General features: G+C 70.6%; 56 protein-coding genes and 2 pseudogenes (2 of these 58 cut by a window edge). 30 read left to right on the forward strand and 28 right to left on the reverse strand.

Annotation, left to right across the window (positions count from 1 at the left end):
- Together AC5Y7V_RS05130 and AC5Y7V_RS05135 are read left to right on the forward strand one after the other, a co-directional pair.
- Positions 1-1,006, forward strand: partial view of an MFS transporter gene (locus AC5Y7V_RS05130; RefSeq protein ID WP_499878985.1) — the 3' portion only. It extends 335 nt beyond the left edge of the window; only the last 1,006 of its 1,341 coding nucleotides appear in the window; its start codon lies off the left edge, out of view; its stop codon occupies positions 1,004-1,006.
- A 58-nt stretch (positions 1,007-1,064) separates the two neighbouring features.
- The gene (locus tag AC5Y7V_RS05135; protein WP_499878986.1) at positions 1,065-2,423 is read left to right on the forward strand and encodes an amino acid permease; all 1,359 of its coding nucleotides are present in this window, start codon (positions 1,065-1,067) and stop codon (positions 2,421-2,423) included.
- On the opposite strand, the gene AC5Y7V_RS05140 is transcribed toward AC5Y7V_RS05135, so the two are convergent.
- Positions 2,407-2,802, reverse strand: a complete 396-nt coding sequence (locus AC5Y7V_RS05140) for a nitroreductase family deazaflavin-dependent oxidoreductase (protein ID WP_499878987.1) — start codon at positions 2,800-2,802, stop codon at positions 2,407-2,409. The genes AC5Y7V_RS05135 and AC5Y7V_RS05140 overlap by 17 nt on opposite strands.
- 70 nt (positions 2,803-2,872) lie before the next feature.
- On the opposite strand from AC5Y7V_RS05140, the gene AC5Y7V_RS05145 reads away from it, so the two are divergent.
- The 8 genes from AC5Y7V_RS05145 to AC5Y7V_RS05180 all read left to right on the forward strand — a co-directional run bounded on the left by AC5Y7V_RS05145 (position 2,873) and on the right by AC5Y7V_RS05180 (position 10,643).
- Positions 2,873-3,214, forward strand: a complete 342-nt coding sequence (locus tag AC5Y7V_RS05145) for a hypothetical protein (protein ID WP_499878988.1) — start codon at positions 2,873-2,875, stop codon at positions 3,212-3,214.
- Positions 3,215-3,276: 62 nt separating this feature from the next.
- A complete protein-coding gene (hemL, locus tag AC5Y7V_RS05150) occupies positions 3,277-4,608 on the forward strand; it encodes a glutamate-1-semialdehyde 2,1-aminomutase (protein ID WP_499878989.1) in 1,332 nt (443 codons plus the stop codon).
- Complete coding sequence (locus AC5Y7V_RS05155) at positions 4,608-5,216, forward strand: histidine phosphatase family protein (protein ID WP_499878990.1); 609 nt, start codon at positions 4,608-4,610, stop codon at positions 5,214-5,216. Before hemL ends, AC5Y7V_RS05155 begins: the two co-directional genes overlap by 1 nt.
- Positions 5,217-5,247: 31 nt before the next feature.
- Positions 5,248-5,883 carry a TlpA disulfide reductase family protein gene (locus tag AC5Y7V_RS05160; RefSeq protein ID WP_499878991.1) on the forward strand — a complete coding sequence of 212 codons (636 nt, stop codon included), beginning with the start codon at positions 5,248-5,250 and terminating at the stop codon, positions 5,881-5,883.
- Entirely contained in the window at positions 5,880-6,659 is a 780-nt protein-coding gene (locus tag AC5Y7V_RS05165; RefSeq protein WP_499878992.1) for a cytochrome c biogenesis CcdA family protein, read from the forward strand. The genes AC5Y7V_RS05160 and AC5Y7V_RS05165 overlap by 4 nt, the downstream gene beginning before the upstream one ends.
- A 122-nt stretch (positions 6,660-6,781) precedes the next feature.
- Complete coding sequence (locus AC5Y7V_RS05170; RefSeq protein WP_499879614.1) at positions 6,782-8,335, forward strand: cytochrome c biogenesis protein ResB; 1,554 nt, start codon at positions 6,782-6,784, stop codon at positions 8,333-8,335.
- Positions 8,332-9,318 (forward strand): c-type cytochrome biogenesis protein CcsB, encoded by a 987-nt coding sequence (ccsB, locus tag AC5Y7V_RS05175; RefSeq protein ID WP_499878993.1) that lies wholly within the window; start codon positions 8,332-8,334, stop codon positions 9,316-9,318. Before AC5Y7V_RS05170 ends, ccsB begins: the two co-directional genes overlap by 4 nt.
- Positions 9,319-9,362: 44 nt before the next feature.
- Positions 9,363-10,643 carry a MinD/ParA family ATP-binding protein gene (locus AC5Y7V_RS05180; RefSeq protein WP_499878994.1) on the forward strand — a complete coding sequence of 427 codons (1,281 nt, stop codon included), beginning with the start codon at positions 9,363-9,365 and terminating at the stop codon, positions 10,641-10,643.
- Between the two features lie 6 nt (positions 10,644-10,649).
- Here AC5Y7V_RS05180 and AC5Y7V_RS05185 read toward each other — a convergent pair whose 3' ends face one another.
- Positions 10,650-10,808, reverse strand: a complete 159-nt coding sequence (locus AC5Y7V_RS05185) for a hypothetical protein (protein WP_156764615.1) — start codon at positions 10,806-10,808, stop codon at positions 10,650-10,652.
- Between the two features lie 46 nt (positions 10,809-10,854).
- Between AC5Y7V_RS05185 and AC5Y7V_RS05190 the strand changes: the two genes are divergently transcribed.
- Positions 10,855-11,184 carry a DUF4229 domain-containing protein gene (locus tag AC5Y7V_RS05190; protein WP_499878995.1) on the forward strand — a complete coding sequence of 110 codons (330 nt, stop codon included), beginning with the start codon at positions 10,855-10,857 and terminating at the stop codon, positions 11,182-11,184.
- A gap of 6 nt (positions 11,185-11,190) precedes the next feature.
- On the opposite strand, the gene AC5Y7V_RS05195 is transcribed toward AC5Y7V_RS05190, so the two are convergent.
- Complete coding sequence (locus AC5Y7V_RS05195) at positions 11,191-12,063, reverse strand: 1,4-dihydroxy-2-naphthoate polyprenyltransferase (protein ID WP_499878996.1); 873 nt, start codon at positions 12,061-12,063, stop codon at positions 11,191-11,193.
- Positions 12,064-12,097: 34 nt separating this feature from the next.
- On the opposite strand from AC5Y7V_RS05195, the gene AC5Y7V_RS05200 reads away from it, so the two are divergent.
- On the forward strand, positions 12,098-12,874 hold the full coding sequence (locus tag AC5Y7V_RS05200) for an S-methyl-5'-thioadenosine phosphorylase (protein WP_499878997.1): 777 nt from the start codon (positions 12,098-12,100) through the stop codon (positions 12,872-12,874).
- Positions 12,871-13,902 carry an NAD-dependent epimerase/dehydratase family protein gene (locus AC5Y7V_RS05205; protein ID WP_499878998.1) on the forward strand — a complete coding sequence of 344 codons (1,032 nt, stop codon included), beginning with the start codon at positions 12,871-12,873 and terminating at the stop codon, positions 13,900-13,902. The genes AC5Y7V_RS05200 and AC5Y7V_RS05205 overlap by 4 nt, the downstream gene beginning before the upstream one ends.
- Positions 13,903-13,910: 8 nt before the next feature.
- Here AC5Y7V_RS05205 and AC5Y7V_RS05210 read toward each other — a convergent pair whose 3' ends face one another.
- Positions 13,911-15,557, reverse strand: coding sequence for a DUF7937 domain-containing protein (locus AC5Y7V_RS05210; RefSeq protein ID WP_499878999.1), 1,647 nt, complete (start codon positions 15,555-15,557; stop codon positions 13,911-13,913).
- A 293-nt stretch (positions 15,558-15,850) separates the two neighbouring features.
- Between AC5Y7V_RS05210 and AC5Y7V_RS05215 the strand changes: the two are divergent.
- The 4 genes and pseudogenes from AC5Y7V_RS05215 to AC5Y7V_RS05230 form a co-directional block, all read left to right on the forward strand.
- Positions 15,851-16,462, forward strand: a pseudogene (locus AC5Y7V_RS05215) (DUF7159 family protein); the annotation flags it as partial.
- A gap of 45 nt (positions 16,463-16,507) precedes the next feature.
- A pseudogene (locus AC5Y7V_RS05220) lies at positions 16,508-18,223 on the forward strand (DUF7159 family protein); the annotation flags it as partial.
- A 14-nt stretch (positions 18,224-18,237) separates the two neighbouring features.
- Positions 18,238-18,891 (forward strand): glycosyltransferase family 2 protein, encoded by a 654-nt coding sequence (locus AC5Y7V_RS05225; RefSeq protein WP_499879000.1) that lies wholly within the window; start codon positions 18,238-18,240, stop codon positions 18,889-18,891.
- Positions 18,888-19,550, forward strand: coding sequence for a TIGR04282 family arsenosugar biosynthesis glycosyltransferase (locus AC5Y7V_RS05230; RefSeq protein ID WP_499879001.1), 663 nt, complete (start codon positions 18,888-18,890; stop codon positions 19,548-19,550). The genes AC5Y7V_RS05225 and AC5Y7V_RS05230 overlap by 4 nt, the downstream gene beginning before the upstream one ends.
- 89 nt (positions 19,551-19,639) lie before the next feature.
- Here AC5Y7V_RS05230 and AC5Y7V_RS05235 read toward each other — a convergent pair whose 3' ends face one another.
- From AC5Y7V_RS05235 to AC5Y7V_RS05295, 13 genes are all read right to left on the reverse strand, one after another.
- Positions 19,640-20,725, reverse strand: coding sequence for a methyltransferase (locus AC5Y7V_RS05235; protein WP_499879002.1), 1,086 nt, complete (start codon positions 20,723-20,725; stop codon positions 19,640-19,642).
- Positions 20,726-20,842: 117 nt separating this feature from the next.
- Positions 20,843-22,195, reverse strand: coding sequence for a hypothetical protein (locus AC5Y7V_RS05240; RefSeq protein WP_499879003.1), 1,353 nt, complete (start codon positions 22,193-22,195; stop codon positions 20,843-20,845).
- A gap of 11 nt (positions 22,196-22,206) precedes the next feature.
- Positions 22,207-23,286, reverse strand: coding sequence for an o-succinylbenzoate--CoA ligase (menE, locus tag AC5Y7V_RS05245; protein ID WP_499879615.1), 1,080 nt, complete (start codon positions 23,284-23,286; stop codon positions 22,207-22,209).
- A gap of 68 nt (positions 23,287-23,354) precedes the next feature.
- The gene (locus tag AC5Y7V_RS05250; RefSeq protein WP_499879004.1) at positions 23,355-23,660 is read right to left on the reverse strand and encodes a DUF3349 domain-containing protein; all 306 of its coding nucleotides are present in this window, start codon (positions 23,658-23,660) and stop codon (positions 23,355-23,357) included.
- Between the two features lie 46 nt (positions 23,661-23,706).
- On the reverse strand, positions 23,707-24,006 hold the full coding sequence (locus AC5Y7V_RS05255; RefSeq protein WP_499879005.1) for a hypothetical protein: 300 nt from the start codon (positions 24,004-24,006) through the stop codon (positions 23,707-23,709).
- The gene (locus tag AC5Y7V_RS05260) at positions 24,003-25,220 is read right to left on the reverse strand and encodes an inorganic phosphate transporter (protein ID WP_499879006.1); all 1,218 of its coding nucleotides are present in this window, start codon (positions 25,218-25,220) and stop codon (positions 24,003-24,005) included. Before AC5Y7V_RS05260 ends, AC5Y7V_RS05255 begins: the two co-directional genes overlap by 4 nt.
- 113 nt (positions 25,221-25,333) lie before the next feature.
- Positions 25,334-25,723, reverse strand: a complete 390-nt coding sequence (locus AC5Y7V_RS05265) for a VOC family protein (protein WP_499879007.1) — start codon at positions 25,721-25,723, stop codon at positions 25,334-25,336.
- Between the two features lie 13 nt (positions 25,724-25,736).
- Positions 25,737-26,360, reverse strand: a complete 624-nt coding sequence (locus AC5Y7V_RS05270; RefSeq protein ID WP_499879008.1) for a maleylpyruvate isomerase family mycothiol-dependent enzyme — start codon at positions 26,358-26,360, stop codon at positions 25,737-25,739.
- Positions 26,361-26,387: 27 nt separating this feature from the next.
- Positions 26,388-27,284 carry an SDR family oxidoreductase gene (locus tag AC5Y7V_RS05275; RefSeq protein WP_499879009.1) on the reverse strand — a complete coding sequence of 299 codons (897 nt, stop codon included), beginning with the start codon at positions 27,282-27,284 and terminating at the stop codon, positions 26,388-26,390.
- Positions 27,285-27,315: 31 nt separating this feature from the next.
- Entirely contained in the window at positions 27,316-28,218 is a 903-nt protein-coding gene (locus AC5Y7V_RS05280; protein WP_499879010.1) for a 1,4-dihydroxy-2-naphthoyl-CoA synthase, read from the reverse strand.
- A complete protein-coding gene (locus tag AC5Y7V_RS05285) occupies positions 28,215-28,910 on the reverse strand; it encodes a hypothetical protein (RefSeq protein WP_499879011.1) in 696 nt (231 codons plus the stop codon). Before AC5Y7V_RS05285 ends, AC5Y7V_RS05280 begins: the two co-directional genes overlap by 4 nt.
- A 5-nt stretch (positions 28,911-28,915) precedes the next feature.
- Positions 28,916-29,371, reverse strand: a complete 456-nt coding sequence (locus tag AC5Y7V_RS05290) for a nitroreductase family deazaflavin-dependent oxidoreductase (RefSeq protein ID WP_499879012.1) — start codon at positions 29,369-29,371, stop codon at positions 28,916-28,918.
- A gap of 10 nt (positions 29,372-29,381) precedes the next feature.
- Positions 29,382-30,269, reverse strand: coding sequence for an aldo/keto reductase (locus AC5Y7V_RS05295; protein ID WP_499879013.1), 888 nt, complete (start codon positions 30,267-30,269; stop codon positions 29,382-29,384).
- Between the two features lie 83 nt (positions 30,270-30,352).
- On the opposite strand from AC5Y7V_RS05295, the gene AC5Y7V_RS05300 reads away from it, so the two are divergent.
- Positions 30,353-30,901, forward strand: a complete 549-nt coding sequence (locus AC5Y7V_RS05300; protein WP_499879014.1) for a TetR/AcrR family transcriptional regulator — start codon at positions 30,353-30,355, stop codon at positions 30,899-30,901.
- A 73-nt stretch (positions 30,902-30,974) separates the two neighbouring features.
- Here the strand turns inward: AC5Y7V_RS05300 and fadD8 are convergent, their stop codons facing one another.
- Positions 30,975-32,576 (reverse strand): fatty-acid--CoA ligase FadD8, encoded by a 1,602-nt coding sequence (gene fadD8, locus AC5Y7V_RS05305; protein WP_499879015.1) that lies wholly within the window; start codon positions 32,574-32,576, stop codon positions 30,975-30,977.
- A gap of 66 nt (positions 32,577-32,642) precedes the next feature.
- Here fadD8 and AC5Y7V_RS05310 point away from each other — a divergent pair, with 66 nt between their 5' ends.
- The 6 genes from AC5Y7V_RS05310 to AC5Y7V_RS05335 are packed head-to-tail and all read left to right on the forward strand — an operon-like array spanning position 32,643 to position 39,395.
- The gene (locus AC5Y7V_RS05310) at positions 32,643-34,247 is read left to right on the forward strand and encodes an amidohydrolase (RefSeq protein WP_499879016.1); all 1,605 of its coding nucleotides are present in this window, start codon (positions 32,643-32,645) and stop codon (positions 34,245-34,247) included.
- A 50-nt stretch (positions 34,248-34,297) separates the two neighbouring features.
- Entirely contained in the window at positions 34,298-35,215 is a 918-nt protein-coding gene (locus AC5Y7V_RS05315) for an o-succinylbenzoate synthase (RefSeq protein WP_499879616.1), read from the forward strand.
- Positions 35,212-36,000 (forward strand): alpha/beta fold hydrolase, encoded by a 789-nt coding sequence (locus AC5Y7V_RS05320; RefSeq protein ID WP_499879017.1) that lies wholly within the window; start codon positions 35,212-35,214, stop codon positions 35,998-36,000. Before AC5Y7V_RS05315 ends, AC5Y7V_RS05320 begins: the two co-directional genes overlap by 4 nt.
- Before the next feature lie 33 nt (positions 36,001-36,033).
- Positions 36,034-37,671 carry a 2-succinyl-5-enolpyruvyl-6-hydroxy-3-cyclohexene-1-carboxylic-acid synthase gene (gene menD / locus AC5Y7V_RS05325; protein ID WP_499879018.1) on the forward strand — a complete coding sequence of 546 codons (1,638 nt, stop codon included), beginning with the start codon at positions 36,034-36,036 and terminating at the stop codon, positions 37,669-37,671.
- Positions 37,668-38,201 carry a DUF3592 domain-containing protein gene (locus AC5Y7V_RS05330; protein WP_499879019.1) on the forward strand — a complete coding sequence of 178 codons (534 nt, stop codon included), beginning with the start codon at positions 37,668-37,670 and terminating at the stop codon, positions 38,199-38,201. Before menD ends, AC5Y7V_RS05330 begins: the two co-directional genes overlap by 4 nt.
- 39 nt (positions 38,202-38,240) lie before the next feature.
- Positions 38,241-39,395 (forward strand): glycosyltransferase family 4 protein, encoded by a 1,155-nt coding sequence (locus AC5Y7V_RS05335; RefSeq protein ID WP_499879020.1) that lies wholly within the window; start codon positions 38,241-38,243, stop codon positions 39,393-39,395.
- Here the strand turns inward: AC5Y7V_RS05335 and AC5Y7V_RS05340 are convergent.
- The 3 genes from AC5Y7V_RS05340 to AC5Y7V_RS05350 all read right to left on the reverse strand — a co-directional run bounded on the left by AC5Y7V_RS05340 (position 39,377) and on the right by AC5Y7V_RS05350 (position 42,537).
- The gene (locus AC5Y7V_RS05340) at positions 39,377-41,080 is read right to left on the reverse strand and encodes a nuclease/transposase family protein (RefSeq protein WP_499879021.1); all 1,704 of its coding nucleotides are present in this window, start codon (positions 41,078-41,080) and stop codon (positions 39,377-39,379) included. The two genes, AC5Y7V_RS05335 and AC5Y7V_RS05340, sit on opposite strands and share 19 nt — an antisense overlap.
- A 117-nt stretch (positions 41,081-41,197) precedes the next feature.
- On the reverse strand, positions 41,198-42,022 hold the full coding sequence (locus AC5Y7V_RS05345; RefSeq protein ID WP_499879022.1) for an SDR family oxidoreductase: 825 nt from the start codon (positions 42,020-42,022) through the stop codon (positions 41,198-41,200).
- A 47-nt stretch (positions 42,023-42,069) separates the two neighbouring features.
- Positions 42,070-42,537 (reverse strand): MarR family winged helix-turn-helix transcriptional regulator, encoded by a 468-nt coding sequence (locus AC5Y7V_RS05350; protein WP_499879023.1) that lies wholly within the window; start codon positions 42,535-42,537, stop codon positions 42,070-42,072.
- Between the two features lie 145 nt (positions 42,538-42,682).
- Here AC5Y7V_RS05350 and AC5Y7V_RS05355 point away from each other — a divergent pair, with 145 nt between their 5' ends.
- Genes AC5Y7V_RS05355 through AC5Y7V_RS05365 form a run of 3 tightly spaced genes read left to right on the forward strand, consistent with a single transcriptional unit; the run spans position 42,683 to position 45,791 of the window.
- Entirely contained in the window at positions 42,683-43,789 is a 1,107-nt protein-coding gene (locus tag AC5Y7V_RS05355) for a sulfotransferase family protein (protein ID WP_499879617.1), read from the forward strand.
- Positions 43,779-45,083, forward strand: coding sequence for a DUF1214 domain-containing protein (locus AC5Y7V_RS05360; RefSeq protein ID WP_499879024.1), 1,305 nt, complete (start codon positions 43,779-43,781; stop codon positions 45,081-45,083). Before AC5Y7V_RS05355 ends, AC5Y7V_RS05360 begins: the two co-directional genes overlap by 11 nt.
- 18 nt (positions 45,084-45,101) lie before the next feature.
- On the forward strand, positions 45,102-45,791 hold the full coding sequence (locus tag AC5Y7V_RS05365; RefSeq protein WP_499879025.1) for a demethylmenaquinone methyltransferase: 690 nt from the start codon (positions 45,102-45,104) through the stop codon (positions 45,789-45,791).
- A gap of 9 nt (positions 45,792-45,800) precedes the next feature.
- Here AC5Y7V_RS05365 and AC5Y7V_RS05370 read toward each other — a convergent pair whose 3' ends face one another.
- Genes AC5Y7V_RS05370 through menJ form a run of 3 tightly spaced genes read right to left on the reverse strand, consistent with a single transcriptional unit; the run spans position 45,801 to position 48,118 of the window.
- Positions 45,801-46,136 (reverse strand): DUF732 domain-containing protein, encoded by a 336-nt coding sequence (locus AC5Y7V_RS05370; protein ID WP_499879026.1) that lies wholly within the window; start codon positions 46,134-46,136, stop codon positions 45,801-45,803.
- A gap of 26 nt (positions 46,137-46,162) precedes the next feature.
- Entirely contained in the window at positions 46,163-46,840 is a 678-nt protein-coding gene (locus AC5Y7V_RS05375) for a class I SAM-dependent methyltransferase (RefSeq protein WP_499879027.1), read from the reverse strand.
- Between the two features lie 57 nt (positions 46,841-46,897).
- The gene (menJ, locus tag AC5Y7V_RS05380; protein WP_499879028.1) at positions 46,898-48,118 is read right to left on the reverse strand and encodes a menaquinone reductase MenJ; all 1,221 of its coding nucleotides are present in this window, start codon (positions 48,116-48,118) and stop codon (positions 46,898-46,900) included.
- 21 nt (positions 48,119-48,139) lie between these two features.
- Between menJ and grcC1 the strand changes: the two genes are divergently transcribed.
- Together grcC1 and htpX are read left to right on the forward strand one after the other, a co-directional pair.
- Entirely contained in the window at positions 48,140-49,147 is a 1,008-nt protein-coding gene (grcC1, locus tag AC5Y7V_RS05385; RefSeq protein ID WP_499879029.1) for a nonaprenyl/(2E,6E)-farnesyl/geranylgeranyl diphosphat synthase, read from the forward strand.
- 81 nt (positions 49,148-49,228) lie between these two features.
- Positions 49,229-50,089 (forward strand): zinc metalloprotease HtpX, encoded by an 861-nt coding sequence (htpX, locus tag AC5Y7V_RS05390; RefSeq protein ID WP_499879030.1) that lies wholly within the window; start codon positions 49,229-49,231, stop codon positions 50,087-50,089.
- 92 nt (positions 50,090-50,181) lie between these two features.
- Here htpX and AC5Y7V_RS05395 read toward each other — a convergent pair whose 3' ends face one another.
- Together AC5Y7V_RS05395 and AC5Y7V_RS05400 are read right to left on the reverse strand one after the other, a co-directional pair.
- On the reverse strand, positions 50,182-51,693 hold the full coding sequence (locus AC5Y7V_RS05395; protein ID WP_499879031.1) for a SulP family inorganic anion transporter: 1,512 nt from the start codon (positions 51,691-51,693) through the stop codon (positions 50,182-50,184).
- A 229-nt stretch (positions 51,694-51,922) separates the two neighbouring features.
- Positions 51,923-52,948 (reverse strand): NAD(P)H-dependent glycerol-3-phosphate dehydrogenase, encoded by a 1,026-nt coding sequence (locus tag AC5Y7V_RS05400; RefSeq protein WP_499879618.1) that lies wholly within the window; start codon positions 52,946-52,948, stop codon positions 51,923-51,925.
- A gap of 147 nt (positions 52,949-53,095) precedes the next feature.
- On the opposite strand from AC5Y7V_RS05400, the gene AC5Y7V_RS05405 reads away from it, so the two are divergent.
- Complete coding sequence (locus tag AC5Y7V_RS05405) at positions 53,096-54,469, forward strand: trypsin-like peptidase domain-containing protein (RefSeq protein ID WP_499879032.1); 1,374 nt, start codon at positions 53,096-53,098, stop codon at positions 54,467-54,469.
- A 5-nt stretch (positions 54,470-54,474) separates the two neighbouring features.
- On the opposite strand, the gene AC5Y7V_RS05410 is transcribed toward AC5Y7V_RS05405, so the two are convergent.
- On the reverse strand, positions 54,475-55,962 hold the full coding sequence (locus tag AC5Y7V_RS05410) for a flavin-containing monooxygenase (RefSeq protein ID WP_499879033.1): 1,488 nt from the start codon (positions 55,960-55,962) through the stop codon (positions 54,475-54,477).
- Between the two features lie 109 nt (positions 55,963-56,071).
- Positions 56,072-56,178: the 3' portion of a YajQ family cyclic di-GMP-binding protein gene (locus tag AC5Y7V_RS05415; RefSeq protein WP_499879034.1), read on the reverse strand. The gene runs 385 nt beyond the window's last position; only the last 107 of its 492 coding nucleotides appear in the window; the start codon falls outside the window, past its right edge; it ends in the stop codon at positions 56,072-56,074.

A 56,178-nucleotide genomic window follows, 5' to 3' on the forward strand; every position in this document is an offset into this window, starting at 1 on the left:
CGTCGCCACCGCGCTGATCGGGGTGCTGCCGACCGCCGCCCAGATCGGGGTCTGGGCGCCGGTGCTGCTGCTGACGCTGCGCATCCTGCAGGGATTCGCGCTCGGCGGGGAGTGGGCCGGAGCGGTGCTGCTCGCCGTCGAGCACAGCCCCGCGAACCGCCGCGGGCGCTTCGGTGCCATTCCGCAGGTCGGCCTGGCGCTCGGATTGGCCTTGGGCACCGGCATTTTCGCGGCCCTGCAGATCGCGCTGGGCCCGGCGCGATTCCTGGCGTACGGCTGGCGGATCGGGTTCCTGCTGAGCCTGGTGCTGGTGGCGATCGGCATCGTGGTCAGGCTGCGGGTCGAGGAGACGCCGGCGTTTCGCGAGCTGGCCGACCTCGAGGCCACGTCCACCGTGCCCATCCGCGAGGTCGTCCGCGAACCCCGGTCCCGGCGCAACACCGCGTTGGGACTGCTGTCGCGGTGGGCCGAGGGGTCGGCCTTCAACACCTGGGGCGTCTTCGCGATCAGCTATGCCTCCGGCGCGTTGGGGTTCAACAAGGTGTCGGTTCTGGTGGTGGTGACCGTCGCCGCGCTGCTGATGGCCGCGCTGCTGCCGGTGTCCGGGATCCTGACCGACCGGTTCGGGCCGCGACGGGTGTATCTGGTCGGCGTGGCGTGCTACGGCCTGCTGGCGTTCCCCGCCTTCGCGTTGTTCGGCACCAAGAACCTGCTGCTGTTCGGCCTCGCGATGGTCGTCGTGTTCGGTGTGGTGCACGCGCTGTTCTACGGCGCGCAGGGCACGCTGTACTCGGCGCTGTACCCCACCGCCACCCGCTACACGGGTTTGTCGTTCGTCTACCAGTTCTCGGGCATCTACGCCTCCGGCGTCACCCCGATGATCCTGACCGCGCTGATCGCCGCCGGCGGCGGCAAGCCGTGGTTGGGATGTGGGTATCTGGCGGCGACCGCGGTCATCAGCGTGATCGCCACGGCCCGGATCCGCGACCGGGATTTGTACCTGTGAGCTGACCCGCCGCACGCCATCGTCTCGCGTGCCGTCCCGCGATGTGATGTGGTTAACCGTGGCCAGCGGCACGCACCTGCGGCAAGGGCTGTCGCAGCGGCAGCTCAGCATGATCGCGCTCGGTGGGGTGATCGGCGCGGGCTTGTTCGTCGGCTCGGGCGTGGTGATCAGGGACACCGGGCCCGCCGCGTTCCTGACGTACGCGCTGTGCGGTCTGCTGATCGTGCTGGTGATGCGGATGCTGGGCGAGATGGCGGCCGCCAACCCGTCGACGGGATCGTTCGCCGATTACGCGGCGCAGGCCCTGGGCGGTTGGGCGGGATTCTCGGTGGCCTGGCTGTATTGGTACTTCTGGGTGATCGTGGTCGGGTTCGAGGCCGTCGCCGGCGGCAAGGTCCTGGGCTACTGGTTCCACGCGCCGCTGTGGCTGCTCTCGCTGTGCCTGATGGTGCTGATGGCGGCGACCAACCTGTTCTCGGTGTCGTCGTTCGGCGAGTTCGAATTCTGGTTCGCCGGAATCAAAGTCGCCACGATCGTGATCTTCCTCGCCGTCGGCTCCGTCTTCGCGCTGGGATTGTGGCCCGGCCATCGCACCGATTTCTCCAACCTCACGGCGCACGGCGGGTTCTTCCCGAAGGGCGTCGCCGCGGTCTTCGCGGCCATCGTGGTGGTGATCTTCTCGATGGTCGGCGCCGAGATCGTCACCGTCGCCGCCGCCGAAAGCCGCGACCCCGAGCTGGCGGTGCAGCGGGCGACGCGATCGGTGGTGGCGCGCATCGCGATCTTCTTCGTCGGCTCGGTCTTCCTGCTCGTGGTGATCCTGCCGTGGAATTCGCTGGAGCCGGGCGCCTCGCCGTACGTCGCCGCGCTCAAACACATGGGCCTGCGCGGCGCGGATCAGGCGATGAACGCCGTGGTGCTCACCGCGGTGCTGTCCTGCCTGAACTCGGGCCTCTACACCGCGTCGCGGATGCTGTTCGTGCTCGCCGACCGGCGCGAGGCCCCGGCCCGGCTGGTCAGGCTCAGCCGGCGCGGCGTGCCCCACGTCGCGATCCTGTGCTCGTCGGCGATCGGCTTCGGCTGCGTCGTCATGGCGTGGCTCGCGCCGGGAACCGTGTTTCTGTTCCTGCTCAACTCGTCGGGCGCCGTCATCCTGTTCGTCTACTGGTTGATCGCACTGTCGCAAATCGTCCTGCGCCGCCGCACGCCCGACGAAAAGCTGCGGATCAAGATGTGGTTCTTCCCGGTGCTGTCGATCCTCACCCTCGCCGGGATCACCGCCGTGCTGGTGCAAATGGCGTTCGACCGCTCGGCGCGCAGCCAGCTCTGGCTGTCCCTGCTGTCGTGGGCGGTGGTGATCGGTCTCTACCTCGTCGCCCGCGGCCGCGCCCGCGGCAGGGTCAGTCGGTCTTCGTGAGCAACAGGGCCTGCTCGAACGGCAGCCTGGCGAAGATCGGCCGCCACCCGCGCGCGACGTGGGGCGCGGCGTCGGCCTTGCTGACCACCCGCGGGTTGGTAACGCCGAAAGTCTTGCCGTAGCGCCGGATCCGAGCCCCGTTAGCCGCGGTGATGTTTTTCAGCCAGTCACGGTCGGGGCCATAGGTGAGCAGGATCGCCACGCCGGGCTTGCCGTCGACCTCGGCGGTGAACACGGTAACCGGCGTGCGGTAGGGCTTTCCGGAGCGCCGGCCGACATGTTCGACGATGCAGAACGTTGGGGCCCAGCCGGCCCACAGCCGTTGGACGGGATTGGTGACGTGCCGATTGAACCGTGCGAGCCCCTGTGGAAGTTCCATGCCGTCCATCCAACTCGTCCACCCCCGCCGACTTCAAGGCAAGCGCCGTCCGCGGGCGCAGTGTCACTTCATGGCCGGTACCCCGGGCGACGAAGCGGGCCGACGCGCCCAGGAGCTGCTGCGGCGGGGATCGGATCTCGCCGCCCACAAGTCCGTGACCGAGGACGACGTGAAGCGCGCCGCCGAGCGCGCGGACCGCGCCGACGAGCGGGACCAGGCCGCGCGTCAACGCGCGATCCATCGGCACTACGCGGCCGGCGCCGCCCACGAACGCGCCGCCGAGGTCGAGGAGCTCGCCGTCGAGGAGGGCCTCGGCGACGTCGCTGCCCACCGCCGCGCGGCCCACAGGGAGCGCGAGGCCGCGCGCCGCGAGCTGCAGGCCGCCCAGCAGGCCGACCAGCAAGACGCCTGATAGCCCGCCCTCTGCTACACCCTGTAGTTGAACGATCGGCCGAGACTGGGACACTGGTCGGCATGGGTAGCAGTGACCAGGCGACCGCGCACGCCGCGACCACGGCGGCGTCGGCCCGGCTGTTCGAGGACGCCTGCGCCGTCATCCCGGGCGGGGTGAACTCCCCGGTGCGCGCGTTCACCGCGGTAGGCGGCATCCCGCGGTTCATCACCGAGGCGCGCGGGTGCCTGCTGACCGACGCCGACGGCAACCGCTACGTCGACCTGGTGTGTTCCTGGGGACCGATGATCCTGGGCCACGCCCACCCGGCCGTTGTCGAGGCCGTCGCCACGGCCGCCGCCTCGGGCCTGTCGTTCGGGGCGCCGACGCCGGCGGAGAGCCAGCTGGCCGCCGAGATCATCGGGCGGGTGGCGCCGGTCGAGCGGATCCGGCTGGTGAACTCCGGCACCGAGGCCACGATGAGCGCCGTCCGGCTGGCCCGCGGGTTCACCGGCAGGGCCAAGATAGTCAAGTTCTCCGGCTGCTACCACGGCCACGCCGACGCGTTGCTCGCCGACGCGGGCTCGGGCGTCGCGACGCTGGGCCTGCCGTCGTCGCCCGGAGTGACGGGCGCGGCCGCTGCCGACACAATCGTGTTGCCCTACAACGACATCGACGCTGTCACGGAGACGTTCGCCCGGTTCGGCGACCAGATCGCCGCGGTGATCACCGAGGCCAGCCCGGGCAACATGGGCGTCGTCCCCCCGGCGCCGGGCTACAACGCGGCGCTGCGCGCGATCACCGCCGAGCACGGCGCGCTGCTGATCGTCGACGAGGTGATGACGGGGTTCCGGGTCAGCCGAAGCGGTTGGTACGGAATCGATTCCGTCGCCGCCGACCTGTTCACCTTCGGCAAGGTGATGAGCGGCGGGCTGCCGGCCGCCGCGTTCGGCGGGCGCGCCGAGGTGATGGAGCGGCTGGCGCCGCTGGGGCCGGTGTATCAGGCCGGCACGCTGTCGGGGAACCCGGTGGCGATGGCGGCGGGGCTGGCCACGCTGCGCGCCGCCGACGACGCGGCCTACGCCACGCTGGACGCCAACGCCGACCGCCTGGCCGGGTTGCTGTCCGAGGCCCTGACGAAAGCCGGTGTGCCGCATCAGGTTCCGCGTGCCGGCAACATGCTCGGGGTGTTCTTCTCCGAAACGCCGGTGACCGACTTCGCCGCCGCGCGGGCGAGCGAGACCTGGCGCTACCCGCCGTTCTTCCACGCCCTGCTGGACGCGGGCGTCTACCCGCCGTGCAGCGCCTTCGAGGCGTGGTTCGTCTCGACGGCCCTGGACGATGACGCATTCGACCGGATCGCCGCCGGGCTCGCCCTCGCGGCGCGCGCTGCCGCCGAGGAGGACAGGCCCTGATGGCTGAGCAGACCAAGGTTCACGTGGTGCGCCACGGCGAGGTGCACAACCCCACCGGCGTCCTCTACGGCCGGCTGCCCGGATTTCGCCTGTCCGAAAACGGGCGGGCGCAGGCGGACGCGGTCGCCGAGGCGCTGGCCGACCGCGACGTCGCCGCCGTCATCGCCTCCCCGCTGCAGCGGGCGCAGGAGACCGCCGCGCCGATCGCCGCCAAGCACGGCCTAGCCGTTGACACCGACCCCGACCTGATCGAATCGCTCAACTTCTTCGAGGGCCGCCGCGTCGGCCCGGGCGACGGCGCCTGGCGCGACCCCCGGTTCTGGTGGCAGCTGCGCAATCCGTTCACCCCGTCGTGGGGGGAGCCCTACGCCGAGATCGCGGCCCGGATGACGACCGCGGTGGACAAGGCGCGCGCCCGCGGCACCGGGCAGGAGGTGGTGTGCGTCAGCCACCAGCTGCCGGTGTGGACGCTGCGGCTGCACCTCAGCGGCCGGCGGCTCTGGCACGACCCGCGGCGACGCGAATGCGGGCTCGCCTCGGTCACCACGCTGGTCTACGACGGCGATCGCCTGGTTGACATCGAGTACTTCCAGCCCGCGGCGCCATGACCGCGCGCCGGCGACGATGCAGAGCGAAGCGATGAGGTGGGGGCACCTCCCGCTTGCGGGGGAGAGCGGCGCCGTCAGCGTCCGGCGGCTCGCGATAGCCGGGGCAGCGGTGACCATCTTGTTGGCCGGCTGCACCGGTCGCGACGCCGTGGCCCAGGGCGGCACCTTCGAGTTCGTCTCGCCCGGCGGGAAGACCGACATCTACTACGACCCGCCGTCCAGCCGTGGCCGCCCCGGCCCGCTGTCCGGGCCGGACCTTGCCGACCCCGCGCACACGCTGTCGCTGGACGACCCGGTCTTCGCCGGCCGCGTCGTCGTCGTCAACATCTGGGGGCAGTGGTGCGGCCCCTGCCGGGCCGAGGTCGCCCAGCTGCAGCAGGTGTATGACGCCACCCGGGGCGCCGGGGTGTCCTTTCTGGGGATCGACGTCCGGGACAGCAACCGGCAGGCGGCCCTGGACTTCGTCGACGATCACCACGTCAGCTACCCGTCCATCTACGACCCGGCGATGCGCACCCTGATCGCGTTCGGCGGCCGGTACCCCACCACCGTGATCCCCTCCACGCTGGTGCTGGACCGCCAGCACCGGGTCGCGGCCGTCTTCCTGCGCGAACTGCTCGCCGCGGACCTGCGGCCCGTGGTGCAAAGACTGGTATCAGAAAAATGACCGGTTTCACCCAGATCGCCGCCGCGGGGCCGCTGCTGCTGGCGCTCGGCGTGTGCCTGCTGGCCGGGCTGGTGTCGTTCGCCTCGCCGTGCGTGGTGCCGCTGGTCCCGGGCTACCTGTCCTACCTGGCCGCGGTCGTCGGGGTGGACGAGCAGCCGCCGCCCGGCGCGCTCAAGGCGCCGCCGGGGGCCCGCTGGCGGGTGGCGGGATCCGCCGCGTTGTTCGTCGCCGGGTTCACCATCGTGTTCGTCCTCGGGACCGTCGCCGTGCTGGGCATGACCACCGCCCTGATCACCAACCAGCTGCTGCTGCAGCGCGTCGGCGGCGTGCTGACCATCGTGATGGGCCTGGTGTTCGTGGGCCTCATCCCGGCGCTGCAGCGCCAGGCCCGGTTCAGCCCGCGGCAGCTGACCACGGTCGCGGGGGCGCCGCTGCTCGGCGCGGTGTTCGCGCTCGGCTGGACGCCGTGCCTCGGCCCCACGCTGACCGGCGTGATCACCGTTGCGTCGGCCACCGACGGCGCCAACGTCGCGCGCGGGGTCGCGCTGGTGATCGCCTACTGCCTGGGGCTGGGCATCCCGTTCGTGCTGCTGGCGTTCGGCTCGGCGGGGGCCGTCGGGGCGCTGGGCTGGCTGCGCCGGCACACCCGGGCCATCCAGATCTTCGGGGGCGCGCTGTTGATCGCCGTCGGCGCCCTGCTGGTCACCGGCGTGTGGAACGACTTCGTCTCCTGGCTGCGCGACGCGTTCGTCTCCGACGTGAGGCTGCCGATTTGAGCGCGCCCCTGGATGCGCGAGCAGACGCAGAATCGCACGAAAAGACCCGTCCCAGTGCGATTCTGCGTCTGCTCGCCACCCTTCGCGCTTGGGCCCGCAACACCTGGCGCGCGCTGACCTCGATGGGCACCGCGCTGGTGCTGCTGTTCCTGCTCGCGCTGGGCGCGATACCCGGCGCGCTGCTGCCGCAGCGCAGCCTCAACGCCGGCAAGGTCGACGAGTACCTGGCCGCCCACCGGGTGATCGGGCCCTGGCTGAACCGGGTGCAGGCCTTCGACGTGTTCTCCAGCTTCTGGTTCACCGCCATCTACGTGCTGCTGTTCGTCTCCCTGGTCGGCTGCCTGACCCCACGGATGATCGAGCACGCGCGCAGCCTGCGCGCCACGCCGGTGGCGGCCCCGCGCAACCTGGCCCGGCTGCCCAAGCACGCCGCCGCCGAGGTCGACGGCGACCCCGCGGAGCTCAACGCCCTGGCGAACACGATCGCCGGCCGGCTGCGCGGCTGGCGCACCGCGATCCGGCACGAGGGCGAGGTCGTCGAGGTATCCGCCGAGAAGGGCTACCTGCGCGAGTTCGGCAACATCGTCTTTCACTTCTCGCTGCTGGGCCTGCTGGTCGCGGTGGCCGTCGGCAAGCTGTTCGGCTACGAGGGCAACGTCATCGTCATCGCCGACGGCGGCCCCGGCTTCTGCTCGGCGTCGCCGGCGGCGTTCGACTCCTTCCGCGCCGGCAACACCGTCGACGGCACGTCGCTGCACCCGATCTGCATCCGGGTCAACGACTTTGCCGCCCACTATCTGCCGTCGGGGCAGGCCACCTCGTTCGCCGCGGACATCGACTACCAGAACGGCGGCGACCTGGCAGCCAACAGCTGGCGGCACTACCTGCTGGAGGTCAACCACCCGCTGCGCGTCGGCGGCGACCGGGTCTACCTGCAGGGCCACGGCTACGCGCCCACCTTCACCGTGACCTTCCCGGACGGGCAGACGCGCACGTCGACCGTGCAATGGCGGCCGGACAACCCACAGACCCTGCTGAGCTCGGGGGTGGCGCGCATCGACCCGCCCGCCGGCAGTTATCCCAACGCGGCCGAGCGCCGCCAGCACGAGATCGCGATCCAGGGCCTGCTGGCGCCGACGGAGCAGCTCGAGGGCACCCTGCTGTCGTCGCGCTTCCCGGCGCTGAACGCCCCGGCCGTGGCCGTCGACATCTACCGCGGCGACACCGGCCTGGACACCGGGCGGCCGCAGTCGTTGTTCGCGCTGGATCCCCGGCTGATCGAGCAGGGCCGGCTGACCAAGGAGAAGCGGGTCAACCTGCGCGCCGGCCAGGAGGTCCGGCTCGAGGCGGGCCCGGCCGCCGGGACCGTCGTCCGCTTCGACGGGGCCGTGCCGTTCGTCAACCTGCAGGTCTCCCACGACCCCGGGCAGAGCTGGGTGCTGGTCTTCGCGGTGACGATGATGGGCGGGCTGGTGGTGTCGCTGCTGGTGCGCCGCCGCAGGGTGTGGGTCAGGCTCAGCCCGGGTGCCGGTACGGTGAACGTCGAATTGGGCGGGCTGGCGCGCACCGACAACTCCGGGTGGGGCGACGAGTTCGAGCGGTTGACCGAGCGGTTGCTAGACGGACTGGGCGAGCCCGACGCGTCCAGAAGGAGTTCTCAGGTGGACGTCAAATGAACACCCTGCACGTCAACGTCACGCTGGCCCGCTACTCGGACTGGGCGTTCACCTCGGCGATCGTGGCGCTGGTCGTCGCGCTGCTGCTGCTGGCCGTCGAGCTGGCCTACGTCGGCGCCCGCCGCGCCGAGCACCGCGCGGCGGTGATGGCCGGCTCGGTCGCCGCCGACAGCTCCGTCCCCGGGATCGTGGCGGACGCCGACGCGCGGCCGTTCGACGAGCGCGTCGGGCGGGCCGGGCTGGCCGTGGTCTACCTCGGCATCGGGCTGCTGGCGGCCTGCATCGTGTTGCGCGGCCTGGCCACCGTGCGGGTGCCGTGGGGCAACATGTACGAGTTCATCAACCTGACGTGCTTCTGCGGCCTGGTCGCCGGCGCGGTCGTGTTGCGGCGCCCGCAGTATCGCCCGCTGTGGGTCTTCCTGCTGCTGCCGGTGCTGATCCTGCTCACGGTTTCCGGACGCTGGCTCTACACCAATGCCGCGCCGGTGATGCCCGCGCTGCAGTCCTACTGGTTGCCCATCCACGTGTCGGTGGTCAGCCTGGGCTCCGGCGTGTTCATGGTCGCGGGCATCGCCAGCATCCTGTTCCTGTTGCGCACGTCGCGGCTCGGCGATCCCCAAAATGAACACGCCGACGGGGCGTTGGCCCGGATGGTTCGGCGGCTCCCCGACGCGCAGACCCTGGACCGCGTCGCCTACCGCACCACGATCTTCGCGTTCCCGGTCTTCGGTTTCGGGGTCATCTTCGGCGCCATCTGGGCGGAAGAGGCCTGGGGCCGGTACTGGGGCTGGGACCCCAAGGAGACGGTTTCGTTCGTCGCCTGGGTGGTATACGCGGCCTATCTGCACGCGCGGTCGACGGCCGGATGGCGGGACAGGAAGGCGGCCTGGATCAACGTCGCGGGCTTCGTCGCCATGATCTTCAATTTGTTCTTCGTTAACCTGGTGACCGTGGGCCTGCATTCGTATGCGGGCGTGGGATGACAGTTAGCAACCGACCCGAGTAACACACAACAGGGGGAGTGCACGTGTCCGACCATCCAACCACCGGCGTGGGTGCGCCCGAGCCGCCGACCACGCAGCCGCCCCCCGAGCCCCCGGCCGCCAAACCCGGCGACGAGGCGCCCACCCGCGCCTTCGCCGGATTCCGCACCGAGCGCCGGGTCCCCGGACCCGAGCGGCGGCAGGCGGCCGCCCCGACCGCGCCCGGCCCCGCGCCCGCCGGGATGCCGCCCTGGGACCCCACACCGGTGACCGGGATCCCGCGGGTCGACCCGACCGCGTTCGGGGCCTACTACAACGGGCCATCCGAGGCGCCCCCGGCCGAGGCGCAGGCGCCCCCGTACCGGCCCGAGCACCTGCCGCACACGCCCTATCCCGAGCTGTCCACCGGCATGCTGCTGCGGCCGATCAAGCCGCCGCCGTCAGAAGGTTGGCGCCGGCTGATCTACGACCTGTCCGGTCACCTGATCAACCTGGGCGAGAGCCCCCGGGCGCAGCGCCACAACAACCTGGTGGCGCAGGTCAACCGGCCGCTGCGGGGTTGCTACCGGATCGCGGTGCTGTCGCTGAAGGGCGGCGTCGGCAAGACCACGATCACCGCGACGCTGGGGTCGACGTTCGCGACCGTCCGCGGCGACCGCGTGGTGGCCGTGGACGCCAACCCCGATCGCGGCACCCTGAGCCAGAAGATTCCGCTGGAGACCGCGGCGACGGTGCGCCAGCTGCTGCACGACGCCGGAACCATCGAGCGCTACAGCGACGTCCGCCGGTACACCTCAAAGGGCCCCAGCGGCCTGGAGGTGCTGGCGTCGGAAACCGACCCGGCAATCTCCGACGCGTTCGGCGCCGAGGACTACAGCCGCGTCCTGGAGATCCTGGAGCGGTTCTACGGCCTGGTGCTCACCGACTGCGGGCCCGGGCTGCTGCACTCGGTCATGTCGTCGGTGCTTCAGAAGGCCGACGTGCTGCTGGTCGTCGCGTCGGGATCGATCGACGGCGCGCGCAGCGCCTCGGCGACCCTGGACTGGCTGGACGCCCACGGGCACGAGGAGCTGGTCCGCAACTCGATCGCCGTCGTCAACGCGGTGCGCCCGCGCACCGGCAAGGTCGACATGAACAAGGTGGTCGACCACTTCTCGCGCCGCTGCCGCGCGGTGCGGCTGATCCCGTTCGACCCGCACCTCGAAGAGGGCGCCGAGATCGACCTGGACCGGCTGCGGCGCCCGACCCGCGAGGCGCTCACCGAGCTGGCGGCCGTCGTCGCCGACGGGTTCCCCGGCGACCAGCGCAACCCGGGTCTGGTTTAGGAGGGACTAGCGGGGGTTATCCCCGTGGCCTAAGCGCCGCAAGAAGTCGGGATCGTCGTCCGGTCCTATCACGCGTGTCTTCGGCCGGTGGGCCTGAGACCGCGCCGCGCGCCAGCCGACGTAGATCAGCGTTCCCAGAATCAGAACGAGTAGCAGGTAGAGCACTCAACACCTCCTCCGAGCGAATATACGCGGGCCGTAGGCTCGTGGTGTGTCAGAAGGGTCGAGCGACAGCAGCACCGAACAGCGCCCGCGAAATCGGGTCGTCGTCGACGTTTTGCTGTACGCGGCGGCGCGGCTGGTGCTGGTGGCAGCGCTGAGCGGCGCCATCTACGGGCTCGCGCGATTGCTGGGCATCGCCCAGTTCCCGGTCGTGGTGGCGGTGCTGTTCGCCCTGATCATCGCGATGCCGTTGGGCATCTGGCTGTTCGCCCCGCTGCGCCGGCGCGCCACCGCGTCGCTGGCGATAGCCGGGGAACGCCGGCGCCGCGAACGCGAACAGCTGCAGGCCCGGCTGCGCGGCGAGCAGCCCGACGAGTAGCCCCGGTCAGTGCGCGAGGGCCAACGCGGTCGCCACCGCGATCGCCCAGACCACCATCGCCAGCCCGGTGTCGCGCAGCACGGGGATCAGTTCGCGGCCGCCGCGGCCGGAGCGCACCGGGGCGAGCGCGCGCAGCGCCAGCGGCGTGGCCAGCAACCCCACGGCGCACCAGGGCGTCGCGGCCACGAGCACCAGGGTCGCGATGCCGGCGGTCGCCAGCAGCGCCTGATAGAGGATCCGGGTGCGCGCATCGCCCAGCCGCACCGCCAGGGTGATCTTGCCGGACTGCGCGTCGGTGGGGATGTCGCGCAGGTTGTTGGCCACCAGCACCGACGACGACAGCGCCCCGATCGACACCGCCAGCACCGCCCCGACCCAGTCCACCCTCAACGCCTGGGTGTACTCGGTGCCCAGCACGGCGACCAGGCCGAAGAACACGAACACCGCGACCTCGCCAAAACCCGCGTAGCCGTACGGCTTTGATCCTCCCGTGTACAGCCACGCGCCGGCGATGCAGGCCGCGCCGACCGCGATCAGCCACGGCGCGCTCAGCAGCGCCAGCGTCAGCCCGGCGACCGCGCCCACCGACAGGCTCGTCACCGCCGCGGTCAGCACCGCGCGCGGGGCGGCCAGCCGCGAGCCCACCAGCCGGATGGGGCCGGCGCGCTCGTCGTCGGTGCCGCGGATGCCGTCGGAGTAGTCGTTGGCGTAGTTGACGCCGACGATCAGCGCCAGCGCGACGACCAGCGCCAGCAGCGCCTTCCACCACACCGCGGATCCCAGCCACGCCGCGGCGCCGGTGCCCGCCACGACCGGCGCCACCGCGTTGGGCAGCGTGCGGGGCCGGGCACCCGACACCCACTGCGCGAGACTGGCCACCAAGCCATCCTGCCTCATGCACCACAATGGGCGGATGCTCGGAGTCATCGGCGGCAGCGGCTTTTACACGTTCTTCGAGTCCGACACCCGCAACGTCGACGTCGACACCCCGTACGGCCCGCCCAGCGCCCCGGTCACGGTGGGCGCCGTCGGTGACCACGAGGTCGCCTTCCTGCCCCGGCACGGCGCCACCCACCAGTTCTCGGCGCACACCGTGCCGTATCGGGCCAACATGTGGGCGCTGCGCAAGCTCGGCGTGCGACGGGTTTTCGGCCCGTGCGCGGTCGGCAGCCTGAACCCCGACAACGGCCCGGGCGCGGTGGTGGTGCCCGACCAGCTGGTGGATCGCACCACCGGCCGCCCCGACACCTACTTCGACTCCGGCGCCGTTCACGTCGACTTCGCCGATCCGTACTGCCCGACGCTGCGCGCCGCGGTCACCGGCCTGCCCGACGTCGTCGACGGCGGCACGATGGTGGTGATCCAGGGCCCGCGGTTTTCCACCCGCGCCGAGAGCCGCTGGTTCGCCTCGGCCGGGTTCGAGCTGGTCAACATGACCGGCTACCCGGAGGCAGTGCTGGCGCGCGAACTCGAAATATGTTATGCCGCAATCGCGTTGGTGACCGATCTGGACGCCGGCGTAACGGAAGGCGAGGGCGTGAAGGCCGTCGACGTGTTCGCCGAATTCGAGAAGAACATAGGCGCGTTCAAGGAGCTGGTCCGCGCGGCGATCGGCCGGGTCGCCGCCGAGCGCGACTGCACGCATTGCCGGCCGCACACCGGCGTGAGCCTGCCGGTGGAGCTGCCGTGAGGGTGTTGCTGACCGGGGCGGCCGGTTTCATCGGGTCGCGGGTGGGCGCGGCGCTGCGGGCGGCGGGCCACGAGGTGATCGGCGTCGACGCGATGCTGCCCGCGGCGCACGGCCCGAATGCCGTGCTGCCGCAGGGATGCCGACGCGTCGACGTCCGCGACGGCGACGCGCTGGCCCCGCTGCTGGACGGCGTGGACCTGGTGTGTCATCAGGCCGCGATGGTGGGCGCCGGCGTCGACGCGGCCGACGCGCCCGCGTATGGCGGTCACAACGACTTCGCCACCACGGTGCTGCTGGCGCGGATGTTCGCCGCCGGCGTGCGGCGCCTGGTGCTGGCCTCGTCGATGGTGGTCTACGGGCAGGGCCACTACGCCTGCCCCGAGCACGGCCTCGTCGACCCGCCGCCGCGCCGGCGCGCCGATCTGGACGCCGGGATCTTCGAACCCCGTTGTCCGGCATGCGGACTCGACGTGACGTGGCGGCTGGTCGACGAGGATGCCGCGCTGCGGCCGCGCAGCCTGTACGCGGCCAGCAAGACCGCGCAGGAGCATTACGCGCTGGCGTGGTCGGAGGCGACGGGCGGCTCGGTGGTGGCGCTGCGCTACCACAATGTCTACGGCCCGGGGATGCCGCGCGACACCCCGTACTCCGGGGTGGCCGCGATCTTCCGGTCGTCCCTGGAAAAGGGCGAGCCGCCAAGGGTTTTCGAGGACGGCGGCCAGATGCGGGATTTCGTCCACGTCGACGACGTCGCCGCCGCCAACGTGGCCGCCGCGATCTCCGACCTTCAGGGCTTCACCGCCGTCAACGTCTGCTCCGGGCGGCCCATCTCGATCCTGGACGTCGCCACCGCCCTGTGCGAGGCGCGGGACGGTTCGGTCGCCCCGGTGGTGACGGGGCAGTACCGCAGCGGCGACGTGCGCCACATCGTCGCCGACCCGGCCCGGGCCGCCGAGGTGCTCGGGTTTCGCGCGGCCGTCGACCCGCGCGCGGGCCTGCGCGAATTCGCCTTCGCGCCTTTGCGTTAACCCTGCGGCTAACCCTGCGGCGGTCGGAAGATCCGCGGCTTCTGGAGCGGGATCTGCCGGGTGGCCGAGTCGTCGCCCCGGAAGATCCGCGGCGAACCGGCGAGCTGCGGCGCCGCGCCGCCGACCGGGATGCGCGTCGTCGCTGCGGCCGACGGCGGGGCCGGCTGGCCCACCGGTATCCGCGTCGTCGGCGCGCCGGGGCCGGGGTGGGTGCCGGCCGGGCCGCCGCGGGTGTGGGCGGGACGGCGGCGCCGGCGTCGCGTGCGTCGCGCGGCGAGCTGGCCCGTGACGATCGCCGCCGCGAGGATGCACAGGGCGAGCACGCACAGCGCCACGTCGAAGGTGCTGGTGATCTGTTGGGCGAGGTTGTTTCCGTACACCGGGTTCGGCGCGGGGGCGTTGGGCGCCTGCTCGAACCGCGGCGCCAGCGCGACGCCCACGACGACGCGGGAAATGCCCAGTGTCGCAACGAGTCCACACAGCGACGAGATCAGCCTGGGGGAGACGGCGTCGTTGCCCAGGTTGATGCGCAGCCAGATCGCAAGCACCGCGGTCGCCAGGTCGAAGGCGGCCAGCACCATGCTGTCGTAGCGGGAGAACGGGTAGTTCAGGGTCACCGCGACGGTCAGGTCGGTGATGCGCATGAGCATCGACCCCAGGCACCAAATGATGATGAGCAGCAACCCGTTTCGGGCCGCCGCGCGCCAGGCGTTCTCCTCCGTCGCCGACGCGTCACGGCGGGCCAGCAACGCGGCGGGCGCGAAAACGGCCGCGGCCGCCGCCCACGCCAGGTAGCCCTCGAAGCCCACCCCCGCCGTCGACGTGTTCTGCGCGATGCCGTGGAACGCGTCGATGTCGCGGCCGGACGGCAGGATCCACACCAGGATCCCGGCGACCAGCGTCGAGACCCCGAGCGCCACGGTCGCCAGCCGGGAGGCCCTGGTGCTGCGCAGCAGCCACCGCGACCCGACGACGACGGCGACCAGCGCCACCGCGCCGTACACCACCGCCGTCGCGATGACCGCGATGTTCTGCTTGCCGAAGCCGGCCGAGCCGCCCGCGTCGTGCAGCGCGTACTTCAGCCGCCAGAACAGGTTGAAGCAAAAGCTCAGCGCCGCCCCCACCATCGACGCGTAGCCGATGATCCGCACCGCCCTGGAGTGCTGGTCGGCGTCGCTGCTCACCGGTCGCGCGCTCAGCAGAGCGCCGGCGATTCCCAGCCACGCGCCCGGCCCGACGCCGCCCGGCACGTTCACGCTGCCACCGAACCGGACGGTTTCGAACACGTCGAACGCGACGAACCCGACGACCAGCAGCGCGTAGGGGGCGTTGAGCGCCAGCCGAAGTCGCCCCGCCAGCGCGGGATTGAACCGCGGGCTCGCCGACCTCCAGGCACCCGCGAGCGCGATCGACGCGAGGGACAGCAGCGTCACCACGAACAGCACCGCCAGCAGCGGCTTGTTGCTGCCCTCGATGCCCAGGCCGAAATACAGGTTCGACGGCAGCAGCAGAGCCACGACGAGCATCGCGGCCGCGGTCAGATCGACCGCGAGGTTCGAACGCCGGCCGGGCCGCGCATCCGGCGTCGTCGGCGGCGGTTGCCGCACCCGCCCGCCGATCGGGCCGGTAGGGGCGTCGTCGCTGCTCTGACTCACGGTTCCCCCCGGGTGTCGAGGACGGCTTCTGGCGGCGCAACTTTGGTTGCGAGGCGGGGGAACCCCCTGCCGCACCGACCGCGTTGCTTACTTGGAAACATAATCTCCGTTCGGGCGACGCGGCAGTGGTGAGCACGTGTGCGTTTCCGCGATGACCGCGACGCGGTTACGCTGCGCTCACAGGCGAACACCGAAAACCTCGTCGCCCAAATGACTGTTACCGCCGACGGTATCGCAGTGTAATGATGCCGGGACATGCTGGCTGTGGGGTAGCCGGCCGAAGGAGAGTCGGGATGGACGTCGTGCTGGGGGTCGCGGTCACAGGTCCCCGTGCCCGCTTGGCCCTTGTCGGATCGGGCGCCGGGGGCGCCGACCTGATCGACGAGTCCGTCGTTGACCTTGCCGATCGGCCGATCGAGAAACTGACCGAGACCGTGGTCGGGACGAATCGGTTGCTTGCCGAGGAGAACCACCGGCTGCTCGCGACGCGGCTGTGCTGGTCGGATCGGCAGTGGGCCGAGCGGCTGCGGCGGTCACTGGAGGACTCCGGCGTCCAGAACGTCGCCGTGCTGTCCGAATCGGAGGCGCTGTCCGGGGTAGGCGCGCAGCTGCCGCCCGACGAAGACCCCACCGTCGCGCTGGCCCGCGGCGCGGCCATGTCGGCCGGGCTCGGCGGGGACGCGACGGCGATGGCGCCGGCGGTCGGGTCGGCGGGGGACGCCACGGCGATGGCGCCGGCGGTCGGGTCGGCCGGCGACGCCACCGCGATGGCCCCGGCGCTGCAGGGGATGCCCCCGGCCGGCCAGGTTGGCTCCGACCTGGCGTACTCGATGGCCGGCGAATCCGACCTGCTCCCAATGGAATGGCTGACCGAGCCCGAGGACGACGACGCCCAGACCGGCCCGGTGGGCCTCACCTCGCGACGGCTGGGCGCGATGGACGCGGTGCTCGGCATCGCGGTCGCCGGTTCCGTCGCCCGCTTGGCGCTCGTCGGGCCCGTCGGGGGCGGCTATGCGGCGATCAAGCACCTGGTGGTCGAGCTGCCCGTCGAGCCGTTCGAAACGTTGATCCAGACGACGGCCGGCGCGCAGCAGGCGCTGGCCGCCGAGGGCCGCCATCTGGTCGCCACCCGGCTGTATTCGCCGGATCCCGCGCAGGCCGAAGCGTTTCGCCAGGCGTTGGCCGGCGCCGGGGTTCCCGACGTCGGGGTGGTTTCGCAGGCCGACGCCGTGACGGCGCTGCTGCGGACGGTCTTCCGCGGTGTCGCGATGCCCGGCGCCGTCGCGCTCGTGGTCACCGCCGAGGCGGCGACGCTGATCGCGCTGGGCGCCGGGGTGGCCGACGTGTTGGCCACCGCCGCCCTGCAGGGCGTGGACGCCGTCGCCGCGGCGGCGGACCTCCTGCTGGACTGGCTGCGGTCCGCGCCGTTCGCGGTGAGCGCCGCGTACGTGCTGGGCACGCTGGAAGAGCTGACCAGCCTCGCCGAACGGATTCGCGCCCGATCGCCATTGCGGGTGGAGGTGCTCGAACGGCCCGACTTCGCGTTCGCGCGCGGCGCGGCGCTGGCGGCCGGGTTGGCGCCCACCACGCCCCAGCCCCCGGTCACCGCGGGTGCGGCGACGTCGATGGCCCCCGCGCTGGGGGTCCTCGGGGACGCGACGGCGATGGCCCCCGCGACCGCGGTCGCCGGGCAAGCGACGGGCGTCGCCCCCACCTCCGAGCTGGCCGGCTCGGGCGCGGAGGAACCGCAGCTGGCGTACTCGCAGGCCGAGGACGCCGCCCCGTTCGCCGACGCGGTCGACGAGGACGGCTACTTCCCCGACGACCCGGAAGACCCGGCGCTGACCAGTCGGATGCCGCTGAGCAGGCGGTCGTTGGTGCTCGGCAACGCCGTCATCGCCTTCGCCATCGTCGGATTCGCGACGCTGGCCGCCGCGGTGGCCATCGCCGTTCGGCCGACCGCGAGCGCGCAGCCGGTAATCGGGCACCAGAACGCCGCCCCGGGCAAGTTCATGCCGCTGCTGCCGACGCAGCAGCAGGCGCCGGTGCCACCGCCGCCGCCCGATGTGCCCAACGCGGGGTTCCAGGGCGGCGTCATCCCGGACGCCAACGGCTACATTCCGCCGCAACTGGCGTCGCCCGGTTCCGCCCCGGTCGCCCCGGCGCCCGTTCCCGGTTTGATGCCCAACCCGGATGGACCGATCCCGTACCCGGTCATCGTTCCGTACCCGGGCTGGCGCCCCCCGTATTACCCGTACCCGAACGGCCCGACGACCACGACGCCGACGACGACCACCACCACGGTGACGACGACCACGACGACCACCTCGCTGGGGCCGTCGACAACCACGACAACGCCGACGACGACCACGACCGAGCCGACGACGACCACGACCGTCCCGACGACGACAACCACCCAGCCGACGACCACACAGCCGCCGTCGACCACCACCCAGCCGACGACGACGCAGGCGCCGAAGGTGACGACCACCGTCGCGCCACCGCCGTCGACCGCAGCGCAGACGACCGTCGCGCCGAAGCCGGTGCAGCCGCAGCCCACGCAGACGGTGGCCCCGAAACCCGTGACGCCGCAGCAGCCTGTGACCCCGCAACAGCCGGTGACCCCGAAGCCGCAAGTGCCGCCGCCGGCCACCACCCATCACTGAGCGCGGGTCAGCGCATGCCCGATGACGCGGTCACGGTGGTGCTGCCCTGCCTCAACGAGGAGGAGTCGCTGCCGGGGGTGTTGGCGGCCCTCCCCGCGGGCTATCGGGCGCTGGTCGTCGACAACAACAGCACCGACGAAACCGCCGCGGTGGCGACGCGTCTCGGGGCCCGGGTGGTCGCCGAGCCACGGGCCGGCTACGGGTCGGCGGTGCACGCCGGCGTGCTGGCGGTGACCACCCCGATCGTGGCGGTGATCGACGCCGACGGGTCGATGGACCCCGGCGACCTGCCCCGGCTGGTCGCCGCGCTCGACGGCGCCGACCTGGTGACCGGCCGGCGCCGGCCGGTGCCGGGGCTGCACTGGCCGTGGGTCGCCCGGGTGGGCACGGTGGTGATGAGCTGGCGGCTGCGCACCCGCCACGGCCTGCCGGTGCACGACATCGCCCCGATGCGCGTCGCCCGGCGCGACGCGCTGCTCGACCTCGGTGTCGCCGACCGGCGATCGGGCTACCCGCTGGAGCTGCTCGTCCGGGCCGCCGCAGCCGGCTGGCGCGTGGTCGAGCTCGACGTCAGCTACGGCCCGCGCACCGGCGGCAAGTCGAAGGTCAGCGGTTCGCTGCGGGGCAGCATCACCGCGATCCTGGACTTCTGGAAGGTGATCTCGTGAGCGTCCTGCCGGTGACCGTCCTGGTGGTCGCCAAGGCACCGGAGCCGGGCCGGGCCAAGACGCGGCTGGCCGCGACGGTCGGTGACGGGGTGGCCGCCGAGATCGCCGCCGCCGCGCTGCTGGACACGCTGGACGCCGTGGCCGACGCGCCGGTGGCGGCGCGGGTGGTGGCCCTCACCGGCGACCTCGGCGCGGCGGCCGGCGCCGCCGAGATCCGGCGGCGGCTCGAGTCCTTCACCGTCGTCGCCCAGCGCGGGGACGACTTCGCCGACCGGCTCGCCAACGCCCACGCCGACGCGGCCGACGGGCGGCCGGTCCTGCAGATCGGGATGGACACCCCGCAGGTCACCGCCGAGCTGCTGGGCGACTGCGCGCGCCGCCTGCTGCAATCCCCGGCCGTCCTGGGGCTGGCTGATGACGGCGGCTGGTGGGTGCTGGGGGTCGCAGCGCCGGCGATGGCCGAATGCCTGCGCGGCGTGCCCATGTCCCGGGCCGACACCGGGGAGTTGACGTTGAAGGCGTTGCGCGACAACGGCATCGGCGTGACGCCGGTGCAGCGGCTGGCCGACATCGACGTCGTCGACGACGTCGCCGCCGTGCGCGACGCGTGCGGGCGGGCGAGCCGCTTCGCGCGGGTCACCCGCGCGGCGGGGCTCTGAGCGTTCGCCGAGTCTGTAAATCCGCAGCCAAAGTGCGAGTAACGGCCTGCAGAATTACAGGCTCGGCGAAACGAGTAGTCGCACCCCGGCTACACCGCGCTCGCCTCGACGATGCTGAGCGGTGACGCGGTGTCGACGACGCGGTTCAACCGGAAACCCGCGGCGTCGAACAGCCAGCCGTACTCGTCCGCGGTGCGTTCGCGCGCGCCGGCGACGATCAGCATCTCGATGTCCACCCACTTGCCGTGAAAGTCGCGGTCGTGGTCGGGAATGACGAACTCGCAGAGCAACAGTCGCGCACCGGTGCGGGCGGCGGCGCGGACGTTCTTCAGAATGCGGACCGCGTCTTCCTCGGGCCAGTCGTGGATGACGTTCTTGAGCACATACGCGTCGCCGCCCTCCGGCACGGAATCGAAGAAGGAGCCCTCTTCGATCCGGACGCGGTCGTGGACACCGTATCTGTGCAACAACTCCGGGGCGGCCGATACGACCTCCGGAAGATCGAACAGCACGCCGCGCGATTTCGGGGCAGCCTCGAGGATCGCCGCCAACAGGCGACCCCGTCCCCCGCCGACGTCGACGATCGTGCCGAACGCACTGAAGTCGTAGGCCGCGGTCAGGGGCGCGGTCGCGAACTCGGACAGATTGGTCATGGCGGAGTTGAAGATCCCGCGCAGCGCCGCCTCGCCGGCCAGGTATTCGAAAACCGGTTTGCCCCGAAGCGCTGGGACCACCGGATCGCCCGTCCGGATCGCGTCGGTCAGGTGGCTCCAGTGCTGGCGATGCTGAGCCGACCCGACCCACCTCGCCATCCCGGCCATCGACACCGGCGCGTCGGTGCGCAGTGTGTCCGCGAGCGGGTTGAGTGCGTAACGCCCGTCGCTGCCTTGGCGGAAAATCCCGATCCCGATCAACGCGCGCATGAGTCGCTTCAGCGCGTCGGCGTCGGCGCCGACCCGGTCTGCCAGCTGCGTGCCGGACAGCGGGCCGGCCGCCAGGGCGTCCGCCACGCCGAGATCCGCGGCGGCCGTGATCGCCTGAGCGACCCACGCGTTGAGGATCAATTCCATCATCGCCGCCGCGGGCGGAGCGGAGCGCTGGCGCAGCCGCGACAGGTGGTGGCGGGCCCGTTCAATGGCCCGCGCGACTTTGGCCGGCGGAACTTTAGACGTCAAGTGCCCTCCTGGTGCGCGACCGATCGATCCGTCCGCACAGCAACTATGCCGCCAAACCCGCCATATTTCAATAGCCATTGAAATATGGCGCCGACGACGGTGCCCGAAGCCGTGCGATCACCAGTTGGTGACCATGAGTGTGTTCAGCGCCACGGCGCCAATGGCGTTGACCGCCAACCACAACCGATGCGACCGCATCGGCAGCAGCGCCGGCGCCGCGGTCAGCCAGATGGTGAACGGCAGCCAGATCCGTTCCACCTCGGCCTTGCTCAGCATGGAAAGGTCCGCGCAGGCGATGACGGCCAGCATCGCCAGCAGCAGCAGGTGGAAGCCGGAGCGGCGGCGAATGGCGGCCCGGTCGAACACCCGCGTGATGCCCGCGACGCTGCCCAGCCCGATCGCACACACCACCGACGCCAGGTTGGCCCACCACCAGTACTGGAACGGCCGGTCCTTCGCGATGCCCTGCCAATAGCGTTGCTGCACAAGGGTATAGCCGTCGAACCAATAGAACCCCGCGACGGCGAACGCCACCGCGACCGCCAGCGCCGCCAGCGCCGCCGGGCCGAGGGCGCGCAGCGCCGCGCGCCAGTCGGCCGCCGAGACCAGCACCGCCAGCGCCGGCAGCCCCAGCAACATCAGGCCGTAGCTCAGGAAAACGCTCCACCCCAGCAGCAGGCCCGCGGCCGCGGCGATCAGCGCGGGGAACCGGACGGGGCGGCGCACCGCCACGGCCAGCAGCGCCAGGCCCCACGCCGCGACCCCGGCGAAATACCCGTCGGCCGACACCGCGACCCAGATCGCGGTTGGAGCGACCGCGACGAACGGCGCGGCCCGGCGCGCGGTCGGCTCGTCGGCCAGCGCGCGCACGGCGATCACGACGGCCGCCGCCGCGCTGGACCCGGCCAGCAGGCACAGCAGCCCGGCCCAGGCGCCGCCGTGCAAGCCGATCCGGTCCAGCCACACGAACGTCAAGAGCGCACCCGGCGGGTGCCCCGACACGTGGGTGACCCACGAGTTCGGTTGGTAGTCGACGATGCGGCTGGAGAACGTGCGGACCGCCGCCGGGATGTCGGTGACGGTGGGCACCTGCCACAGGTACTCGTCGCGGGTGGTCAGCCGCCCGGCGAAGCCGCGCTGCCAGCCGTCGATCATCGCCAGCGCGAACGCCCACACACCGGCGGTGGCCCAGGTGCCAAGCGTCAACGCCCGCCACGAAAGCCGTTGCGCCACACGGGGACCCCACACCACGGCGACCACCGCGAGCAGGATGGCCGGCCCGGTTCCCCAGCTGGCGTGCACCTCCCACGCCCCGAAGATGGGCGTGGCCCCGGTGTGCGTGCCGAACCGCTCCTGGCCGACGTCCAGCCGCGGCCGGACGCCCAGGTGCAGGCGCGGCAACACGAACGCCGCCGCCACCAGCGCGGCCCCGACCGCGACGGCCAGTGACTCCCGTCGCGCGACCCTCACGGTCGCCCAGCCTATTGGTCGGAGCCGGCGAACCGGCGCACCAGCGCGGCCCGGTCGACCTTGCCGATGCCGCGCCGCGGCAGCGCGTCCACCACGTGCAGCTCGCGGGGCGCGGCCGTGGCATCCAGGGCGCGGGCCACATGGGCGCGCAGCGCCTCGATCGTCGGCGCCTCGCAGCCGTCGCGCACCACGACCGCCGCGACCACCCGCTGACCCAGCCGGTCGTCGGCGATTCCGAACACCGCGCAGTCGCCGACGGCGGGGTGGGTGCTCAGCGCGGCCTCGACCGGCTGCGGCAGCACGGTCAGCCCGCCGGTGCTGATCGCGTCGTCGGCGCGGCCCAGCACGGTCAGCACACCGGCCCCGTCGATCGCGCCCAGGTCCTCGGTATGAAACCAGCCCGGCTCGGCGAACGGGTCGGGGTCGACCGGGTTGCGGTACCCCTTGGCCAGCGTCGCGCCGCCGATCACGACGCGCCCGCCGGGCGCCACCCGCAGCGCCACCCCGTCCAGCGGGACCCCGTCGTAGACGCAGCCGCCCGCGGTCTCGCTCATCCCGTAGGTGCGCACCACCGCGATCCCGGCGGTCGCAGCGGCGTCCAGGATCGGCCGCGGCGCCGGGCCGCCGCCGAGCAGCACCGCGTCCAGTTCGGCCAGCGCGGCCGCGGCGGCCGGGTGGGCGAGCGCCTTGGCCAGCTGGGCGGCGACCAGCGACACGTACCGCCGCCCGGGTCCCAATCGCCTTATGGCAGTCGGCAATTCGGTGACGTCGAATCCGCCCGAGATGTCCAGCTCGACGGGCGCGGAGCCGGCGAGCACGCTGCGCACCAGCACCTGCAGGCCGGCGATGTGGTACGGCGGCAAGGCCAGCAGCCAGGCGCCGGGCCCGCCGAGCCGGTCGTGGGTGGCCGTCGCGCTGGCGGTCAGGGCGGCGGCGGTCAGCAGGGCGCCCTTGGGCGCGCCGGTGGTGCCCGACGTGGTCGCCACCAGCGCCACGTCGTCGTCGATGGGCTCACCGACCCGCAGGCCGCGCGACTGGGAGTCGTCGCCGGCCGGCACCGCGACCAGCGCGGCATCGCGGCCGTCCAGCACCCGCTCCAGGGCGGGCATCAACAGCGGGACGGCGGAGCCCGACGCGACGTGCAGCGCGCGCAGCGCAGCTATGCGGGGTCCTCCGCGGCGTCGGTGGGCTCGTCGAACGGCCAGCCGTGGGCGGCCAACCGCGCTCGCACCCGTTCCACGTCCTCTTCCGAGGGCAACTCGTCGGTGACCTTGCTGATCGCCACACCGATGTCGACGTCGTCGAAGTCGCCGCGGTCCATCAGCTCTTGCGCCACCGCGACGACCTCGTCGTGGCCCAGCCGTCGGGTGAGCAACGCGAGCACGGCGAAGGTGTCGGTCGGCGGGACGCCCTCGGGGTATCCCGCGCGCAACCACGAAACTATCGAACTGAGGAATCCGTTCACGTTGCTCTCACTCCGCGCGGGGGATCGGCTGGTGGACGATTCAATGCTACTTAGGTTTGGCTCCCAAGAACGCCTGACCCGTCTGGTGCGCGATGAAGTCGCGCGAGATGTAGAGCAGGGCGAAGAGGATCACCGCCACCACCACCGCGTAGATCACCCACGCGATCGCCAGCAGCGCCGGGTTCTTCTGCGGCGGGCTGCCGTCGGGGCTGACCTGCCCGCCCCCGACGGCCTGGAACCGCAACGCGAGGGCGAACATCCCCGGCAGGAAGGCGCCGGCGAGCATGCTGAACACCAAGATCCTCAGGGAGGCCTGGTAGTTGAACCAATCGCCGAAGTGGCTCATGAGGGGTTCCCTGCGCTAACGGTGTCGTCGTCGGACCCGACCCTGGGTCCGCTGGAGGTAGGCGGATGTTCTTCGCCGTCGAGGCCCGCGGTGAGGCTGCCTTCCCATTCGGCGTTGACGTTCTTGTGGTCGACCTTGACCCGCCGCGACCGGATGTAGATGGCGGCGGAGACCGCGACCAGCAGCCCGAAGCCGATGATGGCGCCGGGGTAGCCGCCGATGAGGTGCACGGTCCAGTAGGTGATCGCCCCGACCAGCCCGGCCAACGGGAGCGTGATCAGCCATGCGGTCACCATCCGGCCGGCCACGCCCCAGCGCACCTCGCCGCCGGGCTTGCCCAGCCCGCTGCCCATCACCGAACCGGTGCAGACCTGCGTCGTCGACAGCGCGTAGCCGAAGTGGGTGGACAGCAGAATGACTGCGGCCGAGGAGGATTCGGCCGCCATGCCCTGCGGCGACTTGATCTCGACGAGCCCCTTGCCCAGGGTGCGGATGATCCGCCAACCGCCCAGGTAGGTGCCCGCCGCCATCGCCAGGGCGCAACAGAGGATCACCCAGAACGGCGGCGACGACTCGGTCTTGCTGACCGCGCCGTAGGACATCAGCGCCAGGAAGATGATGCCCATCGTCTTCTGGGCGTCGCCGGTGCCGTGCGCCAGGGAGACCAGCGAGGCCGAGCCCCACTGGCCGTACCGGAACCCGGCCTCGGTGCGGTTGCTCGGGATGCCGCGGGTGATCCGGTAGACCAGCCAGGTCGCGATCGCCCCGACCACGATGGCCAGGATCGCGGCGACGACGGCCGGGATCAGCACCTTGGACACCAGGCCCTTCCAGATCACCCCGTGCGAGCCGACCGCGGCGAGCGTGGCGCCGACGATGCCGCCGATCAGCGCGTGCGAGGAGCTGGACGGGATGCCGAGAAGCCAGGTGAGCAGGTTCCAGACGATGCCGCCGACGAGGCCGGCAAACACCAGTTCCAGCGTCACGATGTGCCCGTCGATCAGGCCCTTGGCGATGGTGGCAGCGACCGCGGTGGACATGAACGCGCCCACCAGGTTCAGCACCGCCGACAGCGCGACAGCGGCCTTGGGCGCCAGCGCGCCGCTGGCAATGGACGTTGCCATCGCGTTGCCGGTGTCGTGGAAGCCGTTGGTGAAATCGAAAGCGAGTGCCGTGATTACGACAATGATGAGGAGGAACAAATCGATGTTCACAGCGCCTGATTCTGGTAGTTGGGGGATTAAATTGTCGAATGGAGAGGCGGCCGAAACGCAGGTGTACCTCGACTTGTCTTCCGATGTTAGCCGTTAGTTAACCCGACGTTCCCTCAATCACCGCGGGTGTCGCGGCGCAGCGGGTGATCCCCCGGGACCTCGACAAAAATCAGCGTGATGCCGTCCGGATCGGTCACGTGCATTTCGCGCAGGCCCCAAGGCTCGCGGCGCGCCTCGCGCGCGATCGGGACCCCGCGGCCCTCTAGTTGGGCCTGGGTCGCCGCGACGTCGCGGACCTGCAGCCACAGCGCGCCGGGGAACGGGCCGCGGGAGTGGTCCGGCGAGCCGAAACCGGCCAGCTCCAGCAAAGACTGCCCCGCGAAAAAAACCGTCCCCGCGCCGTATTCGCGGGCGATCGCCAGCCCGATCTCGTCGCGGTAGAAGCTCAGCGACCGCTGATAGTCCGCCGGCCGGAGCAGCATCCGGCTGGCCAGGATCTCCATAGCCTCGTGTCTATCACGTGCATCGGCTGCGCAGCGTCGCAACGCCGGGGCCGGTCAGGTCGTCGCACGCGGCGGCGCGGCCCGTCGTGGCGAGCAGCAGCGACAGCAGGGGGCCCTCGACCGCTTCCCCGTCCCCGTGGCGCCAGTCCTGGTCGGTCGCGGACAGCGCCAGCCCGGCGATGCGGTTCTTGGAGCCGATGAGCATGTTGGAGCCCTTGTAGAAGTCGATCGCCTCGCGCACCGCGTCTGGCGGGTAGGCATGCGGGATGCCCAGCGGGCGACGCGCATCCTCCCCGTGCACCACCACCTCGCCCAGCCACGAGGTCTTGGGGCCCGGCGGTGCGGAGGTGGAATTCTGCAGTCTCCGGAATTCCGCCAGGGTGGCGGTCGGGTCGGCGCCGCGGTGCTTGGCGATCTGGCCGTTGGCGAACCTGTCGAAGCTGAACCCGGCCTTGGCCATGTTGAGCAGGAAGGTGGCCGGGTTCAGCGAGGCCGTCGCCGACAGGTGCGCGACGATGTCGCGGACGGTCCAGCCCGCGCACAGCGACGGCGTATCCCATTGCGCCGGCGCCAGTCCGGCGAGGTCGCTGGCGAGCGCGCCGCGTTCGGCGGCGATGGTGGCCCAGAGATCAGACACAGCAACCTCCTTGCGGGTTCGGCCGATTCAGGTGTCCGCGTTTTGGTTGGGCTGGATTGTTTGGCGCTGCATGAGCGTGTTGACCCAGCGGGGGCCGAAGGTGTCCAGCGCCTTGGCCGCGATCGCCATGCGCGGCGCGATCCGCACCGGGCGGGTGCGGGCCGCGGTGACCATCCACTCGGCGGCCTCCCGGGACGTCAGCGCGGGCATCCCGGCGTAGGCCTTGGTCGGCGCGATCATCGGCGTGGCCACCAGCGGGTAGTACAGCGTCGTGGAATGGACGCCCTTTCGGCCCCACTCGGTTTCGACGACCCGGCTCACCGTCGACAGCGCGGCCTTGGAGGCGTTGTAGACCGAAAACAGCGGCGACGCCTCCGAGAGCACCCCCCACGTCGAGACGTTGATGATGTGGCCGTCGCCGCGCTCGAGCATCGCGGGCGCGAACCCGCGAATCAGCCGCAGCGGCGCGTAGTAGTTGAGCACCATGGTCCGCTCTACATCGTGCCAGCGTTCCAGCGACTCGGCCAGGGGCCGGCGGATCGACCGGCCGGCGTTGTTGATCAGGATGTCGACGCCGCCGAGGCGCTTGTCGACGTCGGCCACCAACGCGTCGACCGCGTCCATGTCCGAGACGTCGCAGGCGATCGGGATGGCGCTGCCGCCGGCCTTCGCGATGCGGTCCGCCAGCGCCTCGAGCAGGTCCCCGCGGCGGGCGACCACGACCACCGTCGCGCCGGCGTGGGCCAGCTGTTCGGCCCCCGCCTCGCCGATGCCCGACGAGGCCCCGGTCAGCAGGATCCGCTTGCCGTCGAGGTCGACCGGCTTGATCGCGGGCCGGTTGACCAGGATTTGCGGCGAAGCGGGCGGTCGCATGGTCGCCAGCACCAGCTGGTCTCTGATCCTGCCAAGGGGGCTCTTACTCACGGGGCGAGTCTAGGTGGGCGCCCCGGGCGGCTCAGAAGTAGCGCGGGAACGCGCTCCAGTCCGGCGGCCTTTTCTCCAGGAACGCGTCGCGGCCCTCCACCGCCTCGTCGGTCATGTACGCCAGCCGGGTGGCCTCGCCGGCGAAGAGCTGCTGGCCCACCAGCCCGTCGTCGAGCAGGTTGAACGCGAACTTCAGCATCCGTTGCGCCTGAGGGGATTTCGCGTTGATCTCGGCGGCCCACTGCACGCCCACCTTCTCCAGGTCGGCGTGCTCCACCACCTCGTTGACCGCGCCCATGCGGTGCATCTGCTCGGCGGTGTAGGGCCGGCCCAGGAAGAAGACCTCGCGGGCGAACTTCTGGCCCACCTGGCGGGCCAGATACGCGCTGCCGTAACCGCCGTCGAAGCTGCCGACGTCGGCGTCGGTCTGCTTGAAGCGCGCGTGTTCGCGGCTGGCCAGGGTGAGGTCGCACACCACGTGCAGGCTGTGCCCGCCCCCGGCGGCCCACCCGTTGACCAGGCAGATGACCACCTTGGGCATGAAGCGGATGAGCCGCTGCACCTCGAGGATGTGCAGCCGGCCGGCGCGGGCGGCGTCCACGGTGTCGGCGGTCTCGCCGCTCGCGTACTGATAGCCCGACCGGCCGCGGATGCGCTGATCGCCGCCGGAGCAGAACGCCCAGCCGCCGTCCTTGGGCGACGGGCCGTTGCCGGTCAGCAGCACCACGCCCACGTCGGGGGACATGCGGGCGTGGTCGAGCGCCCGGTAGAGCTCGTCGACGGTGTGGGGCCGGAACGCGTTGCGCACCTCGGGGCGGTCGAACGCCACCCGCACCGTCGGGTCGGTGACGTGGCGGTGGTAGGTGATGTCCGTCAGGTCGCCGAAGCCGTCGACGGGTCGCCAGGCCTGCGCGTCAAAGGGGTTGTCACTCAAGGCTGTTGAACTCCGTCCTTGCTGATGGTGAGGTCGCCGCAGCTGATCGTCTGCGCCGAGACCACCGCGGGGTCCTGCGCGGAGGCGGCCGTCACGGTGTCGGACGCTCCGATGGTAGCCAGGGTGCCGTTGAGGTTGATCTCGGTGCGCCGCACCGTCCACTGGCCGTCCTCGTTGGTGGCCCGCAGCCCGACCAGGTGCCGGCCGGGCGCCGGCGCGCCGATGTTGCTGCAACCGATTCCGGTGCCGTTGCCGCGCAGGTCTTGCAGGTCGAACAGGAACGGCGCGCCCTGGTTGTCGGCGGCGGCCTGGAGCCGGCAGTCGGCGAACACGTACAGGTATGCGCTGCGCCCGTCGCTGACGATGACCTGGTGCTGCCCGTCCTGCTGGGCGTCGATCGCCAAGGCGCTCAACGGAATTGGGCTCGCCGAGGTGATCTGCACACTGGAGTTCGCGCCGCTCGCCGTCGTGATGCCGGCGAACCGGTCGGTGCGGCCGCTGGGGTCTCGAAGCTGCCCGAGCCACAACGTGTCCGGTTGGCCGTCCCAGTCCAGGTCGCCGACCTTGCGCTGGGACGCGCCGGCCGGGGGAGGCGCGCCGCCGGGGGCGCAGCCCGTCGCGGCGAGCGACCGCGCCGGGGGCGCGCCCAGCGCGGCCACGAGCAGCGTCGCCACCAACAGCAGACGGCGCATCGCGGCTACGCCGGATCCAGCCGGAACACCGCGCACCGGCCGGCCAGGGCTTCGAATTCCTCCGGGCGACCGTCGGTGACCAGTCCCGCCCGCTTCATGAAGCCGACGCCCGTGGGGACCTCCGTCGGGAAGGCCCGCAGGATCGGCCGCGCGTCGTCGGGCGCCAACTCCACCATCCGCACCTTTTCGACGCGCCGGCCGCGGGCCACCGTCGCCTGCCCGGCCGCGCGCGCGTTGGCCACCCAATCGGCGCCTGGAAACCCGGCGACGACGAACTCTCGGCCGTCGACCGTCATCGGGGTCACCGGTGTCGACCTGTCCCGCCCGGACTTGCGGCCTTTGACCGTGAGCACGACGGGGCTCTCCCCGCCGAAACTCATTCCCAGCCGCGACATCTGGATGAAGACCTTGTTGGCCGGTTTCAGCCACCACGGCGGCCGGATCGGTTTTTGGGTGCCCACGGGGGCGACGTTACCTCTGCGGGGACTCCACAACATGGGGCTGGGGTTCGAACGAGCCGATGGCGTCCAGCCTGGCCAGCGCTTCGGCATCGAGGGTGACGTCCGCCGCGCCGAGGTTTTCCTCGAGGTGCCCGACCGATCGCGTGCCCGGAATCAGCAGCGTGTTGGGGGCGTGCGCCAGCAGCCACGCCAGGCCGACCTGGGCGCCCGTGACGCCGAGCGCGTCGGCGATCTCGGTCACCACCGGCTGGTCGGCGACCTTTGGAAATCCCGGGAACGCCGACCCCAACGGGAAGTACGGCACCCACGCGATGCCCTCGGACCTGCACAGGTCCAGGGTGGCTTCCTGCGAGCGGTCGAGCACGCTGTAGGCGTTCTGCACGCAGGCGATGCCCGCGGGCAACGCCCGGCGTACCACGTCGAACGGCACGCTGCTGATGCCGATCGCGCCGATCTTGCCCTCGTCGCGCAGCGCGATCATTTCGGCCAGTTGGTCGTCGAGGTCGACGTCCTGGTCGCCCTCGACGGCCGCGGAAGGTCCGAGGTCCATGCGCCGCAGATTGACCACGGGAACGCGGTCCAGGCCCAGTTGGCGCAGGTCGTCCTCGACCGCGGCGCGCAGGTCGGCGGGCTGCTGTGCGGCGGCCAGCGGCATCGGCTGCTCGCCGGTGTAGCGCGCGCCGACCTTGCTGACGATGACGAGGTCTTCGGGGTAGGGGGCCAGCGCCGCCCGGATGCGGCGGTTCACCTCGCCCGGGCCGTAGAACGACGCGGTGTCGATGTGGTTGACGCCGAGTTCGACGGCGCGGCGCAGCACCGCGGTCGCGTCCTCCGGCGTGGCCTCGAACAATTGCATCGCGCCGTAGCCGACGCGGGTGACGGTGGGAAAGGTTGTCATGGTGCTCCCGTCTGACACACTGGTAGAAATGCGGAGGATCCTCCGCTTACACCGAGCCTAGCAGAAACGGAGGAACCTCCGCTTTGGGAGAGCCGACCCGATCCGACGCGCGCCGCAACCGCCAGAAGCTGTTGGCGGTGGCGACCGCGGCGTTCGCGACCGCGGACGGGCGGCCGGTGTCACTGGAATCGATCGCGCGCGACGCCGGCGTCGGGATCGGCACGCTCTACCGCCATTTCCCCAACCGGGAGGCCCTCGTCGAGGCGATCTACCGCGCCGAGCTCGCCGAAGTGGCCGCGGCGGCCGAAGAGCTGCTCGGGCGGCATCCGCCCCAGACGGCGCTGCGCCGCTGGATGGACCGCTACGCCGCTTTCGTCGCCGCCAAGCGCGGGATGGCCGAGTCGTTGCACGCGATCTTCGACTCCGGCGCTTTGCAGCCCAGCCAGACCCGCGACAGCATCGCCGGCGCCGTCGCCACGCTGCTGCGCGCCGGTGCCGAGGACGGGACCCTGCGCGCCGACGTACAGGCCGACGACGTGGTGTCGAGCCTGATCGGCATCTTCTTGGTCACCGGTTCGCCGGAGCAGACGGCCCGCATGCTCGACCTGTTGGCGGCCGGCATCGCGCGCTAGGCACTAGACCCAGCGTGCGGCTGGCCGCACATTCGGCCTCGAGCGTGCGGCCTGCCGCACACTCGGCGAAAACCTAGCCCACCGCGCGGCCGGCGCCCTCCCAGAACTGCGCCCGGACCGACTTCTTGTCCGGTTTGCCCAGCCCGGTCAACGGCAGCGCGTCGACGACCACCACCCGCTTGGGCGACTGCACCGAGCCCTTGCGCTCCTTGACCGCGGACTGGATCTCGACGGTCATGGCCTCGACCGCCGCGTCGTCACGCGACGCGTCGGCGCGCAGCACCACCACCGCGGTGACGGCCTCGCCCCACTTCTCGTCGGGCGTGCCGACCACGCACACCTGCGCGACGGCCGGATGTTCGGCGATGACGTCCTCGACCTCGCGGGGGAACACGTTGAAGCCGCCGGTGACGATCATGTCCTTGACGCGGTCGACGATGAAGTAGAAGCCGTCGTCGTCCTCGCGGGCCATGTCGCCGGTGTGCAGCCAGCCGTCCTTGAACGTCTCCGCCGTCGCCTCCGGCAGGTTCCAGTAGCCGCCGGCCAACAGCGGTCCGCTGACGCAGATCTCGCCCGGCTCGCCCTGCGGCACCGGCTTGCCGTCGGTACCCAGCAGTGCCACCCGGGCGAACAGCGTCGGACGCCCGCACGAGGTCAGCCGCTTCTCGTCGTGGTCGGCCTTGGCCAGGTAGGTGATCACCATCGGAGCCTCGGACTGCCCGTAGTACTGGGCGAAAATCGGGCCGAACCGGCGGATCGCCTCGGCCAGGCGCACGGGGTTGATCGCCGAGGCGCCGTAGTAGACGGTTTCCAGCGACGACAGGTCGCGGGTGTGCGAGTCGGGGTGGTCCATCAGCGCGTAGAGCATCGACGGCACCAGCATGGTGGCCGTAATGCGTTGCTCCTCAATGACTCTCAGCACCTCGGCCGGGTCGAACTTGCTCAGCACCACCATCTCGCCGCCCTTGACCACCGTGGGCGTGAAGAACGCCGCTCCGGCGTGCGACAGCGGCGTGCACATCAGGAACCGCGGGTGCTCGGGCCACTCCCACTCGGCGAGCTGGATGGCGGTCATGGCGGCGATGTTCCCGGTGGTCCCGATCACGCCCTTGGGCTTGCCGGTGGTCCCGCCCGTGTAGGTCAGGCCGCCGATGTTGTCCGGCGGCAGGTCGGCGACCACCAGCGGCTTGGGCTCGTACTTCGCCGCCTCGGCCGACAGGTCGACGGCCACACCCCGCAGCGCCTCGGGCACCGGGCCGATGGTCAGGATCTGGTTGAGCGACGGCACCTTCTCCAGCAGGCCCAGCGCGCGCTCGGTGAACATCGGGTTGGGGTCGATGATCAGCGAGCTGACCCCGGCGTCGGTCAGCACGTACGCGTGATCGTCGAGCGAGCCGAGCGGGTGCAGGGCGGTGCGCCGATAGCCCTGGGTCTGGCTGGCGCCGAGGATCATCAGCACCTCGGGGCGGTTGAGCGACAGCAGCCCGACCGTGACACCGGTGCCGGCGCCCAGCGCCTCGAACGCCTGCGTGTACTGGCTGATCCGCTCGGCCAGTTGACCACCCGTCAGAGTGGTGTCGCCGAGGAACAGCACCGGCCGGTTCTTGTGGCGCTTGAGCGCCCCCACCAGAAGGTGGCCGTTGTGGGTCGGGTTGCGCAGCAGGTCGTTGCTCATGGGGCAAGACTAGAACGTGTTGCAATTCGGGTCGGCCGGACCCTCCACGCACTAGCATCCGTGCACATGGGGCAGGCAGATCTCGTCATCACCGGGACCGTACTGACCGTCGACGACGCGCGCCCCACGGCCGAGGCGATCGCCGTGGCCGACGGCCGGATCGTCGTCGTCGGCGCCCGCTCCGACGTCGCCGCCCTCATCGGCCCCGGCACCCGGACGGTCGACGTCGGGGACGGCTGCGTCATGCCGGGATTCGTTGAGGCGCACGGCCATCCGCTGATGGAGGCCGTCGCGCTGTCGGACCGGATCGTCGACATCCGGCCGGTCACCGTCCCCAACGCCGACGACGTCGTCGCCGCGATCCGCGCCGAGGCCGCCGCCCGGGGGCCGGCCGGCGCCTACCTGAACGGTTGGGACGCCCTGCTGCAGCCCGGACTCCCGCAGCCGACGTTGGCCTGGCTCGACGAGATCGCCCCGGACGGGCCGCTGGTCATCATCCACAATTCCGGGCACAAGGCCTTCTTCAATTCGCGAGCCGCCCAGCTCAACGGCCTCACCCGCGACACCCCCGACCCGAAGGGCGCCAAGTACGGCCGCGACGCCGGCGGGGAACTCGACGGCACCGCCGAGGAAATCGGCGCGGTGTTCCCGCTGTTGGGCGGCGCCATCCAGGCCGACAGCTACCCGGCGATGCTGCTCGCCGAGTGCGCCCGGCTCAACCGGGCCGGGCTGACCACCTGTTCGGAGATGGCGTTCGACCCGAATTTCGCGCCACTGATCGAGCAGCTGCGCGACCGGCTGACCGTGCGGCTGCGCACCTACGAGGTGTCCAACCCGCTGATGTCGACCACCGCCACCCCCGGCCAGGGCGACGACATGCTGCGCCAGGTCGGCATCAAGATCTGGGTCGACGGCTCCCCGTGGATCGGCAACATCGCGTTGTCCTTCCCGTACCTGGACACCGACGCCACCCGCGCCATCGGGGTGCCGCCCGGTTCCTGCGGATGCGCCAACTACACGGCCGAACAGCTGAGGGAAATCGTCGGCGCCTACTACCCGCTGGGCTGGCAGATGGCCTGCCACGTGCAGGGCGACGCCGGCGTCGACACCATTCTTGACGTCTACGAGGAGGCCCTCGAGCGCGATCCCCGCCCCGACCATCGGCTGCGGCTCGAACACGTCGGCGCCATCCGGCCCGAGCAACTGCAACGCGCCGCCGATCTCGGCGTGACCTGCAGCATCTTCGTCGACCAGATCCACTACTGGGGCGACGTCATCGTCGACGGCCTGTTCGGGCCGGAGCGCGGATCCCGTTGGATGCCGGCCGGTTCCGCGGTGGCCACCGGCATGCGGATCTCCCTGCACAACGATCCGCCGGTGACGCCCGAGGAGCCGCTGCGCAACATCAGCGTCGCCGTGACCCGCACTGCGCCCAGCGGCCGGGTGCTGGCGCCGGAGGAGCGGTTGACCGTCGACCAGGCGATCCGCGCGCAGACCATCGACGCCGCCTGGCAGCTGTTCGCCGACGACGTGATCGGCTCGCTGGAAGTCGGCAAGTACGCGGACATGGTGGTGCTGTCCGCGGATCCCCGGACGGTGCCGCCCGAGCGCATCGCCGACCTCGAGGTGCGCGCGACATTTCTGGCGGGCCGCCAGGTCTACGGCCAGTGACGCCGGACCTGGCCGACCTGCTCGACCGCCTGCACGTGGTCGCGCTGCCGATGCGGGTGCGCTTCCGTGGCATCACCACCCGCGAGCTCGCGCTGATCGAGGGCCCGGCCGGCTGGGGCGAGTTCGGCGCATTCGTCGAGTACGGGCCGCGCGAGGCCGCGCACTGGCTGGCGTCGGGGATCGAGGGCGCCTACCGGCCGCCGCCGCCGGTGCGGCGCGACCGCGTCCCGATCAACGCCACCGTGCCGGCCGTGCCCGCCGCCCAGGTCGGCGAGGTGCTGGCCCGGTTTCCCGGGGCGCGCACGGCCAAGGTGAAGGTCGCCGAGCCGGGCCAGACGCTGGCCGACGACGTCGCCCGGGTCAACGCGGCCCGCGAACTGGTCGAGACCGTGCGGGTCGACGCCAACGGCGGCTGGAGCGTCGAGGAGGCCGCCGCCGCGGCCGCCGCGCTGACGGCCGATGGCCCGCTGGAGTACCTCGAGCAGCCCTGCGCGACGGTCGGCGAACTTGCCGCGCTGCGCGCACGGATCTACGTGCCGATCGCGGCCGACGAGAGCATCCGCAAGGCCGACGATCCGCTCGCCGTGGTCCGCGCCGGGGCCGCCGACATCGCCGTGCTGAAAGTCGCTCCGCTGGGCGGGGTTTCGGCCATGCTCGCGATCGCCGCGCAGATCGACGTCCCCGTCGTGGTCTCCAGCGCGCTGGATTCGGCGGTGGGCATCGGCCATGGTTTGACCGCCGCGGCGGCCCTGCCGCAACTCCGCCACGCCTGCGGGCTCGGCACCGGCGGGCTGTTCACCGAAGACGTGGCGCACGTCGCCGCACCCGTTGATGGCAACCTGGCGGTCGGGCCGGTGACGCCGGACCCGGCGCGGCTGCGGGCGCTTGCCGCGTCACCCGAGCGGCGGCAGTGGTGGATCGACCGGGTCCGGGCCTGCCATCCGCTGCTTGTACCGTCGTCCCGGTGATCAATCTGGCTTACGACGACCGCGGCTCCGGTGAGCCCGTCGTCTTCATCGCCGGCCGCGGGGGCGCCGGGCGAACCTGGCACCCCCATCAGGTCCCGGCCTTTTTGGCGGCCGGGTACCGCTGCATCACGTTCGACAACCGCGGGATCGGCGACACGGAAAACGCCGAGGGGTTCACGACGCAAACCATGGTGGCCGACACGGCCGCGCTGATCGAATCGCTGGGCGCCGCCCCGGCGCGCATCGTAGGGGTGTCCATGGGCGCGTTCATCGCGCAGGAACTCATGGTGGCGCGGCCGGAGCTGGTCAGCTCGGCCGTGCTGATGGCCACCCGCGGCCGCCTGGACCGCGCCCGCCAGTTCTTCCACGAGGCCGAGGAAGAGCTGCACGCCTCCGGGGTCACGGTGCCGCCCATGCTCGACGCGAGAAACCGTCTGCTGGAAAGTTTTTCGCGCAAGACGCTGAACGACGACGCGGCCGTCGACGACTGGATCGCGATGTTCTGCACCTGGCCGGTCAAGCAGACCCCGGGGCTGCGCGCCCAGATGTACGTCTCCCCGCAGACCAACCGGCTGGCCGCCTACCGCAGCATCGCCGCGCCGGTGCTGGTGATGGGGTTCGCCGACGACATCGTGACGCCGGCCTACCTGGGGCGCGAGGTCGCCGACGCCATGCCCAACGGGCGCTACCTGCAGATACCCGACGCCGGGCATCTCGGGTTCCTGGAGCGGCCGCAGGCCGTCAACACCGCGGCGCTGCAGTTCTTCGCGAGCGTGCGGGCCTGAGCCGTCCCCGGCCGGCTGTGACACGCTGTAGGAGTGAACCCCTCGACGACCCAGGCCCGCGTCGTCGTTGACGAGCTGATTCGCGGCGGCGTCCGCGACGTGGTGCTGTGCCCCGGGTCGCGCAACGCGCCGCTGGCATTCGCGCTGCAGGACGCCGACCGCGCCGGTCGCCTCCGGTTGCACGTCCGCATCGACGAGCGCACCGCCGGCTACCTGGCCATCGGGCTGGCGATCGCGGCGGGCGCGCCGGTGTGCGTCGCGATGACCTCGGGCACCGCCGTTGCCAACCTGGGCCCCGCGGTGGTCGAGGCCAACTACGCCCGGGTGCCGCTGGTCGTGCTGTCGGCAAACCGGCCCTACGAACTGCTGGGCACCGGGGCCAACCAGACCATGGAGCAGCTGGGCTACTTCGGCACGCAGGTCCGCGCCACCATCAGCCTGGGCCTGGCCGAGGAGGGGCCCGAGCGGATGGACTCGCTCAACGCCACCTGGCGATCGGCCACCTGCCGAGTGCTGGCCGCCGCCACCGGATCTCGCACCGCCAACGCCGGCCCGGTGCAGTTCGACATCCCGCTGCGCGAGCCGTTGGTGCCCGATACCGAACCCCACGGCGCGGTGGTCCCGCAGGGCCGGCCCGGTGGCCGGCCGTGGACCTACACGCCGCCCGTCACGTTCGACCAGCCGCTGGAAATCGACCTGACGCCCGACACCGTCGTCATCGCCGGACACGGCGCGGGCACGCACCCCAACCTGGAGCGGCTGCCCACCGTCGCCGAGCCGACGGCCCCGGCCCCGGCCAACCCGTTGCACCCGCTGACGCTGCCGCTGCTGCGCCCCAAGCAGGTGATCATGCTGGGTCGCCCGACGCTGCACCGGCCGGTGTCGGCGCTGCTGGCCGACCCGCACGTGCCGGTGTACGCGCTGACCACCGGGCCCCGCTGGCCCGACGTCTCCGGAAACTCGCAGGCCACCGGCACGCGGGCGGTCACCACCGGGACGCCGCACGAGGCGTGGCTGCACCGCTGCGCGGAGCTGAACCGGCACGCCGACCGGGCGGTGCGCGACCAGCTCGAGGCGCACCCGCTGACCACCGGGCTGCACGTCGCCGCGGCCGTGGCCGACGCGCTGCGCCCGGGGGACCAGCTGGTGCTCGGCGCCTCCAACCCGGTCCGCGACGCGGCGCTGGTGGGGCTCGGGTCCGCGAGGCATCGCGGACAGATCACAGTGCGGTCCAACCGCGGGGTTGCCGGCATCGACGGCACCGTGTCCACCGCCATCGGGGCGGCCCTCGCGCATGACGGGCGCACCGTGGCGCTGATCGGGGACCTGACCTTCGTCCACGACAGCTCCGGCCTGCTGATCGGCCCCACCGAGCCGACGCCGCAGCGGCTGACCATCGTGGTGTCCAACGACAACGGCGGCGGCATCTTCGAACTGCTCGAGCAGGGCGACCCGAGGTTCTCCGACGTGTCCGCGCGGATCTTCGGCACCCCGCACGACGTCGACGTCGGCGCGCTGTGCCGCGCCTACCACGTCGAGAGCCGCCAGATCGAGGTCGACGAGCTCGCCACGGCCCTCGACGAACCGGCGGCGGGCATGCGGGTGCTGGAGGTCAAGGCCGACCGGTCCTCGCTGCGGCAACTGCACGCCGCCATCAAGGCTGCTCTGTGACGAATCCAAAAGCGTTGCTGCACATACTTCTTCATGGGCGCAGCGACCACCCGCCGAAGACGCGGGCCAGGATTGCGTTGCGCTGGTTGCGGATTGCGGTGTTGATCGTGACCGGCCTGGTGACGCTGCAGTCGCTGCTCCTGGTGGCCGGGGCGTGGCGCGACGACCTTGCGATCCGGCACCACATGGGGGTGGCGCAGGCGGAGGTGCTCAGCGCCGGGCCGCGGCGCTCCACCATCGAATTCGTCACACCCGAGCGCGTCACCTACCGGCCCGAGCTCGGTGTGCTGTATCCGTCGGAATTGGCGACGGGCATGCGGATCTACGTCGAATACAACAAGAACGACCCGAACCTGGTTCGGGTGCAGCACCGCAATGCCGGGCTGGCGATCATTCCGGCGGGATCCATCGCCGTGGTGGCCTGGCTGGTCGCGGCGGCCGCCCTGACGGGTCTTGCGCTGCTGGATAGGTGGCTGGATCGCCGCGACGCGGCGTCCGACCAGCAAATTTCGCACGACGTATGCCCGTAGGCAACCTTATCGACAGCCGACGCTGCGATCGTGGGCTTCGTGCGCGTTGCAATCGTCGCCGAGTCCTTCCTCCCCAATGTCAACGGTGTCAGCAACTCAGTGCTGCGCGTGTTGGAGCACCTGCGCCGCACGGGGCACGAGGCCATCGTCATCGCACCCGATAATCCGCCGGGCCAGCCGCGGGCGGACCGGATTCACGACGGCATCCGGGTGCATCGGGTGCCGTCGCGAATGTTCCCCAAGGTGACCACGTTGCCGCTCGGGGTTCCGATGCCCCGAATGGTGAGCGTGCTCAAGGGATTCGATCCCGACGTGGTGCACCTGGCGTCGCCGGCGTTGCTCGGCTACGGCGGGGTGAAGGCGGCCCGCTGGCTGGGGGTGCCGACGGTCGCGGTGTACCAGACCGACGTCCCCGGTTTCGCGGCGAGCTACGGCATCCCGATGACGACGCGCGCCGCGTGGGCGTGGTTTCGCCACCTGCACAGCCTGGCCGACCGCACCCTGGCGCCGTCCAGCGTGACGATGGAATCTCTTGTCTCCCATCGGTTCCCGCGGGTGCACCGGTGGGCGCGCGGGGTCGACGTGCTACGGTTCGCGCCCTCGGGGCGTGACGAGGCGCTGCGGCGGCGGTGGTCGCCGGCCGGGAAGCCGATCGTCGGGTTCGTCGGCCGCCTCGCGCCGGAGAAGCACGTCGAACGGCTGGTTACGTTGAACGCCAACGATTCCGTGCAGGTCGTCATCGTCGGCGACGGCGTCGACCAAGCGAAACTGCAATCCGCGATGCCCACAGCGGTTTTCACCGGCGCGCTGTACGGCGAAGAGCTCGCCGCCGCTTACGCCAGCATGGACGTCTTCGTACATCCCGGTGAACACGAGACGTTTTGCCAAGTCGTGCAGGAGGCGCTGGCGTCGGGGCTGCCGGTGATCGCCCCCGACGCCGGGGGACCGCGCGACCTGATCGCCCCCTACCGCACCGGACTGCTGTTGGAAGTCAACGAGTTCGAAGCGCGGCTGCCCGCCGCGGTCGAGCACCTGCTCGCCGACCGGCACCGCTACGCGCCGGCCGCCCGGCGCAGCGTCCTCGGCCGCAGCTGGCCGGTGATCTGCGATGAGCTGCTGGGCCACTACGAGGCGGTGCTGTCGCCCTTCGCCCGGCGGCGCCTGCTCGCGAACCGCTACGCGCAGGGGGAGTGAGCTACCGTTCCTGATTGCTGGGCAGGAGTGTGTCCTGTGCGGCCCGAACGGTGTTGGCCGCTGCCGGTGGGTGTTCTCCGGTGGACCCGCGCTCCTCGTGGGGGTGTGGGTGGGCCGGAACTACGACACCGTCGTTGTGTGGCGCTGGGTTGATGGTCAGGCCTGGCCGGTGAAGTGCCCACACTCGTCCGCTGTCGAGTGCGGGGTCCCGCCGGCCGCCGCCTGATCGCCAAGCCCAGGCCACGGCGCCCGATCGCGGCCGCCGCCGCGTGATGTACGGTCACGGCTGTCGGATCGGAAGTCTGTTGTTGTAAGGGTTTGCGCCAGTGCTGGGCACCCCAGCGGCTGGTGTAGGCCGCATCCACCCCGATGATCGCGATCCCGCGGTGGCTGGCCATGGCGGTCAGCCGGGTGCGGAACTTGCCGGTGGGGATGCCAGCGATGGTGCGGCGCAGTCGTTTCCCACGCCGGCCGCGGCCCAGCGTCTCGCGGCCGGTAGCGCGCGCGTCGGCGAAATCGAGGTTTTCCACCACGATCGCCGAGCATCTCTGCTGGTGGGCCAGATCGAGCAGCATGCTGATGGCCGCACGGACCCGCCCATCGCGCCGAGACGCTCGCAGCCCCGCGGTCTCAACAGCAATGGTGACGGGTTCACCGACCGGATTACCGGAGGCATCAAGCACGCAGCACGCGAGATGGTCGGCATTGAGGTCCACCCCCAGCACCGGCCCGTCCCGCACCTCCTCGAGCCTGGGCGCCACTCCGTGAGAGGTTTTCCACGAGGCGTCCAAATACCAGCGCCCGCGACCGGGGTCGTAACTGATGTCGTAGCGCACCGCTAACCGCGCCGCGACCCGCGCCCACCATTCGCCGACGCGGTGGCTGAAGACCACCGGCGCGGCGATCACCAGATGATGCCCGAGATCCCCGCCTAGGGCCACGGGCACTTTGATGCACACCCGGCCCGCCGCATCGACGCGGATGGTCTCGTTGCCACCGGCCTTGCCCGACTCCCCGTCGGCGGTGAGAAACATCCGCGCCGCATCCCAGCGCTCCCGCCACTGCTGTTCGGTCACAACAGCATGATCAAGGTGGTTCCGGGTGCGCCACAACCGTTTCCCCCCGGTCGTGATCGACGGTCGACCGGCCGCCAGCGCCTCCTCAGCCGCAGCGAGCCGCTCCCGCAGCACCGCCAGCCGGCGAGTCTTGGTGAACCGCTCTGCGGGGCTGCGATATCCACGACGTCGGCGGCGCGATCGGCCGCCGGTGTCGGTGTCGGTGTCGGCGACCGGCGCACGCTCCCCGGGACGCAACACGCACCGCTGCTCGAGCACCTCGACCGCGGCGCGCAGATCCGCGACCTGCGCGGTCAAGCCCCTCAGCCCCAGCTGGTACTGGTCTTCCACCGCGCGAGTAATTGCTCCGGCCCACCGCGACGACGACACCGCCGTGAGGGCCCGCTTACGCCCGGAGCGCCACACCGCGTGGGCCTCACGGTCCAAGCGGCCCAACCGGACCCGCCCGGCCAGCTCGCCGCGATACACCGAACCCAACAGCTCGCCGATCACGGTCAGCGCCTCGGCTTCGGTGTCCGTGGGGCGTATCCGAGTGCGGATCCGCACGCCCGCCGGCGCGTCGGCAACCACCGGATCACCGACCCGGCGCAGCGCTAGCCCCTCATCCATAGACCACAGCCTGGCAGCCGCCACCGACACCAACACCCGCCGCCACACCGCCACACCGCCACCGCCCACTAGCGCGCAGTATCAGTCACTTCCGCTCACCATCCGGCGAACAGCTGGCTACCCCTGCGCCAGTTCCGCGACCGGCTGCCACTGCTCCCAGTTGCGTAGCCGGCTCTCGTAGTCGGCCTTGGCCGTTTGCAGCGGGGTGGCCCCGAAGAACACCCGCAGGGGCGGCTCCTCGGCGTCGACCACCCTCAGCAGCGCGGCCGCCGAGGCCGACGGGTCGCCCGGGTTGGCCCATCGCTTGCCGCGCTCGGCCGCCACGGCTGCGCGAACCTCGTCGTAGGCGGGCAGGGGAGCGGAGTGCTTGGCCGACGCACCCGCCCAGTCGGTGTCGAAGCCGCCCGGTTCGATGAGGGTGACGTGGATGCCGAACGGCGCGACCTCCTGGGCCAGCGCCTGCGAGAGGCCCTCCAGCGCCCACTTGGACGCGTGGTAGATGCCCACCAACGGGAACGCGGTGATGCCGCCGATCGAGGACACCTGGATGATGTGCCCGCTGCCCTGCTCGCGCAGGTACGGCAGCGCCGCCTGGGTGATCCACAGCGCGCCGAACACGTTGGTCTCGATCTGATCGCGCGCGTCTTGCTCGGAGAGTTCCTCGACGAACCCGAAGTGGCCGTAGCCGGCATTGTTCACGACGATGTCGAGCCGGCCGAAGTGATCGTGCGCCTGCTTGACCGCGGCGAAGTCGGCGTCGCGGTCGGTGACGTCCAACCGAATCGGCAACAGCGCGTCGCCGTACTTGTCGACCAGGTCGTCAAGCGTCGCGGTGTTGCGTGCCGTTGCGGCGACCTTGTCCCCGCGCTCCAGCGCGGCGATCGCCCAGTCTCGTCCGAAGCCTCTTGATGTACCGGTGATAAACCAAACTTTTTCGCTCACGCAGCCCTATAACGCGTTCGTGCGCGTCTGATTCCCGGTCCGGGCGGCTAAACCCTGATCGGCGTCTGTGTGGTGTCCTCGAGGAACCTCGTCAACAGCCGATCGAACTGGGCCAGCTCGGCCGCCGACCAGCCCGACAGCGCCCGGGCCAGGTGCTCCCGTCGCACCTCGTGCAGCGAGCCCGCGGCGCGTTCGCCGGCCGCCGTCGCTGCTATGACCGAAACCCGCCCGTCGCCCGGATCGCGGCGCCGGGTAACGAGTCCCGCGTCGGCCAGCGCCCGCACCCGGCGGGTGGCCATCCCGACGTCCATGTGCGCCATGGTGGCCAGGCGCCCGATCGGCAGCGGTCCCTCGTCGATCAACACGCGAAGCAGCATGTACGACGGCTGGGACAGCTCGGTGTCCGCCGCCGACGCCTGGCGGGCGAACGCCGAACGACTCACGCTGAGCCGCACGACCCGCGAAAGCGCGGCGCTGATGGAATCCACGGAATCCAGCTTGGGCGCGTACGTCACATCGGTGACCGTACCAAAGATATGCTTGACATAGTCAAATATATGCCGATAGCCTGACCGCGGCGCAGCTGCCGAAATCGGCGTGCGCTGAGGAGGTTTCGCGTTGGGCACGCGCTTCTACTTCGACTGGGCCAACTACCGGACGATGCTAGGCCTGTTGCGCCGGGACCCGCCGGGGTCGAAGCGCTGGTCCCGCTACGTCGCGTTCCTGATCGGCGTTCCGCTCGTCGCGGGGATCCACGCCGTGTGCTTCACGCTCGACCCGATCGTGTTCGGATCGCTGCGCCGCACGCGCGTGACCGGGCCGACGTTCTGCATCGGCCACGCCCGCAGCGGCACGACCTACCTGCATCGGCTGATGGCCGCGGACCCACAGTTCAGCTACGGCCTCATGTACGAGCTGTTCTTCCCCTCGCTGTTGGAGAAACGCTTGTTGCGCCTGCTGTTCCGGGTCGACGCCGCGCTGTTCGGAAAGCGGCTGCGGCACCGCCTCGACGTGCTCGAGGAGCGCCGGTTCGCGGAGACGGACGACATGCACAAGACCGGGTTCTTCGTCCCCGAAGAGGACGACTTCTTTCTCACCTGGTCGCTGTGCTCGGGCTTTTGGATCCTGATGTTCCCGTTCATGGGCGAGCTCGACTTCTACCACGTCGACGAGTGGCCCGAGCGCAAGCGACGCCGGGCGATGAACTTCTACAAAGAATGTGTCCGGCGACAGATCGCGCTCAATGGCGGCGGGACGCACCTGAGCAAGAACCCCACCTTCTGCGGTCGCGTCGAATCGCTGATCGAGACGTTCCCCGACGCGAGATTCATTGTGCCCATGCGTAATCCCGACGAGACGATCCCGAGCCTGCTCAAGTTGCTGAAGACCGAATGGGGCCTGCGCGGGCGCGACGAGCGCCTGATCGCAAAATCGCTGCGCGTGCTGGCCGACCAATCGTTCGATGCCTACCAGCGTCCGCTCGACGTCCTGGCCCGGCATCCCGAGGTCCGCTCGGTCATCGTCGACTATCGCGAGCTGGTGGCGCAGCCCGAGGCCACCATGCGCCGGATCTACCGGGAGCTGGACCTCGAGCTGGGGCCGGTGGCGGCCAAGGCATTCGCGGCGGCCGGCGGTGGGCACGAATCGGCCCACCGCTACAGCCTGGAGGAATTCGGGCTGGACGCCGGAGAGATCCACACCCGGCTGGCCGCCCTGTTCGACGAATACCGTTGGGACACGGAAGGAGAGGGCGCAGATGTCCACTGAATCGAGCCGGGACGGTCTGCGCGCGGCCTGGACGGACATGATCGACGCCCTGACCCGGGCCCGCGACGCCGTGGACTCCGTCGAGCTGCACGCGCCACCGCCCACCGAACAGGGACTGGCGGAGGGGCACCGCTACCTGATGGGCTTCGTGTTCAGCGCCATCGAGCGCGCCTTCTTCGAGGATCCCGAATTCCCGTACTTCCGGCGCGCCATCCAACCGCTGGACAAGGCGACCATCGACAACGCCGACGCCCTGTACCTGTCGGCGTCGATCAACGGCGCCAGGGAATACCGGGTGCGTGGCCGCCTGGGTGCTAAACCGCCGCAGTACATCATCTTTGAGGCCCACACCGTTTACGCGGGTGACACCGGCAGCCTCGCCGAACTCGCGCCGGGCGGGCGCGCCGTCACCGGATCGCTGGACCTCGCCGACCTCGCGGTCGACGACGACGGCCGCTTCGAGATCCTGCTGGCTCCCCGGCGGCCGGCCGGCCACGCGGGAAACTTCATCGCCACGGCCACGGCCGACGGCACACAGACGGCGCGATTTCTGATCGCGCGCATGCTCTTTCATGACTGGGAGCGCGAGGAGTCGCCGGAGCTGCACATCGTGCGGCTGGGCAAGGAGGGCGCCCGCCCGGCGTCGATCGACCCGGCCGCCGCCGCCCACCACCTTCGTCGCGTCGGCACCATCGTGGAAAACCAGATGAGATTCTGGAACGAGTTCTACGACGTTGTGCTGGAGGCGCACGGCGACAAGAACGGTGACGGGTTCACCCTGATGCCCCGCAACGCGCTCAACGAGCCGGCGCTCGCCAACCTCGCCATGGGAGGCGGCCAGAGCACCAACGTCTACTCCGGTGGCGTGTTCGACCTTGCGCCCGACGAGGCCCTGCTCATCGAAGTCGCCGTCCCGGTGGCGCCGGCGTACATGGGTTTTCACCTGTCCAACCTCTGGGGCGAGTCGCTCGATTACGCCAACCATGTCAGCAGCCTGAACGGGTTTCAGGCCGAGCCGGACCCCGACGGGGTCTTCCGCTACGTGGTCGCCGGGGACGATCCCGGCGTGCCGAACTGGCTCGACACCGCCGGGCACCGCGGCGGGTTCCTGGCCCTGCGGTGGACGTACTCCAAGCCGCCACCCCAGTTGCCGACGGCAACGGTCAGCAAGGTGCCGCTGGCCGACGTCCGTCAGCACCTCCCGTCGACCACCCGCGCCGTTTCGCCCGAGGAGCGCCGCGAGCAGATCAGGGTCCGCCAGGAGCACGTCCAGCGAAGGTACCGGCAGTACTGACCCGGTACCGTCGACGTCGTGAGTCGTGCGGCGCTGGACAAGAACCCCCGGGACGTCGCATCGATGTTCGACGGCGTCGCCCGCCGCTACGACGTGACCAACACCGTGCTGTCGGCGGGGCAGGACCGGTACTGGCGCCGGGCTACCCGCGCGGCGCTGCGGCTCGGCCCGGGTCAGCGGGTGCTGGACCTGGCCGCGGGCACCGCGGTGTCGACGGTGGAGCTGAGGAAATCCGGGGCGTGGTGTGTGGCCGCCGATTTTTCGGTCGGCATGCTCGCCGCGGGTGTGGGCCGCAGGGTGCCCAAGGTCGCCGGGGACGCCACCAAGCTGCCGTTCGGTGACGGGGTGTTCGACGCGGTCACCATCAGCTTCGGGTTGCGCAACGTGGCCGACCAGCAGGCGGCGCTGCGCGAGATGTTCCGCGTGACCCGGCCGGGCGGCCGGTTGGTGGTGTGCGAATTCTCCACGCCCACCAACGCGCTGTTCGCCACGGTCTACAAGGAGTATCTGATGCGGGCGCTGCCACGGGTGGCGCGCGGGGTGTCGTCCAACCCCGACGCCTACGTGTACCTCGCTGAGTCGATCAGGGCCTGGCCGGACCAGCCGACGCTGGCGCACCGGATTTCAGCGGCCGGGTGGTCGGCGGTGCGCTGGCGCAACCTGACCGGCGGCATCGTGGCGCTGCACGCCGGGTATAAGCCGGCCTAGTTGCTGCGTTTAGCGGCCAGCTCGCTGGATGAACCCGACCTGGTCGGGGCAGTAGTGGTCGATCGCGGCGCCCAGGAACTGGAACGCCTGGCCCTCGGAGGTGCCGCGCGGCAGGTTGCGCTGGACGAAGGTGGCGGACTTGTACGGGTCGCCGTCCACGCCCCGGCCGATGCGCTCACAGCTGATCTTCGCCAGCCAGGCGAGCTGGTCCTGCGGGCCGTACACGCCGAACGAATTGACCGTGCTCTTGAAGATGTAGTCGTAGTCATCGGCCTGCGCGGGCGCCGCCAGTGCGACAGCGGCGCCCGCCATGGCGATGAGCGAAGCCAGCCTCGAAGCCTTCATTAGCCGGACTATACACCTGGTTGGTTTTAGGAGCCCAGGTGCGCGGAGAGCAGCCAGGCCCCCACCGACTTGCGGCCGTTGGGCTCGTCGCGAACGTCGCCGAACGGCATGTCTATGGCGATGCCGTCGGGCAGGTAGGCGTGGATGCGCGCCGGCCGGATCTCGTCGACGACCCAGTACTTGGACACGACGTCGCGCAGCTCGTCGGCGGTGACGGCGTTGATCGGGCCCCCGGGAACCGCGGCCTTGTCGAAGACCAGCGCGAAGTAGGAGGCGCCGGGTGCGGCGGCCCGCCTGATCGACTCCTGGTAGCCCTCGCGCGCCTCGACGGGGATGCTGTGGAAAAGAGTCGAATCCACGATCGTGCCGAACCGGCCGTCGAAACCGGTGAAGTCGCTGATGTCGGCGACCTGGAAGGTGGCGTTGGTCAGGCCCCGCTTCTCGGCCTCGCGGCGGGCCAGGTCGATCGCGGTCGGCGAGAGGTCCAGCCCCACCGTGGTGTATCCGCGCTCGGCGAGCGTCAGCGAGATCGCGGCCTCCCCGCAGCCCACGTCCAGCACGTCGCCGTGGAACTTGCCCTGCTCGATCAGGGCGGCCAGCTCGGGTTGCGGCGCGCCGATGCTCCAGGGCGGACGCACGCCCGCACCGAACGGGGAGTCGCCGCGATAGGCGCTTTCGAATTCGAAATCTGTTGGTTGGGTCATGCCCTAGATATATCAAGCGGGCTGATACATGTCAACGAAATTGATACTGAGTCCGGCTCAGCTGAACGGCGTTCGGCGATCAACCAGCCGCGACAACCGCCCGCCGCCGCGCCAGGCGCGCGCCACCCAGTCGGCGTCGTCGTCGGTGACCAGGTTGGCCATCACCCGCACGGCGATGGTCATCAGCCGCGTCGAGCGCATCGCGATGGGCCCGGTCGCGGGCAGGAACCGCTGGAAGGTCAGCAACAACGCCAGCCGGCGGGCGACCGAAAAGCCGCGGGCGTAGTGCTCCTGCAGCAGCGACGGCCACACCCGCGACAGGTCGGGGCAGTCCAGCAGCTCGGCGGCCAGCCGCCCGGTCTCCAGGCCGTAGTCGATGCCCTCGCCGTTCAGCGGGTTGACGCAGGCGGCGGCGTCGCCGATCAGCATCCAGTTCGGCCCGGCCACGCCGGAAACCGCGCCGCCCATTGGCAGCAGCGCCGACGACACCGCCCGCGGCTCGCCGGAAAAGCCCCACTCGTCGCGGCGCAGGTCGGTGTAATACGAGATCAGCGGGCGCAGCGCCAGATCGGCCGGCCGCTTCGAGGTCGACAGCGCCCCGACGCCGATGTTCACCTCGCCGTTGCCCAGCGGGAAGATCCAGCCGTAGCCGGGCAGCACGGCGCCGTCGGGGGAGCGCAGTTCCAGGTGCGACGTCAGCCAGGGATCGTCGGCCCGCGGGGTGGTCAGATACCCGCGCGCGGCCACGCCGTACACCGTCTCCTGATGCCAGCGCCGGCCCAGTTTGCGGCCCAGCGACGAGCGCGCCCCGTCGGCGACGATCAACCGCCGGCATGCCACCTCCGTGCCGTCGGCCAACCTCAGCGACACCACCCGCCTCGACGAGTCATGATGCGCGGCAACGGCTTTGGTACCCAGCAGCATCCGCGCCCCGGAATCCTCGGCGCACTTGCGGATCCGGTCGTCCAGCTCGAGGCGGGCCACCGCGCTGCCGGTCGACGGGAACGACGGGCCCGGCCAGTCGACCTCCACCTCGCCGCCGAATCCGCTCATCCTCAAGCCCCGGTGCCGGATGCGGGTGTCGAGCCAGTCGCCCAGCCCCAGGCGCTCCAGCTCGGCGACCGCGCGCGGGGTCAGGCCGTCGCCGCACGCCTTGTCGCGGGGGAAGCTGGCGGAATCGATGACCAGCACGTCGGTGCCCGCGCGGGCGGCCCAGGCGGCAGCGGCCGAACCGGCGGGTCCGGCTCCCACGACCACCAGGTCGGCTCCGATAGTCACGCCCACCAGTATGTTGGTCGCGTGAGTACTCCGGCGACGGTGGTGGCGGGCATTGACTTCGGTGATGCCGCGTTCGCCGCGACCGTGCGGGACGGTGTCGGGCGGATCGAGCAGCTCATGGACACCGAGCTGCGCAGCGCGGACGCCGTGATGACCGACTCGTTGACCTACCTGTTCAAGGCCGGCGGCAAGCGGTTCCGGCCGTTGTTCACCGTGTTGTCGGCGCAGCTCGGACCCGACGCGGACGCCGGGGAGGTGACGATCGCCGGCGCGGTCATCGAGCTGGTGCACCTGGCCACGCTCTACCACGACGACGTGATGGACGAGGCCGAGGTCCGCCGCGGCACGCCCACCGCCAACGTGCGCTGGAGCAACAACGTCGCCATCCTGGCCGGTGACTATCTGTTCGCGACGGCCTCGCGGCTGGTGTCCCGGCTGGGCCCGGACGCGGTGCGGCTCATCGCCGAGACGTTCGCCCAGCTGGTCACCGGCCAGATGCGCGAGGGTCGCGGCGCCGCCGAGGGCGCGGATCAGGTCGAGCACTACCTCAAGGTGGTGTACGAGAAGACGGCGTGCCTGATCTCCGCGGCGGGCCGGTTCGGCGCGATGTTCTCCGGCGCCGACGCCGACCAGGTCGAGCGGCTGAGCCGGCTGGGCGGCATCGTGGGCACCGCGTTCCAGATCTCCGACGACATCATCGACATCGACAGCGACTCCCACGAGTCCGGCAAGCTGCCCGGCACCGACGTCCGCGAGGGGGTGCACACCCTGCCGATGGTCTATGCGCTGCGCGAGCCGGGACCCGATGCGGCGCGGCTGCGCGAGCTGCTGTCCGGCCCCGTCGAAGACGACGACGCGGTCGCCGAGGCCCTGACGCTGTTGCGCGCGTCACCCGGGATGGCCAAGGCCAAGCAATTCCTGTTCCAGTACGCGGCGCAGGCACGCGCTGAGCTGGAGCTTTTGCCCGATCTGCCCGGACGGCGCGCCCTGGAGACGCTGGTCGATTACACCGTGAGCCGGCACGGGTAGCGCGCGAAATAACCCAGAGGAACCTTCGCCGCCGGTTGGAGCGTTCAATTAGCGATAGTCGACGCTCCAAGGAGGACACCGATGACCTGGCATCCGCATGCCAACAGGTTGAAGACCTTCGCCCTGTTGGTCGGAATGTCCGCGTTGATCGTGTTCGTCGGTTCGTTGTTCGGCAGGACGGCGATGTTGATCGCGGTGCTGTTCGCCATCGGCATGAACGTCTACACGTACTACAACAGCGACAAGCTGGCCCTGCGGGCCATGCACGCGCAGCCGGTTTCCGAGCTGCAGGCGCCCGTGATGTATCGGATCGTGCGTGAGCTGGCCACCTCCGCGCACCAGCCGATGCCGAGGCTCTACATCAGCGACACCAACGCGCCCAACGCGTTTGCGACCGGCCGCAACCCGCGCAACGCGGCGGTGTGCTGCACCACCGGAATCCTCGGGATCCTCGACGAGCGCGAGCTGCGCGCCGTGTTGGGGCACGAGCTCTCGCACGTCTACAACCGCGACATCCTGATCTCGTGCGTCGCCGGGGCGATGGCGTCGGTGATCACCGCGTTGGCCAACATGGCCATGTGGGCCGGCATGTTCGGCGGCAACCGCGACGGCGAGAATCCCTTTGCGCTGCTGCTGGTTTCGTTGCTGGGCCCGATCGCCGCCACCGTGGTCCGGCTGGCCGTGTCCCGGTCGCGCGAGTACCAGGCCGACGAGTCGGGCGCCGTGCTCACGGGTGACCCGCTGGCGCTGGCGTCGGCGCTGCGCAAGATCTCGGGCGGCGTTCAGCTTGCGCCGCTGCCGCCGGAGCCGCAACTGGCCAGCCAGGCCCATTTGATGATCGCCAACCCGTTCCGCGCGGGCGAGCGGATCGGATCGATGTTCTCGACGCACCCGCCGATCGAGGACCGCATCCGCCGGCTGGAGGCGATGGCGCGGGGGTAGGTGAGTCCCCGTCGCCCGTTCGCGAGCCTAACCTGGCTGCGAAATGTCCTGCCCGAATTCGCAGTGTGGTTAGGCGCGCGGCGCACGTTCGACTAGGCGGCGGCTTCGGGCCTTTCGTGCTCGACCAGATCGTCCGTGCGCCGACGGACGAGGTGACCCGTTTCGGAGACCCCTTCGATCCGGACCGTGCCGCCCGTGGCCTCGTGCTGGCGCTGCCAGTCGGTGATCGCCTGATGTGCGGCATGGTCGAGGTACTGGACCGAAATATCCACCGTGACAACGGTTCCGGCCGGGATGGAGGCCAGCACGCGAGTCAGCCGGGGCAGGGCGAGGAAGGTGCAGGCCGGCCCCTCGATCGCGACCCGCCATTCCGCCCCGACCGGTGTCGCCGAGACCCTGACCCGGATCACTCGCCATGCGGTCAGCGCGATGGCTAGCGCGAGACCGATCATCACCCCGTGCAGCAGGTTGAGGAACACGACGCAGACCGCGGTCACTATGTAGACGGCGAGATCCCCGTGCTTCATTGCCGTTTCGATGTGCGCCGGCTTCAACAGCTGAATGCCGATGACGATCAACAGACCGGCCAGCGCCGCCGTCGGGATCTGCTCGACGAGCTCCGCGAACGGAACCGTGAACAGCAGGATCCACACGCCGTGCATGATCGAGGAGGCACGGGATTTCGCGCCCGCGTTGACATTGGTTGAGCTGCGCACGATCACGCCGGTGATCGGCAGCCCGCCGATGGTCCCCGACACGAAGTTCGCGGTGCCCTGCCCGATCAACTCACGGTCGAAGTCGGTGCGCTGACCGTTGTGCATCCTGTCGACCGACACCGCCGACAGCAGGCTTTCCACGCTGGCGATCAGCGTGACGGTGATGACGCCGATGGCCACGGCGCTCCAGTTGCCGTGTGGAATCTCGGGCAGCTGCAGCGCGTTCAGCGGCGACGAGTCGATCTCGATGCGTCGCACGTGGAACGGGAAGACCAGCGAGATGACCGTCGCCGCAACGATGGCGACCAGCGGTCCCGGAACGAAGCGCAGGCGAGCCGGAACCCAGCGCCAGGCGATCAGGATGACGATCACCAGCGCGCCCAGTAGCGCACCGGGCCGGTGCGCGTCGATGATTTGGCCCGGCAGGCCGATCAGGTTGTGCCAGGCAGTGCTTTTCGATTTTCCGCCCAGCAGGACGTGCGCTTGTTGCAGTGCGATCGTGATCCCGATTCCGGCCAGCATGGCGTGCACGACCACCGGGGAGATCGCCAGCGCCGCCCGGGCAACACGACTGAGCCCCAACAGGATCTGCAGCACGCCGGCGGCGGCGGTGATCAAACACGTTACCCCCCAGCCGAAGTCGGAGATGAGGTCGGCCACCACGACGGTCAGGCCCGCCGCGGGACCGCTGACCTGCAGCGGCGATCCACCGAGCGAGCCGGCGATGATTCCCCCCACGATCGCGGCGATCAGCCCGGCCAGCACCGGGGCGTTCGACGCGATCGCGATCCCCAGCGACAACGGAAGTGCGACCAGGAACACCACCAGTGAGGACGGTAGGTCGTGCCGGACAACGGATCGTATGCGTTCGATTTGAATGTCTTGCATCGGTCGCTTCCCTCGTTAGGAGTTAGCGGGGAATGTTCCGAGCCCCGTGTTGGTCTTGGCTACGTCGGCGTAGCTTGTTGGCGCACAGGCGATTACAACTGCGCCATTCGGCGGTCAGGGCCTGGCTGCCTCGTTTGACGGTATGGGCGCGACAAAGCGCGGGTCAAGCCGCCCACGCGGGCGCATATGGAATGCAAATAATTTCGTTACGAGTTGTTTGGTTGACGAATCAGAAGCCGGACCCGTGCACTTCGTGCCCGGGAACCTCGACCATCAGGCCACGGTAGGCCTGCTCGACGCTCGAACCGTGGTTGATCACCGCGTCGACCTCGCGCGCGATGGGCATATTCAGGCCAAATTCATTGGCGAACTCGGTGATCACGCTGGCGGCCTTGACGCCCTCGGCGACCTGGTTCATCGAGGCGATGATCTCGTCGATCGGCTTGCCGGCGCCGAGTTGTTCGCCGACGTGCCGGTTGCGGCTGCGCTGGCTGGTGCAGGTCACGATCAGGTCACCCAGCCCCGCCAGCCCCGGGAAGGTGTCGGGATCACCACCCATCGCCACGCCGAGCTTCGTCATCTCGCGCAGCGCGCGGGCGATCACCAGGGCGCGCGTGTTTTCCCCGATCCCCAGCGAATAGCCCATGCCGACGGCGATGGCGTAGACGTTCTTCAGCGCGCCGGCCAACTCGACGCCGACGACGTCGTCGGTGGTGTACACCCGGAACCGCCGGGTGCGGAACAGCCCCGACAGCCGGGTCGCCAGGTGCTGGTCGGGCATGGCCAGCACCGCCGCGGCGGCATAACCCTCGCCGACCTCCTTCGCGATGTTCGGCCCGGCCAGGATTCCCGCCGGGTGACCGGGCAGCAGCTCCTCGATGATCTGCGACATCCGCATGTTGGTGCCCTGCTCGAGCCCCTTGACCAGCGACACGACCGGAACCCACGGCCGCAGCTCCTTGGCGAGTTCGGTGAGGACCCCCCGGAAGCCATGCGAGGGCACGCCCATCACGACGACGTCGGCGCAGTTCGCGGCCTCGGCGAAGTCGCTGGTGGCGCGCAGGGTCGAGCTCAGTTCGACGGCCTCGCCGAGGTAGCGCGTGTTGCGATGGTTGTCGTTGATGTCCGTGGCGGTTTCCTCGGAACGCACCCACTGCAGCGTCGGCCCTCGGCGCGCGCAGATCGACGCGACGGTGGTCCCCCACGATCCGCCACCGAGAACGACGACGTTCGGTTCACGCATAGCCATGGCGATCACAGTATTGCCGCCACCGGAGATTTAGAAGCAGTTCACCAACTGTGGACGTCGAAACCAAGGGCCCGAAGGCAGGGGACTTCCGCCCCTACCTCCGCCGGCCGGCGTGCCCGATGGTCAAGGGACAGGTTCATACGAGGAGGATGCATGCCCGGACGCGCTCGTTGCGGCCGCGTGTCCGCGTTGGTCTCGGCGGCCGCCCTCGCCGTGTTGGCCGGCTCCCCCGGAATCGCCGCCGCGGACGACGGCCGTCCGCGCGTCAACCCGGAGGAACGGGCGGCGGCCATGATCCGGCCGGCCGTGATGTACGTCGCCGGCCAGAGCTACGGCGCGGTCCGCCTGCCCGACGGCCAGATCCTGTCCCAGTTCGGCCCCGGCACGACCATGCCGTTCATCGCGACGTGGAGCTGCACCGGCTTCGTCGTCAACCCCGACGGCTGGGTGGCCACGGCCGGACATTGCGTCGACTCCGAGAGCGCCAAGCTGCTCATCCTCAAGCGCGCGGCCAAGGAGTACATCCTCCAATTCCCGGACGCGCCCGAATCGCGGGATCCCGCCACGACCCTGGACTGGCTGCGCAAGAACGCGCGGGTCGAAGGGGACACCGCGGACCGGGGCCCCGAAATCAGCCTCGCGCTGACGTATGGCACCGGCACCAAGGTCGCCGGCAAGGTCGCGGCCAACGTGGTGGATTTCCGGCCGCTGGGCAAAGGCGACGTCGCGCTGCTCAAGGTGGACAAGCACAACCTGCCGTCGTCGGAGCTTGCCACCGACGCCGACGTGAGTATCGGCACATCGGTTCTGGCGGTGGGCTTTTCGCAGAGCACCGAGAACGTCACCGGCCCCTCGCTGGACCCGACGAACAAGAGCGGCAAGGTCAGCAAGAAGTCGACCATGGGCTCGGCCGCCGAGTACGAGATCGACGCCGCGGTCTCGGAGGGCATGAGCGGCGGCCCGACCGTCGACCTCAACGGCAAGGTGATCGGCATCAACAGCTTCGCCCCCGTCGGCGAACCGCAGGCGTTCAACTTCATCGCGCCCGCCGACGGCCTCGCCGCGATAATGGCCAGCAAGGGGGTCAAGGCGGCGCTGGGGCCCGCCGACGCGTACTACCGCAAGGGGCTCAAGCACTACTACGCGGGCCAGTACACCGAGGCGATCGACGACTTCGACCAGACCCTGTCGATGTCACCCGACTATCCCGGGCTGGCCGACCTTAGGACGAACGCGGCCAACCTGCGCCAGCAGCACGGTGATTTCTCGGTGCTCAGCGGCGCAAACCTGTTGTGGTACACCGCGGGTGGCGTCGCGTTGGTGCTCGCCGCCGCCGCGGGTTTCACGTTCCTGGTGCTGCGCAGGCGTCGGCCGTCTTCGCGCCGGCAGCGACTGCGCGTGGTGCGCACCCCACCATCGAGCGCCGTGGAGCCGCACTTCTGCGCAAACTGCGGGGCGGAGCATCACCCCGCCGAAAAGTTCTGCCCGAATTGCGGCAAGAAAATATCCGTCGGAGCGTCGGCGTAACAGTGCTATCCCGTTAATGCTGCCCGGTCGGTCGCGCGGCCGAACACCATCGCCTCCTCGATGCGGTCGAACCGGTAGTCGATGGCATCGGCGAAGTAGTTCTGCCGCACATTCCACGGCCGCCGGGTGCCCGACTTGGGCAACGCGTGGCCCGAGCGCTTCACGTAGTTGGCCTGAATGTCCCACGACGGCTTGACGTCCATCGGCTCGTCGCCCCGGTGCGGGTAGGCGTGTGTGTAGCCGTGGGAGGCCATGTGCGCCATAAGCTTTGCCGTCGCCCGGGCGGTGATGTCGGCGCGTAGCGTCCACGACGCCTTGGTGTAACCGACACACCAGAACAGGTTGGGCACGTCCTCGAGCATGTGCGCCTTATAGACGAAGCGGTCGCGGTGATCGACCGGTTCGCCGTCCATGCTGATGGCGGCACCACCCAGCGCCTGCAGTTGCAAGCCGGTCGCGGTGACGATGATGTCGGCGTCGAGGTGTTCGCCGGATTCGAGCGCGATGCCGGTGGCATCGAAGTGATCGATGCGGTCGGTGACCACCTCGGCGCGGCCGGCGCTGATCGCGTTGTAGAAGTCGGCGTCGGGAATCAGGCACATCCGCTGGTCCCACGGGTTGTATCGCGGCTTGAAGTGAACGTCGACCTCGTAGCCGGCGGGCAGCTTGCTCATCGCCCTGCGCCGCAGCAGCCATTTCACGAGACCCGGTGCCTTGCCGGACAATTGAACGAACACCGCCTCCGACAGTGCGGTGTAGATCCGAAGCGCCAGGGCGGCCGCCCGGCGCGGCAGCAGTTTACGTGCGAGGGGCGCGACCTTGCCGTTTTTGGCCGCCGAGACCAGATACGTCGGCGAGCGCTGCAGCATGATCACTTTTCCGGCGCGTTCCGCCATCGACGGGACCAGCGTGACGGCGGTCGCCCCGCTGCCGATGACGACGACCTTCTTGCCGGCGTAGTCCAGGTCTTCGGGCCAGCGTTGGGGATGGACAACGGTCCCACCGAACCGCTCGATGCCGGGCAGCTCCGGTGTGTAGCCCTCGTCGTAGTTGTAGTAACCGCTCGCGAAGAACACGAACCGGCCGCGCAAAGTCTTGCCGGCGCCGTCCTCTTCGATGGTGACCGTCCACATATCGGTGGACGAGTCCCAATCCGCGGCGCGCACCCGGCTGTTGAACCGGATGTGGCGGTCGATGCCGTACTTGCGCGCGGTGGCGTTCAGGTACTCGCGGATGTGGCCGCCGTCGGCGATGCCCTCTTTCCGGGTCCACGGCTCGAACGGAAACGACAGCGTGTACATGCTGCTGTCGGAGCGAACGCCCGGGTAGCGGAACAGGTCCCACGTGCCGCCGATCTGCGCCCGCCGCTCCAGGATGGTGTAGGTCACGCCCGGGTTGCGCTCGGTGATTCGATAGGCCGCATCGATGCCGGAGATGCCCGCGCCGATGATGATGACGTCGAACTGCTCGACCTGCTGCGGAGTCACCGTCATTGTGGACCTCACTTGGAAAAGCAACGCCGCGAGCCTAACGACACTGCGAGAAATGGCCCGAAATTTCGCAGTGGCGTTGGGCTCGCGGACCCGACGGGGGTGTGCATACCTACCGATAGTTGACGAACTGCAGCGCCACGTCCAGATCGGCGTTCCGCAGCAGCGCCTGCACGGCCTGCAGGTCGTCGCGCTTCTTGCTGCTGACGCGGACCTCGT

It is taken from the genome of Mycobacterium sp. NGS34 (genome assembly GCF_059812845.1).

Excerpts from the sequence above, each read along its gene's own strand:
- AC5Y7V_RS05140 (WP_499878987.1), bottom strand. The coding sequence starts at position 2,802 with ATGGAACTTCCACAGGGGCTCGCACGGTTCAATCGGCACGTCACCAAT.
- AC5Y7V_RS05145 (WP_499878988.1), top strand. The coding sequence starts at position 2,873 with ATGGCCGGTACCCCGGGCGACGAAGCGGGCCGACGCGCCCAGGAGCTG.
- hemL (WP_499878989.1), top strand. The coding sequence starts at position 3,277 with ATGGGTAGCAGTGACCAGGCGACCGCGCACGCCGCGACCACGGCGGCG.
- AC5Y7V_RS05155 (WP_499878990.1), top strand. The coding sequence starts at position 4,608 with ATGGCTGAGCAGACCAAGGTTCACGTGGTGCGCCACGGCGAGGTGCAC.
- AC5Y7V_RS05160 (WP_499878991.1), top strand. The coding sequence starts at position 5,248 with ATGAGGTGGGGGCACCTCCCGCTTGCGGGGGAGAGCGGCGCCGTCAGC.
- AC5Y7V_RS05165 (WP_499878992.1), top strand. The coding sequence starts at position 5,880 with ATGACCGGTTTCACCCAGATCGCCGCCGCGGGGCCGCTGCTGCTGGCG.
- AC5Y7V_RS05170 (WP_499879614.1), top strand. The coding sequence starts at position 6,782 with ATGGGCACCGCGCTGGTGCTGCTGTTCCTGCTCGCGCTGGGCGCGATA.
- ccsB (WP_499878993.1), top strand. The coding sequence starts at position 8,332 with ATGAACACCCTGCACGTCAACGTCACGCTGGCCCGCTACTCGGACTGG.
- AC5Y7V_RS05200 (WP_499878997.1), top strand. The coding sequence starts at position 12,098 with ATGCTCGGAGTCATCGGCGGCAGCGGCTTTTACACGTTCTTCGAGTCC.
- AC5Y7V_RS05225 (WP_499879000.1), top strand. The coding sequence starts at position 18,238 with ATGCCCGATGACGCGGTCACGGTGGTGCTGCCCTGCCTCAACGAGGAG.
- AC5Y7V_RS05255 (WP_499879005.1), bottom strand. The coding sequence starts at position 24,006 with ATGAGCCACTTCGGCGATTGGTTCAACTACCAGGCCTCCCTGAGGATC.
- AC5Y7V_RS05265 (WP_499879007.1), bottom strand. The coding sequence starts at position 25,723 with ATGGAGATCCTGGCCAGCCGGATGCTGCTCCGGCCGGCGGACTATCAG.
- AC5Y7V_RS05285 (WP_499879011.1), bottom strand. The coding sequence starts at position 28,910 with ATGCGCCGTCTGCTGTTGGTGGCGACGCTGCTCGTGGCCGCGCTGGGC.
- AC5Y7V_RS05295 (WP_499879013.1), bottom strand. The coding sequence starts at position 30,269 with ATGACAACCTTTCCCACCGTCACCCGCGTCGGCTACGGCGCGATGCAA.
- fadD8 (WP_499879015.1), bottom strand. The coding sequence starts at position 32,576 with ATGAGCAACGACCTGCTGCGCAACCCGACCCACAACGGCCACCTTCTG.
- AC5Y7V_RS05310 (WP_499879016.1), top strand. The coding sequence starts at position 32,643 with ATGGGGCAGGCAGATCTCGTCATCACCGGGACCGTACTGACCGTCGAC.
- AC5Y7V_RS05315 (WP_499879616.1), top strand. The coding sequence starts at position 34,298 with ATGCGGGTGCGCTTCCGTGGCATCACCACCCGCGAGCTCGCGCTGATC.
- AC5Y7V_RS05340 (WP_499879021.1), bottom strand. The coding sequence starts at position 41,080 with ATGGATGAGGGGCTAGCGCTGCGCCGGGTCGGTGATCCGGTGGTTGCC.
- AC5Y7V_RS05355 (WP_499879617.1), top strand. The coding sequence starts at position 42,683 with ATGCTAGGCCTGTTGCGCCGGGACCCGCCGGGGTCGAAGCGCTGGTCC.
- AC5Y7V_RS05360 (WP_499879024.1), top strand. The coding sequence starts at position 43,779 with ATGTCCACTGAATCGAGCCGGGACGGTCTGCGCGCGGCCTGGACGGAC.
- AC5Y7V_RS05370 (WP_499879026.1), bottom strand. The coding sequence starts at position 46,136 with ATGAAGGCTTCGAGGCTGGCTTCGCTCATCGCCATGGCGGGCGCCGCT.
- AC5Y7V_RS05375 (WP_499879027.1), bottom strand. The coding sequence starts at position 46,840 with ATGACCCAACCAACAGATTTCGAATTCGAAAGCGCCTATCGCGGCGAC.
- htpX (WP_499879030.1), top strand. The coding sequence starts at position 49,229 with ATGACCTGGCATCCGCATGCCAACAGGTTGAAGACCTTCGCCCTGTTG.
- AC5Y7V_RS05395 (WP_499879031.1), bottom strand. The coding sequence starts at position 51,693 with ATGCAAGACATTCAAATCGAACGCATACGATCCGTTGTCCGGCACGAC.
- AC5Y7V_RS05405 (WP_499879032.1), top strand. The coding sequence starts at position 53,096 with ATGCCCGGACGCGCTCGTTGCGGCCGCGTGTCCGCGTTGGTCTCGGCG.
- AC5Y7V_RS05410 (WP_499879033.1), bottom strand. The coding sequence starts at position 55,962 with ATGACGGTGACTCCGCAGCAGGTCGAGCAGTTCGACGTCATCATCATC.